This is a genomic window from Thauera sp. 63 (genome assembly GCF_000310165.2).
In the GTDB taxonomy this organism is placed as follows: Bacteria; Pseudomonadota; Gammaproteobacteria; order Burkholderiales; family Rhodocyclaceae; genus Thauera; species Thauera humireducens.
On record NZ_AMXC01000010.1, the window covers coordinates 1 to 57,466 of the forward strand.

47 protein-coding genes (1 of these 47 cut by a window edge) are annotated in these 57,466 nt (G+C 65.0%); 28 read left to right on the forward strand and 19 right to left on the reverse strand.

The genetic code is table 11. From position 1 onward, the window contains the following. Both C664_RS10535 and xdhA read right to left on the reverse strand, forming a co-directional pair. On the reverse strand, nt 1-1,592 hold a 1,592-nt coding region (locus C664_RS10535), incomplete at its 3' end, for a xanthine dehydrogenase molybdopterin binding subunit (RefSeq protein ID WP_004259271.1). Beyond that, complete coding sequence (gene xdhA / locus C664_RS10540; protein WP_004259273.1) at nt 1,589-3,115, reverse strand: xanthine dehydrogenase small subunit; 1,527 nt, start codon at nt 3,113-3,115, stop codon at nt 1,589-1,591. The genes xdhA and C664_RS10535, both read right to left, overlap by 4 nt. 404 nt (nt 3,116-3,519) lie before the next feature. On the opposite strand from xdhA, the gene C664_RS10545 reads away from it, so the two are divergent. Next, nucleotides 3,520-3,867, forward strand: a complete 348-nt coding sequence (locus tag C664_RS10545) for a hypothetical protein (protein WP_038011568.1) — start codon at nt 3,520-3,522, stop codon at nt 3,865-3,867. Between the two features lie 32 nt (nt 3,868-3,899). On the opposite strand, the gene C664_RS10550 is transcribed toward C664_RS10545, so the two are convergent. The 6 genes from C664_RS10550 to C664_RS10575 form a co-directional block, all read right to left on the reverse strand. Beyond that, a complete protein-coding gene (locus C664_RS10550) occupies nt 3,900-4,703 on the reverse strand; it encodes a tetratricopeptide repeat protein (RefSeq protein ID WP_004259277.1) in 804 nt (267 codons plus the stop codon). 1,323 nt (nt 4,704-6,026) lie between these two features. Next, nucleotides 6,027-7,349 carry an IS1182 family transposase gene (locus tag C664_RS10555; protein ID WP_004251208.1) on the reverse strand — a complete coding sequence of 441 codons (1,323 nt, stop codon included), beginning with the start codon at nt 7,347-7,349 and terminating at the stop codon, nt 6,027-6,029. Between the two features lie 42 nt (nt 7,350-7,391). Further along, on the reverse strand, nt 7,392-8,825 hold the full coding sequence (locus tag C664_RS20335; protein WP_004259279.1) for a TniQ family protein: 1,434 nt from the start codon (nt 8,823-8,825) through the stop codon (nt 7,392-7,394). A gap of 8 nt (nt 8,826-8,833) precedes the next feature. Continuing rightward, nucleotides 8,834-9,847, reverse strand: coding sequence for a TniB family NTP-binding protein (locus C664_RS10565; RefSeq protein WP_004259280.1), 1,014 nt, complete (start codon nt 9,845-9,847; stop codon nt 8,834-8,836). A gap of 3 nt (nt 9,848-9,850) precedes the next feature. After that, nucleotides 9,851-11,884: a Mu transposase C-terminal domain-containing protein gene (locus C664_RS10570; protein WP_004259282.1), complete on the reverse strand. Its 2,034-nt coding sequence runs from the start codon at nt 11,882-11,884 to the stop codon at nt 9,851-9,853. Next, nucleotides 11,881-12,618: a TnsA endonuclease N-terminal domain-containing protein gene (locus C664_RS10575; RefSeq protein WP_004259283.1), complete on the reverse strand. Its 738-nt coding sequence runs from the start codon at nt 12,616-12,618 to the stop codon at nt 11,881-11,883. The genes C664_RS10570 and C664_RS10575 overlap by 4 nt, the downstream gene beginning before the upstream one ends. Nucleotides 12,619-12,781: 163 nt before the next feature. On the opposite strand from C664_RS10575, the gene C664_RS10580 reads away from it, so the two are divergent. The 4 genes from C664_RS10580 to C664_RS10595 all read left to right on the forward strand — a co-directional run bounded on the left by C664_RS10580 (nt 12,782) and on the right by C664_RS10595 (nt 17,680). Continuing rightward, complete coding sequence (locus C664_RS10580; protein WP_004259285.1) at nt 12,782-13,048, forward strand: DUF6471 domain-containing protein; 267 nt, start codon at nt 12,782-12,784, stop codon at nt 13,046-13,048. 55 nt (nt 13,049-13,103) lie between these two features. Continuing rightward, nucleotides 13,104-13,352, forward strand: a complete 249-nt coding sequence (locus C664_RS10585; RefSeq protein WP_004259286.1) for a helix-turn-helix transcriptional regulator — start codon at nt 13,104-13,106, stop codon at nt 13,350-13,352. Between the two features lie 94 nt (nt 13,353-13,446). Next, nucleotides 13,447-14,976, forward strand: coding sequence for a site-specific DNA-methyltransferase (locus tag C664_RS10590; protein ID WP_004259288.1), 1,530 nt, complete (start codon nt 13,447-13,449; stop codon nt 14,974-14,976). A 7-nt stretch (nt 14,977-14,983) separates the two neighbouring features. Continuing rightward, nucleotides 14,984-17,680, forward strand: coding sequence for a DEAD/DEAH box helicase (locus C664_RS10595; protein ID WP_004259290.1), 2,697 nt, complete (start codon nt 14,984-14,986; stop codon nt 17,678-17,680). 784 nt (nt 17,681-18,464) lie between these two features. Here the strand turns inward: C664_RS10595 and C664_RS10605 are convergent. The 3 genes from C664_RS10605 to C664_RS10615 form a co-directional block, all read right to left on the reverse strand. Continuing rightward, nucleotides 18,465-21,338, reverse strand: coding sequence for an adenosylcobalamin-dependent ribonucleoside-diphosphate reductase (locus C664_RS10605; RefSeq protein ID WP_038011581.1), 2,874 nt, complete (start codon nt 21,336-21,338; stop codon nt 18,465-18,467). A gap of 197 nt (nt 21,339-21,535) precedes the next feature. After that, a complete protein-coding gene (locus C664_RS10610) occupies nt 21,536-22,408 on the reverse strand; it encodes an HDOD domain-containing protein (protein ID WP_004259297.1) in 873 nt (290 codons plus the stop codon). A 26-nt stretch (nt 22,409-22,434) separates the two neighbouring features. Continuing rightward, the gene (locus C664_RS10615; protein WP_004259300.1) at nt 22,435-23,442 is read right to left on the reverse strand and encodes a cation diffusion facilitator family transporter; all 1,008 of its coding nucleotides are present in this window, start codon (nt 23,440-23,442) and stop codon (nt 22,435-22,437) included. 208 nt (nt 23,443-23,650) lie between these two features. On the opposite strand from C664_RS10615, the gene dsrO reads away from it, so the two are divergent. Genes dsrO through C664_RS10630 form a run of 3 tightly spaced genes read left to right on the forward strand, consistent with a single transcriptional unit; the run spans nt 23,651 to nt 28,647 of the window. Next, entirely contained in the window at nt 23,651-24,403 is a 753-nt protein-coding gene (dsrO, locus tag C664_RS10620) for a sulfate reduction electron transfer complex DsrMKJOP subunit DsrO (RefSeq protein ID WP_004259302.1), read from the forward strand. A 22-nt stretch (nt 24,404-24,425) separates the two neighbouring features. Beyond that, entirely contained in the window at nt 24,426-25,523 is a 1,098-nt protein-coding gene (gene nrfD / locus C664_RS10625; protein WP_004259304.1) for an NrfD/PsrC family molybdoenzyme membrane anchor subunit, read from the forward strand. 25 nt (nt 25,524-25,548) lie between these two features. After that, nucleotides 25,549-28,647, forward strand: coding sequence for a molybdopterin dinucleotide binding domain-containing protein (locus C664_RS10630; RefSeq protein ID WP_004259306.1), 3,099 nt, complete (start codon nt 25,549-25,551; stop codon nt 28,645-28,647). 2 nt (nt 28,648-28,649) lie between these two features. On the opposite strand, the gene C664_RS10635 is transcribed toward C664_RS10630, so the two are convergent. Next, nucleotides 28,650-29,279, reverse strand: coding sequence for a response regulator transcription factor (locus tag C664_RS10635; RefSeq protein WP_004259308.1), 630 nt, complete (start codon nt 29,277-29,279; stop codon nt 28,650-28,652). Continuing rightward, nucleotides 29,266-31,071 (reverse strand): sensor histidine kinase, encoded by a 1,806-nt coding sequence (locus C664_RS10640; RefSeq protein ID WP_004259310.1) that lies wholly within the window; start codon nt 31,069-31,071, stop codon nt 29,266-29,268. Before C664_RS10640 ends, C664_RS10635 begins: the two co-directional genes overlap by 14 nt. A gap of 114 nt (nt 31,072-31,185) precedes the next feature. Between C664_RS10640 and C664_RS10645 the strand changes: the two genes are divergently transcribed. Then, a complete protein-coding gene (locus C664_RS10645) occupies nt 31,186-32,037 on the forward strand; it encodes an endonuclease/exonuclease/phosphatase family protein (RefSeq protein WP_004259312.1) in 852 nt (283 codons plus the stop codon). A 30-nt stretch (nt 32,038-32,067) separates the two neighbouring features. On the opposite strand, the gene C664_RS10650 is transcribed toward C664_RS10645, so the two are convergent. The 3 genes from C664_RS10650 to C664_RS10660 form a co-directional block, all read right to left on the reverse strand. Then, nucleotides 32,068-32,883, reverse strand: a complete 816-nt coding sequence (locus tag C664_RS10650) for a DUF2189 domain-containing protein (RefSeq protein ID WP_004259313.1) — start codon at nt 32,881-32,883, stop codon at nt 32,068-32,070. 74 nt (nt 32,884-32,957) lie between these two features. Beyond that, nucleotides 32,958-33,755 (reverse strand): alpha/beta fold hydrolase, encoded by a 798-nt coding sequence (locus tag C664_RS10655; protein ID WP_004259315.1) that lies wholly within the window; start codon nt 33,753-33,755, stop codon nt 32,958-32,960. Between the two features lie 97 nt (nt 33,756-33,852). Further along, complete coding sequence (locus tag C664_RS10660) at nt 33,853-34,068, reverse strand: YdcH family protein (RefSeq protein ID WP_004259319.1); 216 nt, start codon at nt 34,066-34,068, stop codon at nt 33,853-33,855. 190 nt (nt 34,069-34,258) lie between these two features. Between C664_RS10660 and greB the strand changes: the two genes are divergently transcribed. The 9 genes from greB to C664_RS10705 all read left to right on the forward strand — a co-directional run bounded on the left by greB (nt 34,259) and on the right by C664_RS10705 (nt 45,520). After that, a complete protein-coding gene (greB, locus tag C664_RS10665) occupies nt 34,259-34,813 on the forward strand; it encodes a transcription elongation factor GreB (protein ID WP_004259320.1) in 555 nt (184 codons plus the stop codon). A gap of 145 nt (nt 34,814-34,958) precedes the next feature. Next, on the forward strand, nt 34,959-36,593 hold the full coding sequence (locus C664_RS10670) for a methyl-accepting chemotaxis protein (protein ID WP_004259321.1): 1,635 nt from the start codon (nt 34,959-34,961) through the stop codon (nt 36,591-36,593). A 282-nt stretch (nt 36,594-36,875) separates the two neighbouring features. Continuing rightward, nucleotides 36,876-38,507 carry a methyl-accepting chemotaxis protein gene (locus tag C664_RS10675; protein ID WP_038011537.1) on the forward strand — a complete coding sequence of 544 codons (1,632 nt, stop codon included), beginning with the start codon at nt 36,876-36,878 and terminating at the stop codon, nt 38,505-38,507. Between the two features lie 91 nt (nt 38,508-38,598). Beyond that, on the forward strand, nt 38,599-40,533 hold the full coding sequence (htpG, locus tag C664_RS10680; RefSeq protein ID WP_004259323.1) for a molecular chaperone HtpG: 1,935 nt from the start codon (nt 38,599-38,601) through the stop codon (nt 40,531-40,533). Between the two features lie 277 nt (nt 40,534-40,810). Next, nucleotides 40,811-41,578, forward strand: a complete 768-nt coding sequence (locus tag C664_RS10685; RefSeq protein WP_004259324.1) for an ABC transporter ATP-binding protein — start codon at nt 40,811-40,813, stop codon at nt 41,576-41,578. A gap of 18 nt (nt 41,579-41,596) precedes the next feature. Further along, nucleotides 41,597-42,319 carry an ABC transporter ATP-binding protein gene (locus C664_RS10690; protein WP_004259326.1) on the forward strand — a complete coding sequence of 241 codons (723 nt, stop codon included), beginning with the start codon at nt 41,597-41,599 and terminating at the stop codon, nt 42,317-42,319. A 56-nt stretch (nt 42,320-42,375) separates the two neighbouring features. Beyond that, complete coding sequence (locus tag C664_RS10695) at nt 42,376-43,590, forward strand: ABC transporter substrate-binding protein (RefSeq protein ID WP_004259328.1); 1,215 nt, start codon at nt 42,376-42,378, stop codon at nt 43,588-43,590. A 70-nt stretch (nt 43,591-43,660) separates the two neighbouring features. Then, nucleotides 43,661-44,542 (forward strand): branched-chain amino acid ABC transporter permease, encoded by an 882-nt coding sequence (locus tag C664_RS10700; RefSeq protein WP_004259330.1) that lies wholly within the window; start codon nt 43,661-43,663, stop codon nt 44,540-44,542. 24 nt (nt 44,543-44,566) lie between these two features. Continuing rightward, nucleotides 44,567-45,520, forward strand: coding sequence for a branched-chain amino acid ABC transporter permease (locus C664_RS10705; RefSeq protein ID WP_004259332.1), 954 nt, complete (start codon nt 44,567-44,569; stop codon nt 45,518-45,520). Here the strand turns inward: C664_RS10705 and C664_RS10710 are convergent. Continuing rightward, nucleotides 45,517-46,923 (reverse strand): chloride channel protein, encoded by a 1,407-nt coding sequence (locus C664_RS10710; protein ID WP_004259336.1) that lies wholly within the window; start codon nt 46,921-46,923, stop codon nt 45,517-45,519. The two genes, C664_RS10705 and C664_RS10710, sit on opposite strands and share 4 nt — an antisense overlap. Nucleotides 46,924-47,087: 164 nt before the next feature. Here C664_RS10710 and C664_RS10715 point away from each other — a divergent pair, with 164 nt between their 5' ends. Next, the gene (locus C664_RS10715) at nt 47,088-47,591 is read left to right on the forward strand and encodes a MarR family winged helix-turn-helix transcriptional regulator (RefSeq protein ID WP_004259337.1); all 504 of its coding nucleotides are present in this window, start codon (nt 47,088-47,090) and stop codon (nt 47,589-47,591) included. A gap of 202 nt (nt 47,592-47,793) precedes the next feature. Here C664_RS10715 and C664_RS10720 read toward each other — a convergent pair whose 3' ends face one another. Beyond that, entirely contained in the window at nt 47,794-48,603 is an 810-nt protein-coding gene (locus C664_RS10720) for an outer membrane protein assembly factor BamD (RefSeq protein WP_038011541.1), read from the reverse strand. 13 nt (nt 48,604-48,616) lie between these two features. On the opposite strand from C664_RS10720, the gene rluD reads away from it, so the two are divergent. Continuing rightward, nucleotides 48,617-49,573 carry a 23S rRNA pseudouridine(1911/1915/1917) synthase RluD gene (gene rluD / locus C664_RS10725; protein WP_443080637.1) on the forward strand — a complete coding sequence of 319 codons (957 nt, stop codon included), beginning with the start codon at nt 48,617-48,619 and terminating at the stop codon, nt 49,571-49,573. Further along, the gene (gene pgeF, locus C664_RS10730; RefSeq protein ID WP_004259345.1) at nt 49,570-50,310 is read left to right on the forward strand and encodes a peptidoglycan editing factor PgeF; all 741 of its coding nucleotides are present in this window, start codon (nt 49,570-49,572) and stop codon (nt 50,308-50,310) included. The genes rluD and pgeF overlap by 4 nt, the downstream gene beginning before the upstream one ends. 57 nt (nt 50,311-50,367) lie before the next feature. Here the strand turns inward: pgeF and C664_RS10735 are convergent, their stop codons facing one another. Then, nucleotides 50,368-50,583 (reverse strand): hypothetical protein, encoded by a 216-nt coding sequence (locus C664_RS10735; RefSeq protein WP_004259349.1) that lies wholly within the window; start codon nt 50,581-50,583, stop codon nt 50,368-50,370. Nucleotides 50,584-50,678: 95 nt separating this feature from the next. Here C664_RS10735 and C664_RS10740 point away from each other — a divergent pair, with 95 nt between their 5' ends. The 7 genes from C664_RS10740 to C664_RS10770 all read left to right on the forward strand — a co-directional run. Beyond that, the gene (locus C664_RS10740) at nt 50,679-52,424 is read left to right on the forward strand and encodes a PHA/PHB synthase family protein (RefSeq protein ID WP_004259353.1); all 1,746 of its coding nucleotides are present in this window, start codon (nt 50,679-50,681) and stop codon (nt 52,422-52,424) included. 111 nt (nt 52,425-52,535) lie between these two features. Then, nucleotides 52,536-53,276 carry an acetoacetyl-CoA reductase gene (phbB, locus tag C664_RS10745; RefSeq protein ID WP_004259356.1) on the forward strand — a complete coding sequence of 247 codons (741 nt, stop codon included), beginning with the start codon at nt 52,536-52,538 and terminating at the stop codon, nt 53,274-53,276. Nucleotides 53,277-53,511: 235 nt separating this feature from the next. Further along, nucleotides 53,512-54,252, forward strand: a complete 741-nt coding sequence (locus tag C664_RS10750) for a beta-ketoacyl-ACP reductase (protein WP_004259359.1) — start codon at nt 53,512-53,514, stop codon at nt 54,250-54,252. Between the two features lie 124 nt (nt 54,253-54,376). Next, entirely contained in the window at nt 54,377-54,976 is a 600-nt protein-coding gene (phaR, locus tag C664_RS10755; RefSeq protein WP_004259362.1) for a polyhydroxyalkanoate synthesis repressor PhaR, read from the forward strand. Nucleotides 54,977-55,032: 56 nt separating this feature from the next. Further along, complete coding sequence (gene rimO / locus C664_RS10760; protein ID WP_004259364.1) at nt 55,033-56,364, forward strand: 30S ribosomal protein S12 methylthiotransferase RimO; 1,332 nt, start codon at nt 55,033-55,035, stop codon at nt 56,362-56,364. Between the two features lie 30 nt (nt 56,365-56,394). After that, entirely contained in the window at nt 56,395-57,384 is a 990-nt protein-coding gene (gene rssA, locus C664_RS10765) for a patatin-like phospholipase RssA (protein ID WP_004259369.1), read from the forward strand. A gap of 48 nt (nt 57,385-57,432) precedes the next feature. After that, nucleotides 57,433-57,466 carry the beginning of an FAD-binding oxidoreductase gene (locus C664_RS10770; RefSeq protein WP_004259373.1) on the forward strand. The gene runs 1,412 nt beyond the window's last position, so the window shows 34 of its 1,446 coding nt (coding positions 1-34); its start codon is at nt 57,433-57,435; its stop codon lies beyond the right edge, outside the window.

The window sequence follows — 57,466 nt, forward strand, 5'->3', positions numbered from 1 at the left end:
ATGCGGCGCGCGGCGGCTTCGGCGGCCTTGCCGTTGAGGTCCGAGCCGCTCGACGCCGCCGTGGCCGAGGTGTTGGCGACCTTGCCGGTGTCGGTGGCGGTGCAGCGGATGCGCGCCAGCGGCACGCCCAGCGTGTGCGCCACCACTTGTGCGACCTTGGTGTTGAGACCCTGGCCCATCTCGGTGCCGCCGTGGTTCACCAGTACCGAGCCGTCGGTATAGACATGCACCAGCGCGCCGGCCTGGTTGAGGTGGCTGAGGTTGAAGGAGATGCCGAACTTCACCGGCGTCAGTGCCAGCCCCTTGCGGATCACCGGGCTGCCGGCGTTGAAGGCGGCAATGTTCGCGCGGCGGGCGCGGTAGTCGCTGTCTTCTTCCAGCTGTGCGACCAGAGCGTGGATGACGTTGTCGGCGACCGGCTGGCCGTAGGGCGTGGTGTCGCGGCCGGTACCGGCCTGTGCCGCGTAGAAGTTGCGCTTGCGCACGTCCAGCGGGTCGAGACCGGTGGCGTAGGCGATGTCGTCGAGGATGTGCTCGATCGCGAAGGCGCCCTGCGGTCCGCCGAAGCCGCGGAAGGCGGTGCTCGACTGCCGGTTGGTGCGCGCGCAGCAGGCGGAGATGTCGGCCGCGGGCAGGTAGTAGGCGTTGTCGACATGGCAGACGGCGCGCGTTGCGACCGGGCCGCTGAGGTCGGCCGACCAGCCGGCGTCGAGCACCATGTCGATGCGCACGCCGTGCAGCAGGCCGTCGGCCCCGAAGCCGGCAGCCCAGTCGTAATGCACGGCGTGGCGCTTGCCGGTGACGAGCATGTCGTCGTCGCGGTCGGGTCGCAGCTTCACCGGGCGCTGCAGCCGGTGTGCGGCCAGTGCCGCGATGCAGGCGAACACGGCGGACTGCGACTCCTTGCCGCCGAAGCCGCCGCCCATGCGCCGCACCTCGACCCGCACCCTGTTGCTGGTCACGCCGAGCATGGTCGCCACGGCGTGCTGCATCTCGGTCGGGTGCTGGGTGGAGCTGTGCAGGTGCAGGTCGCCATCCTCCGTCGGCCAGGCATAGGCGATCTGGCCCTCGAGATAGAAGTGCTCCTGCGCGCCGACCCGGGCACGGCCGGCAAGCTGCAGCGGGGCGTCGGCGAGGGCCGCGCCGGCATCGCCGCAGGCGAGCTTGAGCGGCGGCAGCACCCAGGACTGCTGGCGGCGGGCTTCAAGCGGATCGAGCACGGCGGGCAGCGGCGCGTAATCTGCTGCGGCATGGCGCGCGGCGTGGCGCGCCTGTTCGCGCGTGTCGGCGACGACGGCGAACACCGGCTGGCCGAGGTAATGGACTTCGCCCGCGGCCAGGATCGGCTCGTCGTGCAGCACGGCGCCGCAGTCGTTCAGACCGGGGATGTCGGCCGCGGTGAGCACCGCGCGTACGCCGGGCGCCGCGCGCACGGCCTCGAAGTCGAGGGCCGTGATGCGTGCATGCGCATGTGGCGACAGGCCGAGGGCGCAATGCAGTGTGCCGGCGAGTTCGGGCAGGTCATCCACATACGGGGCGCCGCCGGTGACGTGCAGGTGGGCGGACTCGTGCGGCGGGATGGGGCGGCTCATCGCGGTGCTCCTTCGCGCAGCGCGGACACCCGGGTTGCGGTGCCGGGCAGCGGGGCCTGCGGGCGGGTTTCGAGCCAGAAGCGCCACAGCAGGTTGCGCGCGACGCGGCGGCGATAGTCGGCGCTGGCACGCAGGTCGGTGAGCGGCGCGTAGTCGGCGTCGAGCGCAGCCATCGCGGCGCGGACCGTCGCCTCGCACCACGGCTGGCCGGCGAGGGCCGCCTCGGCGATCGCGGCGCGGCGCGGCGTTGCCGCCATGCCGCCGAAGGCAATGCGCGCGTCGTCAATCCGCTGCACGGCGCTGCTGGCAGCCGGCGCGAAACGCAGCGCGAACGCGGCGCAGACGGCGGAGATGTCGGAGTCGAAACGCTTGGCGAGCTTGTAGCTGCGGAACACCTGGCCAGCGTCGGGCAGCGGCACTTCGATCGTGGCCAGGAGCTCGTCGGGCATCATCGCGGTTTGTCGGTAGCCCATGTACAAGGCCTCCAGTGGCAGGCGTCGTCGCCCCCGCACGCTCGCAAGTTCGACGCTGGCGCCGAGCGCGATCAGTGCCGGCATGGAGTCGCCGATGGGCGAACCGTTGGCGACATTGCCGCCGAGCGTGCCGGCGTTGCGGATCGGTGGCGAGGCGAAGCGTTCGGCAATCTCGGCCAGCTGCGGCCAGTGTGCGACCAGCGCCGACCAGGCCGCGGTGAGGCTCGCGCCGGCGCCGATGCGCAGCCGGCCGTCGTGCACATCGATCCGTTTCAGCTCATCCACGGCGCCGAGATGAATGACGTCGGCGAGGTCGCGAAGCTGCTTCGTCACCCACAGGCCGATATCGGTGCAGCCGGCCAGCAGCGTCGCATCGGGGGATTCCGCGCGGGCGGCAAGCAGCGCGTCGAGCGTGCGGGGGGCGCGGAAGCGGCCTGCGGGGTGATGGAGGTCCAGGGGCGCGCCGGTGTCCAGGCTGCGCAGCCGGTCCCGCAGTGCGGCGCGGTCGAACGCTGCTGCGGGCAACTCGAACATGCGCTGCGCGGCGTCGAGGATGGGGCGGTAGCCGGTGCAGCGGCACAGGTTGCCGCTCAGTGCGCTGCGCGCGGCTTCAGGTGGCGGGTGCGGTGCGTCAGTGGACGCGTTCGTGTAGTCCGCCCACAAGGACATCACGAAACCCGGGGTGCAGAAGCCGCACTGCGAGCCGTGGCTGTCGATCATGGCCTGCTGCGCCGGGTGCAGGCCGCCGTCCGTTGCGCGGATGCCCTCGACAGTGAATACCGCCTTGCCGTCGAGCGCTGGCAGGAACTGGATGCAGGCGTTGAGGGCGGCGAGGCGGACGCCGTCCGGGGCGGACGGGTCGAGTTCCCCGACGACCACCGTGCAGGCGCCGCAGTCGCCCTCGGCGCAGCCTTCCTTGGTGCCAGGGAGTCCGCGTGATTCGCGTAGCCACGCCAGCAGGCTGCGGCTGGGGGCGCAGTCGGCGACCTCGACGGCCTCGTCGTTGAGCAGCAGGCGAATCGGACGTGACGGTGCGGCGGCGCGGTTCATCGGATCGACTCCTGCGGCGTGGCTGGGTTGTCGTGAAATGCGTCACGGAGACCCGTCCGGCGGGGTGAAATCGCTCGGGGATGTCGGGCTCCTGTACAGCCGAAGGTCTCAGACCGGGCGGAGCCTTGTCAATCGGGGATTTCGGACCCCTTGAACGGGGTGGCGGAGGGCGCGCGAATGAGGCCTTCGACTGCGCTTGAATTCGTACTTTCTATCGATAAATCAGAAACTTGTTTGAAAAGACGGTTTGTCGCGCGCAGCGGGGCGGCTATACTGCAGCCATTGTGTTGCGGTGCAGCAAGTGCTGTCGCCGCACATCGGTGCTTCCCGGCTGCGCGAATGCCGGCCCGGGCTCGAAGCGACCGATGCGAACGCGCCCCTTTGCCAACTATCAGGAACCGATCATGACAACTCGCACGCATTTCATTGCCGCCGCCCTCGCGCTTGGCCTGGCGGCTGCGCCCGCCCTCGCCGAGACCGCCACCATGAAGGTTGCGCTGGCCGACTCCGCCATGCAGACCCAACCCCTGGCCGTGATGCTCGACCAGCCGACGGGCGGCGCCTTTGTGTACCTGCCGGAAGAAGGCTGGAAGTTCGCGGGCCGCAATGCGGCAGCGGGCAATGTCGACGCGCCCGTGCCGGGCGCCGGCCAGCCGGTGAGCCTGTTCGTCGATGGCCCGACCGGCTTCGTGTTCAGTTATGCCGTGGACAAGGGCTGGACCTATGCCGGCCGCGTCGGCGGCGCCGAGTAAGTCTTGTCGCGGGCGCGGCCTGTCGCGCCCGCCTAGTCCCGTGCGATCGGGCCCGACAGCGGCAGCGCCGGATCGCCCTCGGCCGCGACGGATTCTGCCTGCGCGGCCTTCAGTTCGTCCGCCGACAGCTTCAGCGCGATGCTGTCGCGCTCATGCACGCCATCCATGTTCATCTGCGCGGCCGCGCGATTGAACCAGACGTAGGCCGTGATCGCGTTCTGCTCCACCCCCAGGCCGCTGCGGTAGAGCCGGCCAAGCTCCACCATGCCGTCGGTGTTGCCGGCATTGGCCGACGCACGCACCCATTTCTCTGCGTACGCGTAGTTCTGCGGCACGCCCACGCCGCTGCGGTAGAGCTTGCCCAGTTGCAGCATCGCGCCCGAATGTCCGCTGGCGGCGGCACGGCTGAGCCAATGTACCGCTTCGGCGCCCGCGGCCTTGCCGTGCGAGGTGTCGAGCAGGGCGGCGCGCCCGATACGGTACTGCGCCTCGGGGTCGCCGGCCTTGGCGGCTTCGAGCGTACTCGAGGTCGGGGGCGCCTCCTGCTCTGCGGCAACGCTCGCCTCGCCGTTGTCCTCGCCGGTCAGCAGCGCGGCGGCAACCAGGCCGATGCCTGCCAGCAGCACCGCGGCGACAAGCGTCGCCAAGGAGCCCGTCCGTGGTGTGCGCATGCTGTTGCGCACCGGCAGCGCGGCGATGAAGCGATGGGAGCAGGCCAGGCAGCGGTAAGGCTGGCCGCCCGGATGGGAGAGCTTCTCTTCGTGTGAGCGCCAGCGTGACTCGCGGCAGCGGCTCGCACCACATTCGGGGCAGCAGGGCGCGGCGCGAGCGCTCATGATGTGGAATGCCTTCAGCGGTCTTCCCGGCGCCTCGGGGCGGCCCGGGTGTTTCGGGGAATACCGCGTGTGTATGCAGCACGCGATTTCTGGGATGTGTCGAGATGCGATTCTCGATCAAACAGGGCTGCAGTTCAAGGCGGACGCGGGGTCTGGACGCGCGCGGGCCTGCGCACGGGGACGGACGATATGAAAAAGGGGTGCCGCTCGGCACCCCTTTTCAGTTGGGGGCTTTGTCGGTTGACGCATAAGCTGCGACTAACCTCCTCGTCAATGCTGGCATTGCGTACAGGCTGAGCGCCATAAGCTGCGACTGAACTTACGCATAAGCTGCGACTTTCTGCCTTGATTAACGCATAAGCTGCGACTTTCTTCACTTGCTAGTAAAAAAGTGGCGCACAGTGGGTTGGCGCCCAAAAAAATACCCGCAAATGGCGGGTATTTTTGTGCGGAGGTGCGCTACCTAACCTTCGGAGGTTAGAAGTCTTCGCTCCAGCTGGTCATGTGCGTCCAGCACTGCAACGACGTTCTGATGGTCGTAGAGGACGTCTCGGTGGAAGCCGCAGGCTCTAGCGATTAGCGCTTTGTTTGGAGAGCCTGCTCGGCGCGGAAGCAGCCTCCCTTGCTCAGTCAGCTGTCGCAGATAGTTCCTGAGAGCAAGCTCGTAAGCTTCGCGAGATCTTGATGTAGCCGCATCTGACCTCCTGGGTTGTGCGGCTATCCAACCCTCCAACAAAAGGTCCCTTTCGGCCAGCAGGATTAGGCGAGACGGACTGTTGCAGTTCTGGCGTGGAACCTCCTGTACCTTGACTCCCTTCTCTTGGCAGATGCGCAGCAGCTTTGCCGTTGTAGTCTTCAACTCCTTAGCCAGGCAGGCCAGAGACAGGTAGCACGAGGTGAGTCGAGCTATCGACGCGATGGACACTCGGGTCTGGCCGTCCCTCTCCGTGGCGTCGAGAAGGCCGAGATCGACCGCAGGTTTTACGGCTGTGGGGTCAAGCCCGGTGGCCAGAGCTGCCTCGGCTATAGAGCAGGTTTCTGTCCCTGCCCCTCGGCGCTTACTCCTCACGAAGAGCTGAACCTCTGCTTTGTCGAGTAGAAGGTCGGCGAAGCTATCTCCCTTTCGTCCCAGGGCACGCAGGTGTCCATCAAGGATGGCTACAACTAGGAGTCTGCGCGGCAGAACTCCAGAGCGTGTTTTTTAGCAGAACGATTGGCGAACCGAGAGGTGCGGCAAGAGACTGAGGCCGTGGTTAAGTTGCTTTGCGACGTCGCGGCGCGCATGCCGGACGGCAACGGGGACAGGTTTGCCCCCTTTTCCCGTCATGCCGTCCTCAATGTGCTCATCCTGCGCAGGTTCAGCGCCATACAGACGAGCTTCCACTCCGCTTTGACGCGCTCCAGGCCCCGCAGGCTGAACTGCCGGAATCCCAACACGTTCTTGATCCAGCCGTTGGGCGGTTCGGCGATCCATTTCCGTTTTCGGTAGGCGCTCTTGCCCGCCTCGCTCTCGAGCTTGTCGGCCATCTGTGCGGTGTGCGGATTGCGTTCGCGGTCGAAACCGAGTCGGCGCTTGCCTTCCCGGCCCAGCGCCACCACCAGTTCGGTCCCGCACCCGTCGAGTTCCCGGAACGTTTGCTCCGAGCGGTAGCCGGTGTCGGCCAGCGCCTGGCGCGGTCGTTGTTCGACGTTGTCGCGCACGGCCTGCAGTACCCCCGCCAGTTGCCCGGCGTCGCTGGCGTTGTTGGTCAGTTCGGCCGCCACGATGATGTGGGCGGTCTCGTCGACCGCCGTCTGGGCGTTGTAGCTCGGATCGAACCCGCCGCCGGCGCGCTTCATGATGCGGCTGTCCGGATCCGTGAAGTTCTCCTGCGCCTTGTCCTCGGGCACTCCAAAGTCGCGCTTGTAGCGCCCGCCCTTCGGTTTGCCGTCACCGCCGCGCGGGCGACGGTCGTCATCGTCGCTGCGCCCGCGCGCCTGATCGGCCTCGCGCTGGCGCTGCTCGAGCCGCGCCCGGGCTTCAGCAATCGCCGTCAGCCGCGCCTCGCGCCGCGCGATCTCGGCCGGCACATCCAGCTCGGGCTCGTTCCGCTCGGCGTCGTCGGCGGCCTTGGCCCGATTGAGCAGCGCCTCGATCTGCCGTTTCAACTCGGCCTCCGCCTTCACCATATGGCCGTAACTCATCGCCTTGTGGCGGCTGGCGTTTGCCTTGACCTTGGTGCCGTCGATGGCCACCGTCCCGAGCTTGACCAGCCCCATCTCGCGGGCCAGTCGTACCACCTGCACGAACAACTCGCTCAGCTCCTTCAAATGGACAGCGCGAAAGTCGCTCAGCGTGCGGTGGGCCGGGAAGTTGTCTGCCGCCAGGACCCGGAACGCCACATCCTCGTGCAGCTTGCGCGCGATCTTGCGCGAACTGAACACGCCCGTGGCGTACGCATACAGCAGCACCTTGACCATCATGGCCGGATGAAACGGCTGGTTGCGCGGTCCGCCACCGGCATACCGGGCGTGGAACGCGCTCAGGTCCAACCCGTCGACCGCGTCGCTGATGAAGTACGCCAAGTGGCCTTCGGGTAGCCACTCCTGCAGCGCCTGGGGCAGCAGCATCTGCTGCTGCGGGCAATAGGGCAGATAGCTCGTCATCTCGACAGTCTACCGGCCCCGAAACGCCCGGGAGGACTTAACTCACCGACGCTTGGCTTCTGCCGCGCAGACTCCTAGGTCGCCCTTCGTGTTGGCATCTCTGAACTTGCTGCGCATCACCTCTGATAGGGAAATCATTGGTGGTTCCTGATCGATCATATCGGCGAGGGCTATGCCCTTCATAAGGAACGCCTTGACATCGTCGATGTGCCAGGATGCAGCTTGGCCTGCACGGGGTTTTGCTTCGAATGCGCCACAGGTCCGTAAGTGCCGTAGGACACTGACGGGGAGGCCGATGATCTTGGCGGCTTCTCGGACAGTGACGATGCCTTCACTGTCTGCAGGGGGTTGCGTGTTCGCCAGGTCAATGACGATACGATGTGTCTTGCCGGCAGCCACCTTTTTGGCTGAGACGACCCCGTCAGCGATCATCTGCTTAAGCTTGTAGTCTGAAAGGCCGTAGCGACGCGCATACTCCTCCCTTGAGATATACCGCGCCTCCTCCGTCTGCTTGGGTTTGGGAGCAAGCTTCGGGTCAATGATCGCGGATCCCCAGTGTTGCAGGCCAAAGATGACGAACTCGTCCTTCAGGAACTGCACGTGCTTACTGAGTGCTTTTCTTGCGAAGAGGCCGTTGTAGAAGGCATTGAACTGGCGGCTCAAGCCCACACCGTTTAGTCCGTCCTCGGCGAGTAGCCGACCGATGTCCGATAGCACTTGATGGTAGTTTCGCGGCCAGTCACTGAGAACCTCGCCGGCGGTGATGATGCTTGTCCTTTGATCGAGCTCCGATCTTCCTTGGCTCCTCAGACATCTCTTCCCGAGTGTGTGTAGCAACCGCATGAGGGCCAGCAGCGGAGTCGAGTCCAGTTCAGCAACAGGGAAGCCCGACGTGTTTGGCAACGCCTCTAGAGGCGCTCTGTTGAGTTTCGCTTTGAGCAAACCCATCAGTTCGACCGTCGCTGTCGTCATCGAGATTGAGCCGGCTTCCGACAGATCCGCACCGCATCTGCAGCGTAACAGGCCTGGTCTAAACCATCGAACGGACTCTCCGCATGCCGGACAACGGCTGATCGGTGAGCAATGATGCTCTGGGCATGCTATCGCAGCACTCAGATCCCAGAATGCTTCGATGTAGCCCTTTTCTTGAACGCAATGAGGACAAAAAGCAGGCTCTTGAAGGCGCAGGAAGCTGTCTTTGGCGCTTCGTCCCAGATCGTGGTTCAAGAGCTTGTACGCTGGCGCAGCCTCTTCGCTTGTGTAGGCTAGCTCCATTAAGTCGCGGGCCTCGTGGTTCAGGATCGTGGCCAGTTTCTTCGGCGGCAAGCTGGGCGAACGCATCTCGCACTGGGCGAGACCCGCCAGCTGAAAGACGTGCCAGGGGGTGTCGTATCCGTTCTCCTCGGAGACGCGCAAGACATACCCGAGTAGGCTCTCGTCCTTGAAGGGGGCTGGGGTTCTAACAAGGAGTGGCATCCGACCTCCTAGCTCGCGCACAGCAGCTGCTGAGAGACTTCCGGTACGATGGGCCGGGTTTTTCGACTGCGGGGTTTTGCGATCTCTGGTGCCGGCAGCCCGATTCGGTGGATCCGGGTCAGAAGTTCTGGGGTCGGAGCCAGTTGTACGTGACGACTGAAGGGCGCCAAGACGTTCGACAGGTTTTCGCGGCTCCACACCGTTTGATCGTGCGCGAGAGCTAAGTCGTCTAGAGTGATCGTTCTACGATTCTCCTCCAGTGCATTCCAAATGGCCTGTCTCAGAAACTTCGTCAGGTAGCCCATAAGCCCGCCAGTTCCGCAGTAGCAGCGGAAGGCCATGTCTGGCGTGTCGAGATGCACCATGTCGAAGTGCCCGCTTAGTGACTCTTGGAAGGCTCCCAGGATTCCCACGAACTCTTCGCGATCTGCTTCTCTGTTCCAGTCGAATCGCGGCATGAACACGGGTGACAGAAAGCGCCCCGCCAGTTGCTCGTTTTGTTCGAGCACTGCTTGGCAAGTCGGCAGGCCCGCGACAGTCAGTGCCACCTTGCTGTCGTCGACGAGTATCTTGAGCCAGTCCGCGACGTGGTGCATCACCTTGTGCGAGCCCTTGTCGTAGAAGTGTTGAAACTCGTCGATCATGACCATCCGAGTCCCCGCGTTACGCATCAGCGTGCGAAGGCGAATCGTTTTTGCATTCTCAGTACCAGCATCGAATCTGGGGTCCTGCAGCCCCTTCAGCATAAGTTCGGCCAAGCTCTTGACGGTCGGTTTGGATGGTGTTTTGACGTACAGGATCGGAACATTGAGCCCATCAGGCTGCCTTGCAGGTGCGTTCTCAGCTGCGCACTCCTCAAGGACTCTGCTCTTTCCCGTACGGGACTCGCCGACAATGGCAAGGCAGATAGGCTCTGAAGAGCCGTCTGCATGACGGAGGCACTGTGCGAGCCGTTTGCTGGCTTTCTCGAACGCTGAGTGCGGTATCAGCGTGTTTTCAACGATGCTTGCAATGGCGACCATGGCTTATCGCTCCTCGTTCATGTCAGCGATGGGAGTGAGCCGTTCTCGGAAGATGGGCTTGAACTTCCGAGGTGTAACCGGGGTAGCCTCAACTTGTGGTGCAGCATCAGATGCGTGAGCAGGTACTGGAGTAACCACAGGGGGGCACTCGGGCCGGGCTTCCGGCGGAGGTAGTGGCGCGTGTTTAATCGCAAGCTCAGCGGGCGGCGTGGGCAACTGCGGTGCCTTCTGGTGTTCCTTGTAGCGCGCGATCCGAGTACGAGTCTTCTGCTTCTTGTGCATCAGCTCGTTGTCGATCAGGTCAGCAATGCGCGCCTTAGCTTCGAGCCACCCTTCTGGGGAGTACTGCTCAAGATGGCGAGCGGCGAAGCGCTTGCATACGCGGTGCTGCCACTCAGACAGACCGCTGGCGTACTCTCGATTGATCGCCGGCACAGTGAACAGTTGTCGTTTGTCGGGGGAGAGGACAATGATCTCGCCCAGGTCCGAGGAATCAACTCGAATCTCGACATCGAGCTTTTCGCCGATCTTGCGGCGCAAGCCTGTCAGCTCATGCGAGTTGTACAGCAAGCCGTAGAGCTCGATACCCTTGTGAGTGAGTCTGCGCACCTCGCTTTTACCGAGGATCGCGTCGAGCCTCGCGGGATCTTCGGGCACCAGAACTTCATCGGGGCTAATGCTCTTCGACCATACGGCTGCGGGAGGAGCGCCGAGGGTACGATGCACCTGCTGGTGATACACATCGACGATCCAGGTGTTGACGATCTCTTTAAGCACGCTGTAGCGCACGATGGCGTGCTTCGACGGGTCGTACTCCTCTTTGTCGAAGATGTTGCTGAACGTCGTGCCGGGCGTTCCGTGAGCAACTGCCCGGTTCAGTGTCCCCAGGAAGCGCTCAACCTTCCCTTTGAACCAAGGTGTCTTCCGAGCGGAGTAGTGGATCTCGATTCCAAGTGAGTAGCAGGCGTTTTCGAGGCTGGCACTATGGAACTCGGTGCCGTTATCGACGACGAGCTCGCGCATGACGCCATGTGCCTGCCATTCGTTCTTGATCGCGGGGAACTCATTGGCCAAGGCGACCTTGGGGAGAAATGCTTGCTTGAGGCAGCGTGCGACCGTGAGGTGGCTCGGTGGCTCAAAGCTAACGTGAAGGCCAAGGATGCAACGCGTGTAGTCGTCGATACATGCCGTGATGTACGGGCGGCCAAGCGGCAGCCCGGTCTCGTCGTCGATCACCATTAAGTCCAAGGGACTGTGATCGATCTCTGCACGCTCCAGCGGGGCAGCGGTCGTGCGATGTCGCTGCACAGACCTGAACCGCTTAGTCGCGGCCATCTGGCCATGGCGCGCGGCATAGCGGTCAAATGCTGGGATTGCTTCGATCATTCGCGTAACCATTCGTCGCGTGGGCAGCGGCAGTTGGGTCGCGGCGGGTCGTAGTTTGTTCTCGCGAAGGACTAGGGTAAGGGCATGTTCAAACGTGTCCTGAATGGTTCCGCGCTCCAGCGTCATGTACTTCACATCGATAGCCTGCGCCACGAACTCCTCAACCTCTTTGGGGAAGCGTGCGTGCCTGTTGCCTTTTTTGTGGGTGTGGTCGATGATCGCCGTGATGTCTTGGCCGGCATTTATGAATTTGTTTTTCCACCGGATCACTGTTGCTGGGTTTGGCGGTGCCGCGGGCTCACGAAGCTTTTCCCAAACTTCGGTGATCGCGGGAAGCAGGGCGTGACGGGTGTTCGGTAGGCTGAGCGTGGCCATGACATAAGCTCTACGCACCTTTGCCTGCTCCCACTGCTCTGGAGAGTACGTTGGCACAGCGTTGCTATGAGCTCCAGGCGCGGCGTCGTGATGGGTGGTGAAGCGCAGTTGCCCTTGCACGTACAACTGCCTTAGCTTTTCCTCCGTGAGCTCTTGTATCCGTTTGGTGCGAGACTCTTCTGCCTGCCAGATGTGGTCTTCAACAAGCCGCAGCAGCGTGTAGCGCTTGCCATCGATATCAAAGACGGTGCCTGCTCGGAAAGCGACTGTACTCATGCTGTTCCCCTGTTAAGCCTAAAATGGGTAGTTGGCGTTAGCTCGCAATCAAGATCGCAGGCAAGCATGCCTTCCAGTGCCAGACGGGCCACGACTGCGCGTCCGTTTGTACCCAAATCGCGAAGAGCAGATTGCCAGGTGATGAAGGGCGTCGCGATCAAGAGCTGGCGCACCTGTTCTCGTGCGAGTTCGCCTACAGGCGGTCTGCCGTGCTTGAGTAACGTCAGTACGTTTGAGAGTCGGGGTTGCTTTGCCAGCTCTTCAGCCAGAACGATGCGATACGAGAACCCGAGCTGCGGTAGCGCGGCTTCGAGGAAGCGAGTCCGCTCTGCGTAGTGCGGCAAGGAGGCTTCTGCCTCGGGTTTGACCTCCCAAAGTTCGCGCGAGTGGCCCCACTGGACGAGTACGTCCGGGTAGTGAGTGTGCTCCTCGCCGTGGAGGACGAACTTGATGGTCAGCGGCTGTTCGTGATACGCCACCGCCTCGGGGTTGGCATCGAGCAAGCGGAATGCGTTGAGCTCGTTTTGCGACTCCCACTGGAGCATTCGGCCCATCTTCCAGCTGGGATACTTCCCGGTGGCTCGTGCCCGTGATCGCGTCACGATCTTCCGCGAGCGAACCTTCCCGTCTTCCGGGAAGATGATCTCCAGGATGGTGTCGCCTACCTTGTTCATGATCTTCCGTGCCCCGCACTGTGATTTCACGAGTTCAAAGAACTCGAAGCCTGTTGCCATCTACTGCCTCCTCTGTACAAACGTGGTTGTGGATCGCGTTTGTATAGGGAGGTCAGCTATATCTAAATTGAATAAAAGAACTCAAAATCCCATAAGTGGGATTCTAGTCTTCTTTGGCGGGATGTAAATCACGGAGAGTTAGAGTGGGTGGTAGCTTTGATACATGTACTGGGAGAACGAAGCGCGGCGCATCGTGCGCTCTGAGTTGGTCCGACGCGGGCTGACCTACGCCATGCTGGCCAAGCGGCTTCAGGAGCTTGGCGTCAAGGAGACGGAGCGCTCCATCGCGAACAAGATGTCGCGAGGTACGTTCTCGTTTGTCTTCTACCTGCAGTGCATGGCTGCGATGGGTGTCGAACAGGTGGCGTTTGACTTGTCGCTGCCCAGAAAAACACCTCAGATCGTGGCAAGACCCTTGGCACGCGACTGAGTTGAGGCTGAAGGTTGGCTTTGCGTATGCTCCGGGCTTTGCCATAGGAGCTGCCATGCCGGATCTCAAGAACCTATCCCTGCGTTTCACAGGCTCGGAAAGCGTGCGTGCTCGCCGGAAGGAGCTGGGCCTGAACCAAAACGCCTTCTGGCGTAGGGTTGCTGTCACCCAATCAGCCGGCTCGCGATACGAGAGTGAGCGGGACATTCCCGAGCCAATCCAGCTGCTGCTTCAGTTGGCGTACGGCTCGGACGAAGATGCGCGGGAGCTTCTTGCGGCGCTGAGAGCCTCCTCGCCGGAGTGAGCGATCAGCGCCGAGCGGAGGAGGCTCTGAGTGGCACAGCCTGAGCTGGGCATCGGGCTACAATGCAGCCTTTCGTCATGTCGTCTGCCGCCCTATGCCTTTCCTCGACTGGGTCAACAAGAACCAAGCAAAAGAAGCCACCCATGAGGTCCCGTACCACCTCCTGAACCTGGAGCAGACGTTCGGCGATCAGCGGGATGCCGGTAGGAACATGCTCATCCAGGGCGACAACTTGCTGGCCTTAAAGGCGTTGATCCCCTTCTATGCCGGGCAGGTGAAGTGCATTTACATCGACCCCCCGTACAACACGAAGAGTGCGTTCGAGCACTACGACGACAAGCTGGAGCATAGCCAATGGCTGTCGATGATGTATCCACGCCTTGTTCTTCTGAAGGAACTATTGGCTGAAGATGGAAGCATATGGGTTTCCATCGACGACAACGAGGCCCACTACCTCAAGGTTCTGATGGACGAGGTGTTTGGCCGTAACAGTTTTGTCGCCTCAAACGTCTGGCAGAAGCGCTACTCACGGGAGAATCGAGAAGCTATCGGGGACGTGCACGAGTATTTGGTCGTCTACGCGAAGAATCCTGAGCAATTCAAGCTTCGCCGTAACTTGGTCCCTATCACCGAAGACCAAGCACGGGTGTATCGGAATCCGAACAGTGATCCTAGAGGACGCTGGCGGCCCGTGCCCATGACAGCTCAGGAGGGGCACGCGACCCCCGAGCAGTTCTATGAGGTCGTTACGCCAGGAGGGGCTAGGCATAGGCCCCCTTCTGGGCGTTGCTGGGGGGTTTCGAAAGCCACCTACGAGCGTCTGTTAGCAGAGGGGCGCATCTACTTTGGTAGGAACGGGAATGGGCAGCCAAACATCATCCGTTATCTGTCTGAAGTGCCGGGTGTGACTCCTTGGACCTGGTGGCCGTCCGTGGAAGTGGGGCACACAGACGAGTCCAAGAAGGAAATCCACGCGCTGTTCGGAAAGATCGCTGCCTTCGACAGCCCTAAACCAGAGCGGCTCATGCAGCGCGTTCTCCATATCGCCACAAATCCGGGAGAATTGGTGCTTGACTCGTTCCTCGGGTCAGGCACTACAGCGGCCGTTGCCCACAAAATGGGGCGACGATATATCGGTATTGAGATGGGCACGCATGCGCGGACCCACTGCGCTCCCCGGCTGCAAAAGGTCGTGGAAGGTGAGCAAGGTGGCGTCAGCGAAGCCGTTGGCTGGCAGGGAGGTGGAGGCTTCTCGTTCTACACCCTTGGTGACGCGGCATTCGATGAGAACGGCCGGCTCAGCCCTTCCGTTCGCTTCAAGACGCTGGCTGCTTATGTTTGGATGCTGGAGACCGGCAAGCCGGCGCAGCAAGCCTTTGAGTCCCCCCTGATCGGCGTGCATGAGGGCAAGGCTTACTTCCTGCTCTACAACAGCATTCTTGGTGATCGCCGCCCCGATGGCGGCAACGTGCTTACGAATGCGGTGCTGTCTCACCTCCGCGATCTTCAGCCAGCGGGCACCTCCGCTGTCGTCTACGGAGAGACTTCGCGCCTAGGCCCAGCCCGCTTGGCTGCCGAAGGTGTCACCTTCAAGCAGATCCCGTACGACGTGAAGATGCGCTGAGGCCACGATGTTCGAACTGAAGAAGTACCAACGCGATGTTCTGCGTGCCCTAGAGGCGTTCCTCACCCGTTGCCGGAACGTGCCCATCGAGCAAGCTTATCGGGAGAGCTTGGCTGAGCAGCAGCGCAGCGAGCCGTACCACGATCTTTTTCCTGAGGTGCCCTGCGTCTGCCTGCGGGTCCCTACAGGCGGGGGCAAAACGGTCCTCGCTGCGCATGCGGTCTCGCTCGCTGGCAAGGCAACGCAGGATACCGATGCACCTGTCGCCCTATGGCTGACGCCATCCGACACGATCCGCACCCAGACCCTCGAAGCCCTTGCAAACGCGAGGCATCCTTACCGGCAGGCGCTGGCACAGCACTTCGGTGATCGCATTCAGGTCTGTGATCTCACGAGCCTGCAGACGATCAGCCCGCACGATGTCGGTAAGTCATGCATCGTGATCGTGACCACCATCCAGTCGCTCAACGTGTCAGACACCAGTACGAGGAACGTCTATGCGTTCTTTGAAGAGCTGGCGGAGCACTTTAGAGATCTGCCTGGGGTGCTTGCTGATCGGCTGGAGAAGGTCACGGAGGCTGACTTGGCCAGGCAGCCTTTCCTGACTGCCAGAGACGTAGGCAGGGTGAAGTACTCGGTAGCCAACTGGTTGAACCTACATCGGCCCTTGGTCATCATCGACGAGGCCCATAACAACCGAACCGACCGGTTTTTCAAGACGATTGGCCGGCTCAACCCCAGTTGTATTGTCGAGATGACGGCCACGCCGGTTCCTGGCAACAACGTGCTCTATTCCGTTGGCGCGCAAGAACTGCGGGCTGAGCAGATGATCAAGCTCCCCATCGTCCTCGCCGAGCACCCCGAGGGGTGGCGCGAGTGCCTGCGGGATGCGGTTCTTACCCGAGATGGGCTGGAACTCGTTGCGCTCAAGGAAGAGGAGTACGTGCGGCCTATCGTCCTGGTGCAAGCCATGCCAAAGGGCGGAGAGGCGACAGTCGATGTGGTTCGTCAGCACCTGATCGACGAGGAGAAGATTCCGGAGGAGCAGATCGCGGTTGCCACGGGGGCACAGAAAGAGCTCGATGGCATCAACCTTTTCGACCGTGCGTGCCCGGTGCGCTACGTCATCACGGTCGAGGCTCTCAAGGAAGGGTGGGATTGCTCGTTTGCGTACGTGCTTTCGAGCCTCCAGTCAGTGAACTCGGCCAAGGATGTCGAGCAGCTGCTTGGGCGTGTGCTCCGCATGCCTTATGCCAAGGATCGCAGTCAGGAGGCGTTGAATAAGGCTTACGCGCATATCGTTGCCACAAACTTCGCGGAGGCCGCCAGCAATCTCAAGGATCGTCTGGTTCAGAACATGGGCTTCGAGCGCCTGGATACGGCCTCGCTGCTTGTGCCGCAGCAACCGCTTCCGCTGATCGGTGGAGAGGGGGCTCACCCCGCACCTCAATCCCTTGTTGTCCCTGACTGCCATATCGAGCTTCCAGCCGTGCCTGATACGCAGCACTGGCCTGCAGAGCTCCGCGATAAGGTGGAGATTCACCCCACCTCCCAGGGTGCTACGGCGGTAATACGTGGAGCGGTGGATCACGAGACACTGAAGCAGGCGGAGACGTTTCTTGTAGCTGCGGTGGCTCCTCGTGCCCGCCAACGTGTCGCGCAGCAGTTCGCCGATCATCGGGCGCTGCGGCAAGCGATGCGCGCGCCGGCACAGCTCGGGATCTCGTTTGCCCCTATCCCCCAGCTGTGCTTGAACCTCGAAGGGTATCTGGAGCTTGTGGAGAAGGACACCCTGGCCAGCCTGGGGGACTGGAACCTGCTCGACTTCCCGGTACAGCTGGCGGGTTTTAGCATCCACGAGACCGTCAATTCGTTCGAGATCGACGTGGCAGGAGAGAGGGTCAAGTTCCGGCACGTCGATGCCCTTCAGCTCAAGCTCAATGAGGTGGCGAGCCACGTCAGCGAGCAGGATCTTGTCCGCTGGCTCGACGGAGAGGTGCGAAAGCCCTATTTGTCGCAACTTCAGCTTCAGGCTTACCTGACCAAGATGCTGGCTCACCTCATGCACGACCGGGGGTTCAGTCTCACCGCACTGGTCCGCGCACGCTTCCAACTTGCCCAGGCTGTGTCCGCCGAGATCGAGCGCCTTCGCCAGACGGCGATTCAGCAAGGTTTCCAGGGCCGGTTGTTTGAGATGAGCGTGCCGCCCTTGGAAGAGACGGCTCGGTACAGCTTCACGTTTGAGCCTGGGAAGTACCCCGCGAGGAATCTCTATCAAGGCAGCTACGAGTTCAGCAAGCACTTCTACCCGGTGATCCACGACCTTCGGGAGAAGACTGCCTCCGGCCAGCAGGCGGAGGAGTTCCGGTGCGCAATGGCGCTCGATATCCACCCGAAGGTGAGGCACTGGGTGCGAAACATCGAGCGACAAGAGCAGTTCTCGTTCTGGCTGCCGACCGCGACGGACTACTTCTACCCGGACTTCGTGGCTGAGTTGGAGGACGGCCGCATCTTGGTCGTTGAGTACAAGGGGGAGGTCTACCGCACGAACGACGACTCGCGGGAGAAGAAGCAAGTCGGCCACCAGTGGGAGAAGTCCAGTGGCGGCCGATGCTTGTTCCTCTTCGCCGTTGATCGCGACGATCAAGGAAGGGATGTGTTTAGGCAACTGGATGAGAAGCTTAGCTCGGTTGTTCTGCGCTAAGGTGAGTCACATCTCTTGATTCTGGAAGCATTAAATGATTATTAATAGTTATGGCTAATAAGTACTATTTCGAGATTTTTCTGTCGTTCGTCCTGGTCTTTGCTTGTGCGGCCAATGCGATCTCCGCCCCAGTTACTTGGGACACGCAGATGACGGTGTTTAACCGTGTATTCAAGCCGCACCCGAAGTGTTTGCAGGGGAGCATGTCTGAGATGGAGTGCTCGAACTTCAGGGCGAGAGCTCTCAAGCGCTTCCAGATGGAGTGGTCAGCGAACGCCTACTGGCAGAACGGCAGAGTGATTGCAAACGAAACTGCTGATAGGCGCGTAAACTCGGAGTTCCCGCGATAGTTTTGCCTCCTCCGATGACAGTTTCTTGTCAGACTGGGGTGCTCGGATACATCCCATTGTCATCACTGGTGTGCTCGGGCAGGGAGTTTTCTTGCCTCTGAGGAAAGCTGAATTGCTTGAGTAGCTCGATCTTTTCTACCAGTTTCATGAAAGGTAGGTGCCCACTACGGCCACCTGGCCGTTGTGCGAACGCAGTTACGATTCGTGAGTACTCCTGCGTTTCGATGTTGGCGCATCGTAGCTCCTTGATCGCTGGCCAAGCAGCCAACGAACGCATCAGGAAAAAGGCCCGGCTCCAATGGAGTCGGGCCTTTTGAGAATAGCTTGCGGCTGAGTCGCAGCTTATGCGGGGCTTAGTCGCAGCTTATGGAGGGGAAGTCGCAGCTTATGCTGTAACCCACAGGCTTGCCCCCGATTCAGCCCTGATCCCGGAATCAGCCGCAGGTCCCCACTGCACCGCAGGCCGTGCAGAAGTCGCAACCGTCCTTGCGGATCACCGTGTGGTTGCCGCATTCGGTGCACAGCGCGCCCTGCATCAGCTTGGGCTCGTTGTCGTCACGCGGCGACTCGAGAATGCCCATCTCGCGCGTCGGATAGCCCTTTTCATCCAGCACGCCGAGCATGGCATAGCGGTGGATGATGAGCTGCGCCAGATAGGCCACGGTGCTGGGCCAGTTCTGCTGGCGGCGGGTGCCGGGCACGAAGGCCATGAAGTCGCCCAGCGGCTCGGGGTAGTCGAGCAACTTGCGCAGCTTCATGCCGATCCAGGCCGGATCCATGACGCGCATGTCGAGCGACAGGATGCGGGTCAGGCCGTCCAGGGCGCGCGGGTAGTTGCCCGACAGCCACACCGAGTACGGGCGGGTGACGCCGTCCGGCAGCGTGATTTCCTTCAGGCCGAGCACGAAGTCTTCACTGGTGGCCGGGTTGTAGATGTCCACCGTCCACGACAGCGTGCCATCGGTGCCGGTCTTGGGCTCTTCAAGGCTGAACAGGGTGTCGAGCACACCGTTGCTCTCGTCTTCCTTGTCGAACACGCCGAGCTTCTCGCAGCGGTAGTTGACGACCTGGGCGAAGGCCGACACCACGCCGGGCACCAGCTTCTTCTCGCCGTGCGGCGGGAAGGGCATCTCGAACGAGCGCTCGCCGACGGTGCGGGCCAGGGTGTCGAGCTTGAGCTTGAGCCAGGCGCGGTCGTTGGCGCGCATGTCCATCGACAGGGTCTTGGCCACCGCACCCAGGCCGCGCGGCTGGTCGGCGCCGTTCACCCACACTTCGAATGGGAAGGTGCCGCCATTGGTGCCGAACTGGCCGACGAACAGCGCGAAGTCGCCGGTCGGGGTGTTGAGCATGTAGGTCCAGGCCATGTTGCCGTCCGGCATCTCGGGGCGGCCGGGCCAGCGCAGGCTGGACAGCACCGGGGCGGGCAGGCTCTTGATCGACAGGCGCTTGTTGGCGTCGACGATCTCGACGTCGTGCGGCTGCTTCTGCTCGGCGGTCGGGGTCACCGACAGTACGGAGCCCAGCACGTTGTTGGGGCGGTAGGTGGCGAGGCCCTTCAGGCCGGCCTTCCAAGCGGTGAGGTAGAGGTCCTCGAACTCCGCGTACGGGTAGTCCTCGGGCACGTTCACCGTCTTGGAGATGGATGTGTCGATGTAGGGCGCGACCGCGGCGACCATGTCCTTGTGCGCCTGCGCGGAGATCTCCAGCGCGGTGACGAAGGATTCCGGCAGCTTGTCCACGTTGCCACCGAGGTGGCGGTACAGGCGCCACGCGTAGTCCTCGACCGCATACTCCTTGAAGGTGCCGTCGGCCATGCGCTTGCGGCGGGTGTAGGTGTAGGAGAAGGGCGGCTCGATGCCGTTGGAAGCGTTGTCGGCGAAGGCCAGGCTGATGGTGCCGGTGGGCGCGATCGACAGCAGGTGCGAGTTGCGGATGCCGTTCTTGCGGATCTTGTCCTTCACCTCGGCCGGCAGGCGCGAGGCGAAGTTGCCGCCAGACAGGTACAGGTCGGCGTTGAACAGCGGGAAGGCGCCGCGCTCCTTGGCCAGGTCGGACGAGGCCAGGTAGGCGCGGTTGCGCATGAACTCGGAGATCTTGCGTGCTTCCTCGCGCGCTTCGGGCGTGTCGTAGCGCTTGCCGAGCATGATCAGCGCGTCACCCAGGCCGGTGAAGCCCAGACCCACGCGGCGCTTGGATTGCGCTTCGGCGTGCTGTTGCGCGAGCGGCCAGTGGGTCGCTTCGAGCACGTTGTCGAGCATGCGGATGGAGACGTCGACCACCTTGCCGAAGCCGGCGTAGTCGAACTCGGCCTTGTCGGTGAACGGGTTCTTGACGAAGGGCGTGAGGTTGATCGAGCCCAGGCAGCAGCAGCCGTAGGGCGGCAGCGGCTGTTCGGCGCAGGGGTTGGTGGCCTCGATGGTCTCGCAGTAGTACAGGTTGTTGTCCTGGTTCATGCGGTCGAGGAACAGGATGCCCGGCTCGGCGTGGTCGTAGGTCGAGCGCATGACCTGGTCCCACAGTTCGCGCGCGCGCACCTTGCGGTACACCCACAGGCCGTCGTCGCGCTGGTAGGCGCCGGCGTCCTTCAGTTCTTCGGTGGGCTCGGCCTTGTGCACCAGCTCGACGTCACCGTCGGCCTCGACGGCCTGCATGAAGGGGTCGGTGACGCCGACCGAGATGTTGAAGTTGGTGAGGTCGCCTTCGTCCTTGGCGTGGATGAATTCCTCGATGTCCGGATGGTCGCAGCGCAGCACGCCCATCTGCGCGCCGCGGCGGGCGCCGGCCGATTCGACCGTTTCGCACGAGCGGTCGAACACGCGCATGTAGGACACCGGGCCGGAGGCGTTGGAGGCCGTGCCCTTGACCAGCGCGCCCTTCGGACGGATCGACGAGAAGTCGTAACCCACGCCGCCACCGCGGCGCATGGTTTCGGCGGCCTGGGCCAGCGCGGTGTAGATGCCGGGACGGCCATCGACGGCTTCGGTCACCGAGTCGCCGACCGGCTGCACGAAGCAGTTGATCAGCGTGGCGGCCAGCGTGGTGCCCGCGGCACTGTTGATGCGGCCGGCGGGCACGAAGCCCTTTTCCTGCGCCTCGAGGAACTTCGCCTCCCAGTGGGCGCGCTTGTCTTCGGCCTCGATCGCGGCAAGGGCACGCGCGACGCGCTGGCGCACCTGCGCAACGGTCTGCTCGTCGCCCTTGGCATATTTCTCGATGAGGACTTCGCCCGAGATTTCCTGCATTGCCAGGTTGGCGGCGGTGGGCTTGACGTTGCCTTGGGTGGGTGCGCTGGTGGTCTCGCTCATGGTCTTTTTCTTCATCCGTGGGTAGTTCAGAAAACGGACTGAAGAATAGCGCCTAAACCGCGTTAGCGCAAAAAAATAAAATGCTTTAAAAACAGTCGCTTAATTGTTTCTTTTGTGTTGCATTTAAAAAAATAATACTAGATGTAGTAGCAACAGGCGGCCCGTTTTTTGTACGAAAACCCAGTGTTCTCGCGGGTTTAGAGGTCTCTGGTGACCTGGCGGGGGGCAGACGGGAAGAACAGGGACAGGTAGGCCGCGAGGTTCAGTTCGGCCTCCTCGCGCACTGCGGCGATGCATTCCGCATCGAGTCCGAGCAGGTCCCACACGGTCTGGTCGATGCGGGCGCCGACCTGTTCGCTCGACTCGCCGAGCCTATCCGCGGCGACGATGTGGCTGGCCAGGTTGAGTGCTGCGGCGTCGGCGGCGTGTTCTCCGCCGAGCCGCGGCAGCGTCTGCGCACCGATGGCTTCGGCGAAGGCTCGGGGCACCCGCCACTGGTCCATCAGCGTCGCGCCGACCTCGGCGAAGTCGCAGCCGACGACCCGCCTTTCGACGTGGTGCAGGGGCTCCCCGCCTTGCCCGGCAATCGTGCGGGCCTCCGCGGCCAGTTCCGGCGCGGTCTGGAACAGCACGAGGTGGCCGATGTCGGCCAGCAGGCCCATCACGAAACTGCGTTCCGCCGCGACCGCGCCCGTCCGTTGTGCGATGGCGTGGGACGCCAGCGCACACAGCACGCTCTCGCGCCAGAAGCGGTTCATGTCCAGCTGCGCAGGGCGGATGCCTGCGAACACCGCATGCAGCGACATCGCCAGCACGAGGTCGTGAACCTGCTGCAGGCCAAGGATCTGCACCGCGCGCACGACGTTGTCGATCTCGCCCCGATAGCCGTACATCGCGCTGTTGACCAGGCGCAGCAGCCGGGCAGTGAGGGCCGGGTCGGCCGAGACCAGGCGCGCGACCTCGAACACCGATCCGTCCGGCGACTCCAGTTGCTCGCGCACGCGTTCGTATACCGTCGGCAGCGAGGTCAGGGCTTCGATCTGGCTGACCAGTTCCTGGGCTGAATGCATGGAGGACTCCTGTTGCGTAGCGCCGATTATCCGTGATCGACCCTGGCGCTGGAATTGCGGGGCGTGAACACGAGCGGGACGGCGGGGGGCAGTTCGGGCTGCAGGGTGACGTGCTCGATGGCGAAGCGCGCGTGCAGCAGCGCCCGTTCCGCATCCAGCACGGCCTGCCATGGCTGTTCGCCACTGAGCAGGATGTGGGCCGACAGCGCAGTGCGGCGCGAATCCAGGCTCCAGATGTGGAGGTCATGGACCGAGCGCACGCCGGGCACGGCCGCCATGCTGCGGCCCACTTCGGGCAGCGACAGGCCGTCGGGCACGCCTTCGAGCAGGGTATGCAGCACGTTGCGCAGCAGCGACAGCGTGGAGAACAGGATCAGGCCGCAGATCAGCATGGTCAGCAGCGGATCGATCGGCGTCCAGCCGGTGAACTGGATGACGAGGCCGGAGCCGAGCGCCGCCACCGAGCCGAGCAGGTCACCCATCACATGCAGCAGCGCGCCGCGGGTGTTGAGGTCGCCTTCGCCGCGGGTCAGCAGCCAGGCGACGGCGAGGTTGAGCACGAGGCCGCCCAGCGCCACCAGCGTCACCATCTCGCCGGCGATCTCGCGTGGCTCGAGCAGCCGAAGCACCGCCTGCCACAGCAGCAGGGCCACCACGGCGAGCATGAACAGGCTGTTGGCCAGCGCTGCGAGCGCCTCGACCCGACGCAGGCCATAGGAGTGGCGCGGACCCGTCGGGCGCAGCGCAATGCGCGCCGCAATCGCGGCCAGCCCGAGCGACAGCGCGTCGGTGACCATGTGTCCGGCGTCGCCCAGCAGCGCCAGCGAACCCGACCACCAGCCCGCCAGCGCCTCGACTGCGGCGAAGCCGAGCGTCAGCGCGAGCGCCAGCGGCAGGTAGCGGCTGGCGGCGTGGTCGTGATGGTGATGGCCGTGCCCATGTCCGCCATGCCCGTGTTCGTGGTCGTGCGCATGGTCGTGCGCGTGGGAATGGTCGTGATCGTGATGGTGTCGCGGTTCGTGCGTCGCTGCCATGCGTTGCGGTTCCTCTTGCGGATGACGCGATTATGCGGCGCGTGGCCGGTCGTGACACGCGGCGGGCGCGGCGGCGGGCAGGAGGGCATCGGGCAAGGGGAGGCGCAATAGGTAAAACCATCTAGCGCGCTGCCTCATTTCCCCAATTTCTGTAGGGACATCGGAGGCCTAGAGTGGCAACCACGCCAATGGCACCTGGAGTCCCGTCATGAAGTCCCGTTCCGAATCCCCTGCAATCCCGGCCTCGCCCTCGCGCCGTGCCTTCCTGCGCGGCGTGCCGGTGGTCACCGCTGCTGCGGCGATCGCGCCCACGCCGGCGATCGCCAGCACCGGCAAGCACCAGTGGGCGATGCTGATCGACGTGCGCAAGTGCATCGGCTGCCAGGCCTGCACCGTGTCCTGCATCCAGGAGAACGCGGTGCCCGAGGGCAGCTTCCGCACCGTCGTGTCGACCTACAGCGTCAAGCTCACCGACAGCGCCCAGCCCGCCGGCACCTACGTGCTGCCGCGCCTGTGCAACCATTGCGACAACCCGCCGTGCATCCCGGTGTGCCCGGTGAGCGCCACCTACAAGCGCGAGGACGGCATCGTCGCCGTCGATGGCGACCGCTGCGTGGGCTGCGCCTACTGCGTGCAGGCCTGTCCCTACGACGCGCGCTTCATCAACCACGAGACCAACAAGGCCGACAAATGCACCTTCTGCGCGCACCGCGTGGATGCCGGCCTGTTGCCCGCCTGCGTCGAGACCTGTGTCGGCGGCGCGCGCATCTTCGGCGACATCAACGACCCCGACGGCGAGCTTGCCCGCCGCCTGAAGGACGCGCAGCCGCAGTTGAAGGTGCTCAAGCCCGAGCTCGAGACCGCGCCGCGGGTGTTCTACATCGGCCTCGACGAACGCTTCACCGGCAAGGTCGAAGGCGAGGGCACGCTGTGGAAGCCCCGCAACCTGCCGCACGCCTGAACCGCACGCGAGGAGATCCATCATGAACCCGAACATCGTCGAAACCATCAACGTCGCGCGTGAAGTCGCGTGGCTGCCGTGGGCGGTGCAGTACTTCTTCCTCATCGGCCTGTCCTACGGCGCCTTCCTGCTGTCGCTGCCGGGCGTCGTCTTCCGCCGTCCGGGCTGGGCGGGCATCTCGCGCCTGGCGCTGCTCGGTGCGCTGGTGTGCGGCCTGGCCGCGCCGGTGGCATTGCTGGCCGACCTCCACCAGCCGGGCCGCTTCTGGCATTTCTATGCCTACTTCACGCCGACCTCTTGGATGTCGTGGGGGGCGTTCTTCATCCCGGTGTATCTGGTCGGCTTGCTGACCTACGCCTGGCTGGCCTTGCGTCCTGACCTGGCGCGCCATGCCGCCGCCAGCGGCAAGCTGGCAGCTGTGGCCGGCCTGCTCGCCTATGGCGGGCATGAAAGCCGCGGTGCGCTGAAGGCCGCGGCCCTGCTGGCCCTGGTCGGTGCCACGCTGGTGGCGTTGTACACGGGGGCCGAAGTGGCCGTGGTGCAGGCGCGTCCGCTGTGGAACACGCCGCTGCTGCCGGTCCAGTTCGTCGTGACCGCGCTGGCCGGTGCCGCCGGTCTGGCGCTGCTGTTCAACCGCTACAGCGCCCGCAACCCGGCGAGCACCCGCAGCCTGGCGCATGTGCTGGCAGCGACCCAGCTCGTTGCGCTGGCCATCGGTGCGCTGTGGCTGGCGCTGGGACTGTCCGGCGTCTCGCCGGTCCATGCCCGGGCGCTGGCTGAAGTCGGCCCCTCGGCCAACTGGCAGCTGTCCGCCGCATGGGCGGTCGCTGCGACCGTGCTGACCCTGCTGCTGGCGTGGAAGCGCCCCGGCTCCGGCCTGCTGATCGGCCTGCTGGCACTGCATTCGGCCTGGATGATGCGCTGGTCCATCTTCATCGGCGGCCAGGAAGTGCCCAAGACCGGCGCCGGCTACTACAGCTACTCGCTGCCGCTCGGCCCCGAAGGCCTGATGGGCATCGTCGGTACCGCCGGGTTGTGCGTCTTCCTCTTCGTCCTCATCACCACCTTGCTGCCGCTCGACCGCCTCGCAGCCGGTTCCACCGACAAGGCCGGCGCCTGAGCGTGCGCGACCAAGGAGAAGCATCATGAAAATCGAACGTCGTGAAATCATCGCCGCCGGCGGCCTGGCTGCCTTCGCCGCCGGCTTCTCGCAGACCCTCGGCCGCATGGTGGCCAACTTCACCGGTCCCGAAGAAGAGAAGATCGCCGAGGGCCGCCACATCCACGGCCGCTCGGCCGCGCCGGAATACACCGTTGATCCGGTCACCGGCGAGCTCACACCCAACCCCGATCAGCAGGTCAGCTACACCGCCTGTCTGGGCTGCACCACGTTGTGCGGCGTTCGGGTGCGCGTCGACAAGCCCACCGGCAACATCATCCGTGTCAGCGGCAACCCCTACAGCCCGCTATCGACCGATCCGCATCTGCCGATGAAGGCCTCGGTCAAGGAAAGCCTGATCGCCCTGTCGCGCTTCCAGGACAAGGGCCTGGCGGGGCGCTCGACCGCCTGCGGTCGCGGCAATGCGGCGATGGACCAGATGAATTCGCCCTTCCGCGTGCTGACGCCGCTCAAACGCGTCGGCCCGCGCAATTCCGGCCAGTGGCAGCCGATTTCCTTCGAGCAGCTGGTGAAGGAGGTCGTCGAGGGCGGCGACCTGTTCGGCGAAGGCCATGTCGAGGGGCTGGCCGCGTTGCGCGACCTGAAGACGCCGATCGACGCCGACGCGCCCGAACTGGGGCCGCGGGTGAATCAGGTCGGCGTGCTGACCAGCGTCAACGACGGCCGCGAGGCCTTCAGCCGGCGCTTCTGGAACAAGGCCTACGGCACGCTCAACCATGTCGGTCACGGCTCGTACTGCGGCGGCGCCTACCGTTCCGGCTCGGGCGCCCTGTTCGGCGACCTCAAGGCCATGCCGCATGCCAAGCCCGATCTGTCGAATGCCGAGTTCGTGCTCTTCATCGGCACGGCGCCGGGTAACGCCGGCAACCCGTTCAAGATCACCGGCGCCAAGCTTGCCAAGGGGCGCAGCGAAGGCACGCTGGACTACGTGGTGATCGATCCGGTCCTGAACAACTCCAATAACCTGGCGGCCGGCGACCGCGGGCGCTGGGTGCCGATCCGCCCGGGCACCGACGGTGCACTGGTGATGGGCATGATGCGCTGGATGTTCGACAACGACCGGGTCAATACCGCCTATCTCGCCCATCCGAACCAGAAGGCGGCCGAAGCCGGCGGCGAACCGTCCTTCACCAACGCGAGCTGGCTGGTGATCGTGCAGGACGGGCATCCGCGCCAGGGCCGTTTCCTGCGCGGCTCGGATATCGGCATGACGGTGGCCGAGGCCGAGCGCTACAAGGACGCCGATCCCTACCTGGTGCTGGGTGCCGACGGCCAGCCGGTCCCGGCCGGCACGGCGACCGGCCCGGCGCCGCTGGAAGCGAACGGCGCGACCGTGATGCTGGGCGACAAGCCGGTGCTGCTGAAGACCGCGTTCGACCTGCTGCGCGAATCGGCACGCACGCAAACGATTGCCGAATACGCGGCGATCTGCGGCATTCCGGAGGAGATCATCGTCGGCCTTGCGGACGAATTCACCCGCCACGGCCGCAAGGCGAGCGCGGTGGCGCATGGTGGCATGATGGCAGGCAACGGCTTCTACAACGCCTACGCGGTGGTGACGCTCAATGCCCTGATCGGCAACCTGAACTACAAGGGCGGCTTCGTCATCAACGGCGGCGGCTTCAAGGATGCCGGTGCCGGTCCGCGCTACGACCTCGACGGTTTCCCCGGCCAGATCAAGCCTTCGGGCACGCCGCTGGGGCGCAACGTGGCTTACGAGCGCTCGGCCGAATTTGCCCGCCGCAAGGCCGAGGGCAAGGCCTACCCGGCGCGCGACGCCTGGTTCCCCAACGCCCCGGGCCTGGGCACCGAATGGTTCACCGGTGCGCTGCGCGGCTACCCCTACAACCTGAAGGCGCTGATCCTGTGGAGCTGCAACCCGATGTACGGCATCACCGGCATCCGGCCGCTGATCGAAGCGGGACTGGCCGATCCGAAGCAGCTGCCGCTGATCATCTCGGTCGATCCGTTGATCAACGAGAGCAACGCCTTTGCCGACTACATCGTGCCGGATTCGATCATGTACGAGAGCTGGGGCTGGGCGGCGCCGTGGAACGGTGTCCCGACCAAGGCCAGCACCGCGCGCTGGCCGGTGGTGGAGCCCAAGGCGGCGAAGGCGGCCGACGGCCAGCCGGTGGGCATGGAGACCTTCTACATCGCGCTCGCCAAGGCCATGGGCCTGCCGGGTTTCGGTCCGGAAGGGCTGGCCGACATGGACGGCAATCGCCTGCCGCTGGAATGCCCGGAAGACTGGTACCTGCGCGGCGGTGCCAACGTCGCCTTCGCCGGTAAGGCGCCGGTGGGCGATGCGAGCGACGAGGACCTGGCGCTGTCGGGGGTGGAGCGCATCCGCCCGGCGCTGGAGTCGGTGCTCAAGCCCGAGGAATGGCGCAAGGTGGCCTTCCTGTTCACCCGCGGCGGACGCTACCAGCCCGCCGGCGAGGCGCAGGACCCGGAACGCCCGGACTGGCAGGTGCACCGCTTCACCAAGCCGCTGTGGCTGTGGAACGACAACATCGGTGGCAGCCGCAACACGCTCACCGGCAAGCGCTTCACCGGCTGCGCGACCTGGCAGCCGCCGGCCTTCTTCGACGGTACGCCGGTGCGTGCGCTGCACACCGAGGCGGACTGGCCGCTGCAGATCGTCAGCTACAAGTCGCCGCTGCAGAACTCCTACAGCATCGCTACCCGCATCACCGGCCTGCACCCGGACAACCCGGTCATCGTGCATCCCGACGACGCGGCCCGGCTGGGCCTGCAGACCGGCGACAGCGCGCGCATCCGCACCCCGGGTGGGGCGGCCGAGTGCACCGTGATCGTGCATGAAGGCGTGATGCGCGGCGTGATGGCGATCGAGCACGGCTACGGCCACCGCGAACTGGGCGCGCGCGCCCATCGCATTGGCGATCAGTCGCAGCCCGACCGTCCGGACCTGCGCACCGGCATCAACCTTAACGATCTGGGCCTCAGCGACCCCACGCGGAACAACGAGGGCGTGTGGGTGGATGCGATCTCCGGCACGGCCGTGCGCCAGGGGATCCCCGCGCGCCTCGAGCGCGTCTGAGATCAGTCCAGCGCCGCCGGGTCCGCGCGCAGCATCAGGCGCGCGAGCTCGGCGGCGCTGCCGACGCCGGTTTTCTCCATGACGTGATGACGGTGCACATGCACCGTCTTCTCGCTGATGTCGAGCTCGCGCCCGACCAGCTTGTTCGGCAGCCCCTGCGCCACCAGACGCGCGACCTCGCGCTCGCGCGGCGACAGGCGGTCCAGCAGTTTTCTGGCCTCTTCGCAGCGTGCCGCCCTGTCGCGCGCCTCGCAGCCGAGCTTGAGCGCCCGCCCCACGGCGTCGAGCAGGGCCTGATCCTTGAAGGGCTTCTCGAGGAAGTCGCAGGCGCCGTGCTTCATCGCCTGCACCGCCAGATCGACGTCGCCGTGGCCGGTGATGAACACGATGGGCACCGTCCAGCCGCGGCTGCGCAGCACCTGCTGCAGTTCCAGGCCGCTCATCATCGGCATGCGGATGTCGAGCACCAGACAGCCGACGACGTTGGCCTCGGGCAGGGCCGCAAGGAAGTCCTCGGCCGAGGCGTGGGTGGCGACCCGCCAGCCCACCGATTCGAACAGGAACACCAGCGAGCGGCGGAAGGCGTCGTCGTCATCGACGACGTGGATGGCGAGATCTTCAGGTTCGGTCATGAGCGGGATCGTGTTTCAGTCCGGGCAGGGACAGGGTGAAGCAGGTGCCGATGCCGTCTGCAGGCGTGCCGGCGAACAGGCGCCCGCCGTGGGCTTCGGCGATGCTGCGGCAGATCGACAGGCCGAGCCCGAGGCCGTCGTCCTTGGTGGTGAAGAAGGGCTCGAACAGCCTGGCACGCGTGGCCTCGTCGATGCCGCTGCCGTGGTCGCGGACGATGATCTCGAGCCTGTCGCCGGTGGCGGCGAGCCGGATTTCGAGCGCCTGTCGCTCGGGGGGCTGGTCGCGGCTGGCGTCGTAGCCGTTCTTGAGCAGGTTCAGCAGGACCTGCTGGATCTGCAGGCGGTCGACCTCGATGCGGCTGTCCGGCGGCAGGGTGTCGGCGAAGGTGATCGCCGGCGCGCGCGCCATCATGCCGCGGAACAGGGCGATGGCCTCGGTGGCGAGTTCGACCGGCGCGACCGCCTCGCGGGCCGCGGTGCGCTTGCGCGCGAAGGCGCGGATGCGCGACAGGATGCCCGACGCGCGTTCGGCCTGGGCGGCGATCTCGCTGGTCGCTTCGCGCAGCGCGGCGTCGGTCAGGCGGCCATTGTCGGCGCGGCGGATGATGCTGTTGGCGTAGTTGGCGATGGTGGCCAGCGGCTGGTTGAGTTCGTGGGCGAGCGTGCCCGACAGCTCGCCCAGCACCGACAGGCGGGCGAGGTGGTCGGCTTGTTCCTGCGTCGCGCGCGCGGCCGACTCCAGACGGTCGCGCTCGGCCAGTGCGGCGCTGAGGGCCGCGGTGCGCAGTTGCACCAGGTACTCGACGCGCACGGTGTACAGGATCCAGCCCAGCAGCACGAGGGCGAAACCTGCGACCCAGGGCCAGTAGCGCTGCGCCATCACCATCAGCGTGGGTTCGCGCAGGTAGGCGTAGGGACCGATCTCCAGCTTGCGGAACAGGTCATGCACGGACTGGTAGTCGGCCGGCACCGCCCAGGTCGGGTGGTCGCTGTCCGCATCCATCGACAGCAGCGCGATCGCGACCTGCCGGGCAAGCTCGGGTGGTGTGTGGCGCAGGCTGGCGAGCGGCCAGTCGGGGTAGAGCGGCGTGCTGGTGGCGCAGGGAAAGCCCGGCTCGTTGCGCGGCGCCAGCACGCGGAAGGCGCGGCCTGCCTCGCCGAGCCCCTCGAGCAGGCAGGCGCGCACGATGCCGGCGTCGGCACGGCCGCTGGCCACCGCGTCGAGCACCTTGCTCATCGGAAAGCCCACGCTCTGCAGTTCGGCGAAATCCTCGTCGGGGGACACGCCGATGTCCGCGAGCACGCCCCACGCGAGCTGAAACCCGCCGAAACCCTCCCGACCCACGATGGCGACGCGCTTGCCGCGCAATTCGATCAGCGACTGCAGGTCGCTGCGGTCGGCGCGTACGATCACCGCCGAACCCAGCGCCCGCGCAGGCGTGCGTCCGCCGCCCGCGTCCAGCGTGAGGATGCGGCTTACGCCGAGTTCGGCCTCGAGTTCGACGTAGTGACCGGGATTGGTGACGATGAAGTCGAGCTTTCCCGCGGCAACGGCGGCACGCATGCCGGCGTGGTCGAGCTGTTCGAGCCGCACGGTCCGGCCGGGCAGCGCAGCCTCGAGGTGGTGCAGCAAGGGCGACCATTCGCCGACCGTGGCCTCCGAGCCGAGGAAGTCGAGCACGCCGATGCGGATCTCGTCGGACGCGCGTGCGGTCGCTGGCGGACTGGCCGCGAGGAGCAGCAGGGCCAGCGCGAGGCCGATTGCGCGCAACGGGTTGCAGATGGAAGGCATGGGCGCAAAATCGCCTTTTGCACGGCGGTCGTCAAGCTGCATGGACGGCGCGACCGCCCGCCCTGTAACGTTTCGGGCCCAAGCTGCCGCCTCTGGGCGAAGGAGTTTTCATCGATGAGACTGTTGAACTGGAACATCCAGTGGGGCCGCGGGGCCGATGGCCGCGTGGAGCCGGCGCGAACCGTGGCGGCGATCCGGGCCGCGGGCGAGTTCGACCTGATCTGCCTGCAGGAGGTGGCCTGCAACTTCGAGGGCTTGCCAGGTGGATCGGGCGGCGACGAGGTGGCGCTGTTCGCGGCGGCGTTTCCCGGCTACACGCCGGTATTCGGAGCCGGCATGGATGTCCCGGACGGACGCGGTGGGCGGGCGCTGTTCGGCAACCTGTTGCTGTCGCGCCTGCCGGTGGGGCAGGTGTTCCGTCACATGCTGCCGGCGCCGGCTGATCCGGGGCTGCCGGCCATGCAGCGGGTGTGCGTCGAGGCAGTGGTCGGCGCACCCGGTGGCCCGTTGCGCATCCTGACGACGCACCTGGAGTACTACTCCGCCCGCCAGCGCGGCGCGCAGGTGGACGCGCTGCGCGCCCTGCAGGTCGAAGCCGCGGGGCAGGCGAGGCTGCCGGCGGCAGGCAAGGACTCCAACCCGACCTTTGCCGCCTGGCCGCGTCCGGCCTCAGCCATCGTCTGTGGCGATTTCAACTGCGAACCGGGGTCGGCCGAATACCTGCGCATGCAGATGCCGCTGGGCGACGATGTGCCGGCCTGGCGCGATGCCTGGTCACTGCTGAATTCCGGCGTGCCGCATCCGCCCAGCGTCGGGCTGCACGGCGCGGACTGGCCCGACCGCGCCTACTGCTGCGACTTCTTCTTCGTTACCGAGGATCTCGCGCCGCGCCTGCGGAGCGTGCAGGTGCTGGCCGACACGCCAGCCTCGGACCACCAGCCGGTAGTGCTGGCGCTGAGCGACTGAGGGTGGGCGGAGCCCGCCCTCGTGTGATCCTCAGGTTCTTTCCGCTACCGGTTCGACGAGGTCGCGGTAGGCGTGCCAGGTGCCGTGGCCGACGATGGGCATCGTCAGGACCAGGCCGACGTGAAAGGTCAGGAAGCCGATCAGGGTCAGCGAGACGATCAGCACGGCCCACAGCAGCATCGGTGCCGGGTTGCGCAGCAGGGCGCCGAAGCTGGCCAGCATGGCGCTGACGGCATCCTGGTTGCGGTCGAGCATCAACGGGATGGAGACCACGCTGGCAGCGAAGGCGACGAAGGCGAAGATCAGGCCCACGCCGAAATACACGCCGAGGAACTCCAGGTTCTCGAGCCGCAGCATCTGGCCGACGAAGCCGGACAGGCTGGGCATCTCCTCGGTGTAGAAGAGGGCGAACACGACCAGCGAGGCGCGCGCCCAGACGAGGAAGACCACGCCCAGCACGACGGCGAACACGCCGATGTTGCCCGCATTGCGCCGCCACACCGTCAGCGTCGGCGCCAGCGTGCAGGACTCGCCACGTTCGCGCCGGCGGCTGAGTTCGTACAGGCCCATGGCGAGGAAGGGGCCGAGGATGAGAAAGCCGGAGGTCAGCGCCGCGGTGTATTCGTAGGCGTGGCGGAACATGACGGTGAGCAGCAGCCCCATGCCGGTGAAGCAGAAGCCATAGAACAGGCTGGGGATGGGGCAGGCGCGGAGGTCGCCGAGGCCACGCCCGATCCATCGCAGCGGCGCGCCCGCCGGGACTTCGCGCACGCGCGGGAAGGGCGGCCCCGGGTCGTCGTCCGCCGGTTTGTGTGAGTCGGGACGGTTTTCGTTCTGCTGCGCCATGTCTCTCTCCTGTCGGGTCCTGGTTCGTGGCAGCGGAACGGGGGCAGCGCCTGTTGTCTTCTACCCGGAGGGTGTCAGTTCGGCCCCCGCAAGGCGTCGACCAGGGCATGCGGTGCTTCCTGCATCATCGCGTGGCCGGCGCCGGCAAGCACGATGATACGCGCGCTGCAGCCCGCCTTTTCAAGCGAATCGGATAGGGGTTTTACCGCATCCGCGGGCGTCATGCGGTCGAGCTCGCCACTGATCAGCAGCGTGGGGCAGCGCACGCGTGCGGCGGCGGCCAGCCCGTCCTGCCACGCGTTGCAGGCCGCGAGGTCGCTGGCGAGGGCGCGCGCGCCTTGCTGCTGCATGCGCTGCAGGTTGGCCAGCTCGAACGCTGCGCGGCGTTCGGCGCCGAGCACGTCCGCGGGCGCGAAGGAGAACTTGTTGATCAGCGCGAAGGCGCGCTCGGGCTCGTTCTGCGCGGCGTCGAGCAGGAAGGGCGAGACCGGCATCGGCACGCAGCTGCCGACCAGCGCGAGGCGCTCGATGCGTTCGGGCGCCTTGCCCGCCGCGGCAAGTGCGACCAGCGAGCCCATGCTGTGGCCGCACAGGCGGATGCGATCGAGGTCCAGGGCGTCGGCGAGTGACAGCACCCAGGCGGCCATCGCATCGATGTCGGCCAGTGGCCCACCGGCCGATCCGCCGTGGCCGGGCAGGTCGGGCACGAGCACCCGTTCGCCGGCGGCGGCGAGCCCGGCGGCAATGTCGTCCCACACCGCGCGGTCGTGTCCGGCGCCATGGATCAGCAGCCAGGGCGCGGTGTCGCCGGGCTGTGGCGGGGCGAATTCGAACAGGGCGACCGGTTGGCCCTGGAGGTCGAGTTGTTTCATCGGCAGCGTCCGTGAGGGGTCTGTCAGGCGTGAAAATCGGGTGTCCGGCCGGCGCGGGACGCGGGCCGGACGCAGGGAATGCGATGGCGATGCGGGGTCAGGCGCGCTCGTCCGGCTCCAGCAGGTGCTCGATGGCGGCGATGCGGTCCTTGAGGACGAGCTTGCGTTTCTTGAGCCGGCGCAGCATGAGTTCGTCGCCGAGCGGAAGCTGCGCTAGCCGGCTGATCGCCTCGTCCAGGTCGTGGTGCTCGGTGCGCAGTTCATCCAGCCGGCGGCGCAGGCTGGTGGCATCGTCGAAGGGTTCGTCGCTCATGATTGACCTGTGCGCTCGGCGTCTGGGGAATGAAAGGCTTGGGCCGATGGTATTCGCCACCCCGCATGCTGACAACCGGAGCCGCCTTGCAGCGGCCGCCGGACAGGTGCCCTCGCAACCGGATGGCTGCCGCGGAGCGCGCGGATTCCCTATCATGCGCGCCTTGGATCATGAACTGGAGCAGCGCGCAGTGAATAAGGCGTTCGTGAAGGAAAACGACGGCGGGGACGATGATGAGGAACTCTCGCCCGCGCTACGCCTGCCGGCGGGCAGCAAGAACTACATGACCCGGCGCGGCTACGATGCGCTGCGCGCGGAACTGGACCAGCTGGTTCGCATCGAGCGACCGAAGCTGGTCGAGACCGTGGCCTGGGCGGCCGGGAACGGCGACCGCTCGGAGAACGGCGACTACATCTATGGCAAGAAGCGCCTGCGCGAGATCGACCGTCGCATCCGCTTCCTGATCAAGCGCATCGAGAGCGCCGAGGTCGTCGACCCGGAGCGGCAGCAGGAACTGGAGCAGGTGTTCTTTGGCGCGACCGTGAGTTTCTGCGACCTCGATACCGAGGAGGAGCAGACCTGGCAGATCGTCGGCGTGGACGAGGCCGATGCCTCGCAGGGGCGGATCAGCTGGATCTCGCCCCTGGCGCGCGCGGTGCTGAAGGCGAGGGTGGGCGACGTGGTGCGCTTCCAGAGCCCGGCGGGCATGCGGGAGATCGAGGTGGTGGAGATCCGGTACGTTTGAGCGGACAGGGCGGCGGGCGCGAGACGAACTATTTTTTGTAAGCCTGCTAAAGGTCCGGCCGGTCGCGCCGAAGATTGCCTCTGCCGACCCGGCGCTGTTGCGCCGCCGCGCGTGCGCGGGGTCCACGTCTTTCAGGAAGAAACCTATGTCGCTCAAGAACCTTACCGTATCGCAACGGTTCGTCCTCCTCGTTCTCGCCGCGCTGCTCGGCATGTTGCTGCTCGCCGTGCTGGGCCTGACTGGCACGCGCAGTGCCATGGAGGACGGCAACAACAAGTCCGTCCGTAATCTGGTTGAAAGCGCTCATGGCGTCGTCGCGCACTACGAGGCGCTGGAGCGTGCGGGCAAGATGAGCCGCGCCGAAGCGCAGTCGGCCGCGATGGAGGCCCTGCGCCCGGTGCGCTACGACACGACCGAGTACTACTACATCTGGACGCTCGACGGCGTCTCGGTGATGCATCCCGCCCGTCCCGAAATGGAGGGCCAGAACATGATCGGCAAGATCAGGTATGGCGATGGTCGTGACCTGATCGGCGACCTCGTCAGCGTGGTCCGCACTGCGCCGGAAGGCTTCCTGATGACCGAGTTTCCGCGCCCGGGCTCGACCACGGCGGTGCCGAAGCTGCAGTTCGTCAAGAAGGTCGATGGCTGGGGCTGGATCGTGGGGTCGGGAATCTACGTGGATGACGTCGATGCCCGCTTCATGTCCGGTGCCCTGCAGTTCGGCGGCATGGTCGCCGTGCTGCTCATCGCGCTGGTCCTGATCGCCTGGCGCGTCGCGCGCAGCGTGACGACGCAGCTCGGTGGTGAGCCAGCGTACGCAAACGAGATCATGCACCGCGTGGCGGACGGCGACCTGCGTGTCGATGTGGAGGTCAAGGGTGGGGCCGACAGTCTGCTCGGGACCTTGGCCGGCATGGTCAACCAGCTGCGCGGCATGATGCGCGACATTGGCCGTAATGCCGAACAGGTGGCGGACAACTCGCGCGAGATCTCGGGGGTGTCGCGTTCGGTGTCGCAGGCGACCGAGAACCAGACCGGTGCGACGGCGGCGATTGCGGCCGCCATCGAGGAAATGACGGTCAGCATCGGCCAGATCACCGAGAACGCGGTCGGTGCCGAGCGCAACTCGGCGCGGGCGAGCGAACTGGCGGGCCAGGGCGCGACCCGTGCGGAGCGCGCGGCCAGCGAGATGCAGGCGATCGCCGGTACCGTCGGCGAGGCGGCGGGCAAGATCCAGTCGCTGGTGAGCAAGGCAAACGAGGTCGGCACGATTGCGAGCGTGATCAAGGAGATCGCGGCGCAGACCAACCTGCTGGCGCTCAACGCCGCGATCGAGGCGGCGCGCGCCGGGGAGCAGGGCCGCGGCTTTGCGGTGGTGGCCGACGAGGTGCGCAAGCTGGCCGAGCGCACGAGCACCGCGACGGTTCAGATCGAGGAAGTGATCGCGGGTATCCAGACCGAGACCCAGAGCACGATGGACGCCATGTCGCGCGTGTCGACGCAGGTGGACAGCGGCGTGAGCCTGGTGATGGATGCGAGCGAGTCGCTGCGCACCATCAACGAGGGTACGGCCGAAACCCTGGGTCAGATCCGCAGCGTGGCCGAAGCGACGACCGAGCAGAGCGCGGCCTCGACCGCGATCGCACAGGAAGTCGAGCAGATCGCGCAGATGGTCGAGGGCACCAGCGACTCGATGCGTTCGGCGGTGTCGGCGGTCGAGCAGCTCGAGCAGCTATCGCGCGACCTGCACGACATGGTGGCGCGCTTCCGCGTCTGATCCCTCGCAACGTCGAGATGCAACGCCCGCGGGACCGCTGGTCCTCGCGGGCGTTTTTTTGCTTGCGTCAAGGTGTCGGCGATACGCCATCGGTCATGCTTGCTGTCACTCAAGTTATCTTGACCCGGGCCGATGTCCGGCCCGTGAAGCGGGCAGATTGCTATGTAAAATGGGTAGCGGTTGCTGATTCATCCAAGAGGGGCATGAGCCGCTGACGCGTCCAGAAGCGCGGCCATATGCGTCCATCTTGCTTCAGATATGCGGTTTTTCGAGGGAGGGAAAATGTCATTTCAATCCATGCCGGTTGCACGCCGGCTGATGCTGATCCTGGTGATTGCGCTGTTGGGTCTGATCGCGCTGGCGGCAGGCTCGCTTTATGAACAACGGGCCGACATGGAGGCGGGCTACGAGCGCTCGATCAGGGGACATGTCGAGGTGGCGCACGGCATCGTGACTCACTACCACGGCCTCGAGCAGTCCGGCGCGATGACGCGCGATCAGGCCCAGGCTGCGGCCAAGGCCGCGCTCAGAGGGCTGCGCTACGAGGGCAATGAGTACTTCTGGGTCAATGACAGCGGCCCCCGCATGCTCATGCACCCGATCCGTCCCGAACTCGAAGGGCAGAACCTGGGCGAAAACAGGGACCCCAACGGCAAGTTCCTGTTCCGCGAGTTTGCCCGCGTGGCGAACGAGTCCGGGCAGGGCGTCGTCGATTACATGTGGCCGCGTCCGGGTTCGGAGGCCCCGCAGCCCAAGATGTCCTACGTGAAGATGTTCAAGCCCTGGGACTGGATCGTGGGTACCGGCGTCTATGTCGACGACATCGATCGCACCTTCAACGCATCGGCACTGCGCTTTGGCGGCATCGTCGCTGTCTTGCTGGTTCTGCTGGTCATCTTCGCGTGGCGTGTCGTGCGCAGCGTGACGCGCCAGCTGGGCGGCGAGCCTGCCTATGCGGCCGAGGTCATGCATCGTGTGGCAGACGGCGACCTGCGCGTCGACGTGAAGGTGGATGGCGGCGCGGACAGCCTGCTGGGCACCTTGTCGTCGATGCTGGGCAAGCTGCGTCACATGATGGGCGAGATCTCGCATTGCTCGCAGCAGGTCGCGGGCAATTCGCGCGAGATCTCCGAGGTGTCGCGCTCGGTGTCGAGGGCCGCCGAAAGCCAGACCGACGCGACGTCGGCGATTGCGGCTGCCATCGAGGAGATGACGGTCAGCATCGGCCAGATCACCGAGAGTGCGATGGGCGCCGATCGCAATTCGGCCCGCTCTGCCGAGCTCGCAAGCCAGGGCGCAAGCAAGGCCGAGCGTGCAGCGGGCGAAATGCAGGCCATCGCCGGCACGGTCGACGAGGCCGCAGGAAAGATCCAGCATCTGGTGAAGCGTGCTGACGAGGTCGGCACGATCGCCAGCGTGATCAAGGAGATCGCGGCGCAGACCAACCTGCTGGCGCTCAACGCGGCGATCGAGGCGGCGCGTGCGGGCGAGCAGGGCCGCGGTTTCGCGGTGGTGGCCGACGAGGTGCGCAAGCTGGCCGAGCGCACGAGCACCGCGACGGTGCAGATCGAGGAGGTCATTGCCGGCATCCAGAGCGAGACCCAGGGCACGGTGGATGCCATGTCGCGCGTGTCGACCCAGGTGGGCAGCGGCGTGACGCTGGTGCTCGACGCCACGGTCTCGCTGCGCGAGATTGCCGGCGGCGCGCAGGAGGCGCTGGGCCAGATCCGCAGCGTGGCCGAAGCGACGACCGAGCAGAGCGCGGCGTCGACCGCGATCGCGCAGGAGGTCGAGCAGATCGCGCAGATGGTCGAAGGCACCAGCGCGTCGATGCGTTCGGCGGTGTCGGCGGTCGAGCAGCTCGAGAAACTGTCGGTCGACCTCAGCGGCATGGTCGGGCGCTTCCGGGTCTGATCGATCGCATGTGAGGCGGTCGGGCTTGAAATCCGCCTCGCCGCCCCCAGCTAAGGCTCCGTTCGAATAACCCCGACGGAGCCTTAGCGACATGTCCGAAGCGCAAACCGCATCCTCCCAGACGCTGAATTTCCAGGCCGAGGTGAAGCAATTGCTTCACCTGATGATCCACTCGCTGTACTCCAACCGCGAGATCTTCCTGCGCGAACTGGTCTCGAACGCCTCCGACGCCTGCGACAAGCTGCGTTTCGAAGCACTCGACAACGGCAGCCTGTACGAGAACGACGCCGAACTGAAGATCCGCATCGGCTTCGATGCGGAAGCCAAGACCATCACCATCGCCGACAACGGCATCGGCATGAGCCGCGACGAGGCCATCGCCCACCTGGGCACCATCGCCAAATCGGGCACGCGCGAATTCTTCGGCAAGCTCACCGGCGACCAGAAGAAGGACGCCAACCTCATCGGCCAGTTCGGCGTGGGCTTCTACTCCGCCTTTCTCGTCGCCGACCGCGTCACCGTGCTCACCCGCCGCGCCGGTCTGCCCACGGGTGAGGGTGTGAAGTGGGAATGCTCGATGGCCGGCGATGAAGCCGGCGCCTACACGGTCGAGGCGATCGAGAAGGCGGGCCGCGGCACCGAGATCGTCCTGCACCTGCGCGAAGGCCAGGAAGACCTGCTGTCGTCGTGGAAGCTGAAGAGCCTGATCCGCAAGTACTCCGATCACATCGTGCAGCCGATCGTGATGAAGAAGGAGGAGTGGAACGAGGAGCAGAAGAAGCAGGTGCTGACCGAGGAGGACGAGACGGTCAACCAGGCCAATGCGCTGTGGACGCGCTCGAAGAACGACATCACCGAGGACGAGTACAAGGCCTTCTACAAGCACGTCGCCCACGACTTCGAAGACCCGCTGGCGTGGACCCACTCGCGCGTCGAGGGCCGCCACGAGTACACCAACCTGCTCTACATCCCCAAGAACGCGCCCTTCGACCTGTGGGACCGCAATGCCAAGCACGGCATCAAGCTGTATGTGAAGCGCGTCTTCATCATGGACGACGCCGAGAAGCTGATGCCGACCTACCTGCGCTTCGTGCGCGGCGTGGTCGATTCGGCTGACCTGCCGCTCAACGTGTCGCGCGAGATCCTGCAGGAATCGAAGGACATCGACACCATCCGCTCCGGCTGCACGAAGAAGGTGCTGTCGATGCTGGAAGGCCTGGCCAACAGCGACGAGGCCGCGGACAAGGAGAAGTACGCCGACTTCTGGAAGGCCTTCGGCAAGGTGCTGAAGGAAGGCGTGGGCGAGGACTTCGCCAACAAGGAGAAGATCGCTGGCCTGCTGCGCTTCGCCTCGACCAAGCTCGACACGGCGGACGAGGTCGTCTCGCTGGCCGACTACATCGGCCGCATGAAGGAAGGCCAGGACAAGATCTACTTCGTCACCGCCGAGACCTTCAATGCCGCGAAGAACAGCCCGCATCTCGAGGTCTTCCGCAAGAAGGGCATCGAGGTGCTGCTGCTGTCCGACCGCGTCGATGAATGGGTGACCGGCAACCTCACCGAGTTCGACGGCAAGCCGCTGGTTTCCGTCGCCAAGGGGGGGCTGGACCTTGGGGCGCTGGAGGACGAGGCCGAGAAGAAGGAGGCCGAGAAGGCTGCCGACGAGTACAAGGAACTGCTCGACAAGATGAAGGCGAGCCTGGGTGAGCGCGTCAAGGACGTGAAGGTGACCCTGCGCCTGACCGATTCGCCCGCCTGCCTGGTGGCCGATGAGCATGATCTGGGCATGAATCTCGCACGCATCCTCAAGGCGGCGGGCCAAAACGCGCCAGTCTCGAAGCCGATCCTCGAGATCAACCCCAACCACCCGGCCGTGCTGCGCCTGAAGTACGAGGACAAGCACTTCGACGACTGGGCGGCGGTGCTGTTCGACCAGGCCCTGCTGGCCGAGGGCGGCACGCTCGACGACCCGGCGACCTTCGTCAAGCGCATCAACCAGCTGATGATGGCGATGAGCGGGAACTGAGGTGATCGCCGGCCGATGGTCGGCACAACCGGCAGGAAGGATGCCTGAATGAAACGGGCGGTGGGACGCAAGTCTCACCGCCCGTTTGCATTTGCCGGCGGCCGCGCTGCCGTGGCTGCGCATCCTGAGGGATGGGTCGCAATCGGGGTAAACGATGCTTGTCCGGGCGGATGTCCGAAGCAAGACTGATGGCGGAATAAGAAAAAGCAATACTCGGTAATGCGAACCTCATCCTCTGCCCGGTCGCCAGCGGCGGGGCAGCCTGCCAGGACGGAACATGAGCGAGTTCATCCTCGAAACGCGGGGCCTGACGAAGGAGTTCAAGGGCTTCGTCGCAGTCTCGAATGTCGACCTGAAGGTGCAGCGAGGGCATATCCATGCCTTGATCGGACCCAACGGGGCCGGCAAGACGACGGTCTTCAACCTGCTCACCAAGTTCCTGCCGCCGAGTGCTGGCACGATCCTGTTCGAGGGTCAGGACATCACCCGTGAGGCGCCGGTGGCGACCGCCCGGCGTGGCATGGTGCGCTCCTTCCAGATCTCGGCGACCTTTCCGCACCTGACGGTGATGGAGAACGTGCGCATCGGCCTGCAGCGTACGCTGGGTACGGAGTTCCACTTCTGGCGTTCGAAGAAGTCGCTGGATGTGCTCAACGGCCGCGCGATGGAATTGCTCGAGTCGGTGGACCTCGGCAGCTTCGCCGACACCGTCACCGCCGAGATGCCCTACGGCCGCAAGCGCGCGCTGGAGATCGCGACCACCCTGGCGCTGGACCCGAAGATGATGCTGCTCGACGAGCCCACGCAGGGCATGGGTAGCGAGGACATCGCGCGGGTGGTCGAGCTCATCCGCAAGGTGTCGGCCAACCGCACGATCCTGATGGTGGAGCACAACCTGTCGGTGGTCGCGAACCTCTGCGACCGCATCACCGTGCTCACCCGCGGCAGCATCCTGGCCGAAGGCCCTTATGCCGAGGTGTCGAAGAACCCCAGGGTCCTCGAGGCCTATGTCGGTTCCGACGACATCAACGATGCCCACCACTGATCCTCAGCGAACGCAGACATGACCAGCGCCTTCCATCCCCAACCCGAAATGCTGCGGATCCACGACCTGCACGCGTTCTATGGCGAGTCGCACATCCTGCACGGCATCGACCTGAAGGTGGCACGCGGCGAGTGCGTCACCCTGCTTGGACGCAACGGCTCGGGCCGGTCGACGACGCTCAAGTCGGTCCTCGGCCTGGTCGGGCGGCGCAGCGGTTCGATCATGGTCAATGGCAAGGAAGTCATCGCCGAGCCGACGCATCGCATGGCGCGCTACGGCGTGGGCTACGTACCGGAAGAGCGCGCGATCTTCGCCTCGCTGTCGTGCGAGGAGAACCTGCTGCTGCCGCCGCAGGTGGCCAGCGGCGGCATGTCGATGGACGAGATCTACCGCATGTTCCCGAACCTGCTCGAGCGTCGCAACAGCCCGGGCTCGAAGCTTTCCGGCGGCGAGCAGCAGATGCTGGCGATGGCGCGTGTGCTGCGCACCGGCGCCAAGCTGCTGTTGCTGGACGAGATCACCGAGGGTCTGGCGCCGGTCATCGTGCGCAAGCTCGGCGAGGTCATCATCGAGTTGAAGTCGCGCGGCTTCACCATCGTGATGGTGGAACAGAACTTCCGCTTCGCCGCGCCGCTGGCCGATCGGCATTACGTGCTCGAGCACGGAGAAATCATCGCCACCATCAGTGCCGAGGAACTGCCCGGCCGCATGGACTGGCTGCACCAGACGCTCGGGGTGTGAGCGGCCCGCCCGCCTGACTCCTGCGTATCACCTCCCAAACGAGACGGAGACAAACGATGCACATGAAGAAGCTGACGACGCTGGCCTGCGCGGCTGCCCTGGCAACGCTGTCGGGCGCAGCAAGCGCGCAGATTTCCGGCAACACGGTGAAGGTTGGCGTGCTCACCGACATGTCGGGGACCTATTCCGATCTCGCGGGTGCAGGTGCGGTGCTGGCCACGCAGATGGCGATTGACGATTTCATGGCCGAGGCCAAGCCGGCCTTCAAGGTCGAGATGGTCTCGGCCGACCACCAGAACAAGGCCGACATCGCGTCGAACAAGGCGCGCGAATGGTTCGAGCGCGAAGGCGTGGACACCGCGACTGAACTGGTCACGACCTCGACCGCGCTGGCGGTGATGAAGATCGCCAAGGAGATGAACCGCGTCGCCCTGATGAGCGGTCCGGCCTCCACGCCGATCACCAACGAGCAGTGCAATGACGTCACCGTTCATTACACCTACGACACCTACGCGCTCGCCAACGGCACGGCCAAGGCGGTGACCCAGCAGGGCGGCGACACCTGGTTCTTCCTCACCGCCGACTACGCCTTCGGCCAGGCGCTGGAGAAGGACTCGTCTGCGGTCGTCATTGCCAACGGCGGCAAGGTGCTGGGCTCCGTGCGCCATCCCTTCCCGGCGTCTGACTTCTCGTCCTTCCTGCTGCAGGCGCAGGCCTCGGGTGCCAAGATCATCGGCCTTGCCAACGCCGGCGCCGACACCACCAACGCCATCAAGCAGGCCGCCGAGTTCGGCATCACGTCCAAGCAGTCGCTCGCGGGCCTGCTGATGTTCATCTCCGACGTGCATTCGCTGGGGCTCAAGAACACCCAGGGCATGTACCTGACCACCGGCTTCTACTGGGATCTCAACGACGAGACCCGCGCCTGGTCGAAGCGCTTCTTCGACAAGCACAAGCGCATGCCGACCATGGTGCAGGCCGGGCAGTACTCGTCGGTGCTGCATTACCTGCGTGCGGTCAATGCGGTCGGCTCGGACGAGGCGGGCAAGGTCATGGCGCAGATGAAGAAGACGCCAATCAACGACTTCTTCGCCAAGAACGGCCAGATCCGTGAAGACGGCCGCATGGTGCATGACATGTATCTCGTCCAGGTCAAGAAGCCGGAGGAGTCCAAGTACCCATGGGACTACTACCACATCCGCCAGACCATCCCGGCGGCGGAGGCCTTCCAGCCGCTGTCGCAGTCGAAGTGTCCGCTGGTGAAGAAGTGATCTGATCGCGGAAGCTTCCGCTCTTCACGACGCACGGGGCGGCCAGACCGTCCCCGTGCGGGAGTCGCACATGGAAATATTCGGTGTCCCGAGCGCGCTGCTCGGTAGCCAGTTGCTGGTGGGCCTGATCAACGGATCGTTCTACGCGATCCTGAGCCTGGGCCTGGCCATCATCTTCGGCCTGCTCAACATCATCAACTTCACCCACGGCGCCCAGTACATGATGGGCGCCTTCGTGGCCTGGATCGCGCTGAACAAGCTCGGTGTCAACTACTGGGCGGCACTGCTGCTGGCGCCACTCGCCGTCGGCGCGCTCGGCGTGCTGATCGAACGCACGATGCTGCGCAAGCTGTACAAGCTCGACCATCTGTACGGGTTGCTGCTCACCTTCGGTCTGGCGCTGATCTTCGAAGGCATCTTCCGCGACCAGTACGGCATTTCGGGGCAGTCCTACCCGGTGCCCGAGTTGCTGCAGGGCGGCGTAAACCTCGGCTTCATGTTCCTGCCGATCTATCGCGGCTGGGTGGTGGTCGCCGCGCTGACGGTGTGCTTCGCAACCTGGTTCATCATCGAGAAGACCAAGCTCGGCGCCTACCTGCGCGCCGGCACCGAGAACCCGCAGATGGTGCAGGCGCTGGGCATCAACGTGCCGCTGCTGATCACCTTCACCTACGGCTTCGGCGTCGCGCTGGCGGCCTTTGCCGGCGTGCTGGCGGCGCCGATCTATCAGGTCAGCCCGCTGATGGGTTCGAACCTGATCATCGTGGTGTTCGCGGTGGTGGTGATCGGCGGCATGGGATCGATCATGGGCTCCATCCTCACCGGCATCGGCCTCGGCCTGATCGAGGGGCTGACGCGGGTGTTCTACCCCGAGGCTTCGGCGGTGGTGGTGTTCGTGATCATGGTGATCGTGCTGCTGGTGCGGCCGGCCGGCCTGTTCGGCAAGGCCTGAGCGACTCGAAGAGGATAGACGCTGATGAACAACACGAATTCGATGTTCGCCCGGGCCACGCCGCTGCTGTTCGGTGCGCTGTTCGTGATCGGGCTGGTGGCGCCGTTCGCGGTGTATCCCACCTTCCTGATGAAGATCCTGTGCTTCGGGCTGTTCGCCTGCGCGTTCAACCTGCTGCTGGGCTTCGTCGGCCTGCTGTCCTTCGGGCACGCGGCCTTCCTCGGCACGGCGGGCTATATCTGCGGCATGCTGGTGCGTGACGCCGGCGTCACCCCCGAGCTCGGCATCATTGGCGGAACGCTGGCGGCGGGCGTGCTGGGCTGGGTGTTCGGGGTGCTGGCCATCCGTCGGACCGGGATCTACTTCGCGATGATCACGCTCGCGCTGTCGCAGATGGTGTATTTCGTCGTCCTGCAGTGGAAGGCGACCGGCGGCGAGGACGGCCTTCAGGGGGTGCCGCGCGGACACCTGTTCGGCTTCATCGACCTGTCGAACAACATCGCGATGTACTACCTGGTGTTCGCGGTGTTCTGCATCGGTTTCTTCATCATCTACCGCACCATCCATTCGCCCTTCGGCCAGATCCTCAAGGCGATCCGCGAGAATGAGCCGCGCGCGATCTCGCTCGGTTACGACGTGGCGAAGTTCAAGCTGCTCGCCTTCGTGCTGTCGGCCTCGCTCGCGGGCATGGCGGGGGCGACCAAGACGCTGGTGTTCCAGCTCGCCTCGCTGACCGACGTGCATTGGCACATGTCGGGCGAGGTCGTGCTGATGACCCTGCTCGGCGGCCTCGGTACCATTCTCGGCCCGCTGGTCGGCGCTGCGACCATCGTGTCGCTGCAGACCGAGCTGGCCGATTCGGTGGGCTCGTGGGTCACGGTCATCATGGGTGTCATCTTCGTGATCTGCGTGCTGCTGTTCCGCCGCGGCATCGTCGGCGAACTGCAGGCGCTGATCCAGCGCGCAGGCATCCGTTAGCTTGTTGCGGAAGAGGGGGCGGCGGCGCGGTGCAGCCGCCCTTCGGCCTTGCGCAGTGCGGGGTAGGCGAGCGCGTGGTACAGCGGTACGGGGGCGACCGAACGCGAGATGCCGTGCGCCACCACTGCGGTGGCCATCAGCGGCAGCAGCATCTGGTGGTTGGCCGTCATCTCCATCACGATCACGAAGGAGGTGATCGGCGACTGTGTCATGGCGGCAAGGAAGGCCACCATGCCCAGCACCAGAACCGCCGCATCCGCATCGGCTTCGCCCGGGAGCAGGAGCGCGATGTCCGAGCCGAGGCCCGCGCCGACCGCCAGGGCGGGGGCGAACACGCCGCCGGGGATCCGCGACACGAAGGCGAGCCAGATCACCGCCAGCTTGGCCACCACGAACAGGACAGGCAGGGTGGCCGAGCCTTCGAGCGCGGCCTTGGACTCGGCATAGCCGGTGCCGTAGGTCATGCCGCCGCTCAACAGACCGAGGATGGCGGTTGCAAGCCCGCAGCCGGCAGCGAAGGCGATGGGGCGCGACAGTGCGAACATGCCCAGTTTTCCCGGCAGGCCGCGGGCTGATGCGATCAGTAGGCGAGAGAATCCGCCGCCCAGCAAGCCACCGGCGAGGCCGCAAGCTAGCACCGGCCAGAGGCCATCCGGCCATGCGAGTGCTGCGGGGGTACGACCGAAATACGTGTAGTTCCCAAGAACCGCAAGCGACATCAGGCCGGCGAAGATCACCGCGGTGAGGGTGGTGCTGTTGGCGCGAAAGGCCCGGTGGCGGCACATCTCCTCGATGGCGAACATGATGCCGCCCAGAGGCGTGTTGAACGCCGCCGCGATTCCAGCGCCGCTGCCGGCGACGATCAGGTCGCGGCTCGAGGCGATGCGGCCGCGCTTGCGCCCCGCCAGCATGTGCATGACCGAGGCGCCGATCTGCACCGACGGACCCTCACGTCCGATCGAGGCGCCCGAAAGCAGCCCGCCCAAGGTCAGCACGACCTTGCCGAGCGCGATCCTGAACGACAGGAACTGCCGGCGCACTGCGCCGTCGTCCGACAGCGAGGCCGCGATTGCCTGAGGAATGCCGCTGCCCTCGGTGCCCGGGAACAGACGCCGGGACAGCCACGCCATGGCGGCAAAGCCGGCGGGTGCGATCAGCAGGGTGAGCCAGGGCCGCTCCCGCATGATCCGTGCGTGGGTGTCGATGGCGATCTCGGCGCCGATGGCAAAGAGGATGGCGATCAGGCCCGCGAGCAATGCCGCGCCGACGAGCAACAGGCGCTTGTGCCAGCGCCCGATCGAAAGCCAGGGAAGCGCGTAGCGGCGTCCTCCGCGCGCGAGTTGCCTGAATGCCTTGCGGGTGGAAGAGGCCTGGTCTGCGGGCGGCGTGGCGTCGGGGTGCATTTCGATTCGGAGGAGGAGGCGGTCAGAGTGATGCGTGTTGGCAACAGGCGCGGCGTGTGTCGCATGCGCAAGCCGAACGATACCGCTACCATGCCGGGGAGTGTGGCAGGTGATGTATTTTTGACAATACTGATTCAGGCAAATATAGTCGGAGCAATTGGTAAATGGCGGAAACGCAACAGAAGGTGAAAAAGGCGGTCTCGCAGGTCACGCCCCTGTCGGTGCTTCAGCGCTTCAGGGTGCTCATCCGCACCGCCCAGCGTCATTCGCAGTGGATCGAGCGCCAGAGCGGCGTGACGGGCGCGCAGTTGTGGGCGCTGCAGGAACTGGCTGAAGTCCCGGGCCTGCGTGTTGGCGAGCTTGCGAACCGTATGGCGCTGCATCAGTCGACAGCATCGAACATGGTCGACCGCCTCGAGACTGCAGCCCTGATCCGCAAGGAGCGCACCAGCGCCGACCAGCGCGTCGTGCGCCTGTACCTGACGGAGGCTGGAACTGCACTGCTTGCGCGTGCGCCTTCTCCGGCGCGCGGGGTGCTGCCCGAGGCGCTGCGCCTGCTTGATCCGGAGGCGCTTGCGCGCCTGCAGGGCGAACTGGACGGCTTGCTCCTGCAGATCCGCGATCTGGACGAAGGTTTCGGCATGCAACCGCTGCCCTTTACCGAATGAGTTCCCTGTATCTGGGGGGTGTGATTGCCCCGGGTGCGGACAGCAGCTTGAGCGGCCAGAAGGCCGCTCTTTTTTGTCCTTGTGTATTCGAATGGAATTATTGGTCGGTGTCGCAGCATTGTTGTGACCCGACGGTGGCAACAAAAAGGCGCTCCCGAGGGAGCGCCTTTGCTTGCAACCGGCCTGATTCGTCAGTACCTGCTCACCAGAGCTGCCACCAGGGCTTGTCGCTCTTCGGTCCGCCGCTGAAGTAGACGCTGTTCGGGAAATTGGTGCGCATCACGCGGTCGGCGTCATCACGCAACTGTGTCATGCCGAGCGCGTCGTAGCTCTTGACCAGGAGGAACAGAGCCTCTTCGTTCGCAGGGGCCTGCGGGAAGTTGGTGATTGCCGCCTGGGCGCGGTTGATCGTCGCGACATAAGCGCCGCGGTTGTAGTAATAGCGCGCCACGTGAACTTCGTGAGAGGCCAGCGAATTCACCAGATACTGCATTCGCGCACGCGAATCGTCCGCGTAACGGCTCTCAGGGAAGCGGGTGACCAGCTCGCGGAAGCTGTCGAAGGCCTCGCGCGCGCCCTTCGGGTCGCGCTCGGACAGATCCTGACGCGACAGTCCGGCGAGCAGGCCGAGATCCTCGTTGAAGTTGACCAGCCCCTTCAGGTAATAGACGTAATCGACATTGGGGTGGTTGGGGTGCAGCTTGATGAAGCGGTCCGCCGCGGCAAGGGCGAGCGCTTGTTCGCCCTGCTTGTAGTACGCATACGCGACCTCGATCTGGGCTTGCTGGGCGAAGCGACCATAGGGGTAGCGCGCCTCGAGCTTCTCGAACATCTGGATGGCGCGGTCGTAGGCACCCTCGGTCATCGAGGTCTTGGCCTCGGAGTAGAGCTTCTGCGCGTTCCAGCCTGCAGTTTCGTCGATCTGTTCGGGCAACAGGCCGCAGCCGCCGAGCAACAGGGCGCCGATCAGCGCCGCTTTTCCCGCTAAACTTCCAAGGGTGAACCTGGCCATCGAAAAAACTCGCGTGAATGAACGCGCTGATTATATAGCAGGCGACGAGTCCGACTCGCCTGCCGTGATTACGATTCCTACCGAGCTTGGCGGGCTGCGGCTCGACCAGGCGCTGGCCCGGCTGTTTCCCCAGCATTCTCGCAGCCGACTGCAGGGCTGGCTCAAGGACGGGCGTATCCGGCTCGACGGCGCTTCAGCCGGCTCGCGCCAGAAGGTGAGCGGCGGCGAGCGCGTCGAAGTCGATGCTGCGCCCCTGCCCGAGATCGCCGCCCAGCAGCCCGAGGACATCCCGCTGAAGGTCGTGTTCGAGGACGCGCACCTGCTGGTGATCGACAAGCCCCCCGGGCTGGTCGTGCATCCCGGCAGCGGCAACTGGAGCGGGACGCTGCTCAATGCGCTGCTGCATCACGCGCCGCAGGTTGCGGAAGTGCCGCGTGCCGGCATCGTGCATCGTCTCGACAAGGACACCAGCGGCCTGCTGGTGGTGGCCAAGACGCTGACGGCGCAGACCGATCTTGTGCGCCAGCTTCAGGCCCGCACGGTCCGACGCCATTACTGGGCGCTGGCCCAGGGGCGGGTGCCGGCCGGCGGCACCGTCGATGCCCCGATCGGGCGCCATCCGACGCAGCGCACGAAGATGGCCGTGGTCGGCAACGGCCGTCCGGCGGTGACGCATTACGCGGTGGTCGAGCGCTTCGAGCGTGCGACGCTGCTCGAGTGCCGGCTGGAAACGGGGCGCACGCACCAGATCCGCGTGCATATGGCGCACATCGGTCATCCGCTGGTCGGCGACCCGGTGTATGCCGCACGCCGGGTCGCAGAACCCGCCTGGGCGGACTTCGAGCGCCAGGCCTTGCATGCTTTCCGGCTCGGCCTGGTTCATCCGGCCACGGGCGAAGCGATGGAGTGGGAGATTCCGATGGCAGCGGATTTCGATGCGTTGCTGCTGCGGTTGAGGTCGGTGCGATGACACAGGGCGCCGGCTTCATCGTGCCTGACTGGTCCGTGCCGATGGGCGTGCGGACGCTGGTCACCACGCGTGCTGGTGGCGTCAGCCTGCCACCCTACGCCAGCTTCAATCTCGGCGACCATGTCGGCGATGATCCGGCCGCCGTAGCGCAAAATCGTGCACGTTTGCGTGCCTGCCTGCCGGCGGAGCCGACGTGGCTCGCCCAGGTGCACGGCATCGTCGTGGCGGACGCCGATCAAGCCTCCGGCGTGCCGGAAGCCGATGCGGTCGTGGCGCGAGTGCAGGGGGCGGTGTGCGCAGTGCTGACGGCAGATTGCCTGCCGGTGCTGCTGTGCGACGACGATGGCTCGGTGGTGGCCGCCGCGCATGCGGGCTGGCGGGGGTTGGTGGCCGGCGTGCTGGAAGCGACGGTTGCACGCATGGCGGTTGCGCCGTCCTCGATCCGTGCCTGGCTGGGGCCGGCGATCGGCCAGGGAGCCTTCGAGGTGGGTGGCGAGGTGCGCCAGGCGTTCGTCACCGCTGATCCGGGAGCGGCTGCAGCTTTCGTGCCCGGTGCGGTGCAGGGTAAATGGATGGCCGACCTCTTCCTGCTCGCGCGGCGACGGCTGTCGCAGGCAGGCGTGCATCGTGTCGAGGGCGGAGGCATATGCACCTACACGGATGCCGCGCGCTTCTACTCCTACCGCCGCGACGGCCGCACCGGACGCTTCGCCTCGTTGATCTGGATCGAATCCTGATGCGGCCTGCGGCCTCGAGGCGCGGAACTCCCGACCGGGGCAATGGCAGGCGTTTCGCTATTGATCGGCGTCCGATTCACCTCTATCGTTGAGGCCGCCTGCTTCCCGTTCGCGCTGCCGGCGACGCCTGGCGGGGGTGCCGAACAGCCAGAAGAACAGGGCCATCGGAGCGATCCCGTAAAATATGAAGGTGAGTACGCCGCCGACGACCGTATTTTCGGAGATGGCGGCGAGCAGCGCGACGTAGAGCCAGGCGATTGCGATCAAATACATGCCGTCGATTCTAAGCCCGTCGGGTGCCGGGCGAGGGCTGAAAAACGGAAAATCCGGGCGCTGGCCTTGCGTCGCGCCGTAAACAGGAGACAGGGATGTCGGATTCGGAAGGCAGGCAGGAGAACCCGGGCGTGCAGGCCATGCTCGCCGCCGGTCAGGCGATGGCGCAGCAGTTCTTTGATGCGCTGGCGCGCCAGCATGTCGCCATGCAGGATTCGTCGGGACTTGCTGCACCCAAGCTGCCCATGCCCGAGACGGAGGCATTCGCGAAGCTGCAGAAGGACTTTGCCGAGAAGCATGCCGCGCTGTGGTCCGCGATGCTGGGGCGAAAGCAGGGGGCTGCAGGCGAGCCGGTCGTGCAGCCCGAACCGGGCGATCGCCGTTTTTCCGCGCCCGAGTGGTCCGAGAGCCCGGTGTTCGACTACATCCGCCAGGCCTACCTGCTCAACGCGGGTTTCCTGAAGGACGTTGCCGAGGCGCTGCCGATGGCCGACGGGCGGGCCAAGTCCCGGCTGCAGTTCCTCACCCGGCAGTACATCGACGCGCTGGCGCCGACCAACTTCGCGGCGACCAATCCCGAGTTCATCAAGACGGCCATCGAGACCAAGGGCGAGAGCATCACGCGCGGCGTGCGCAACATGCTCGGCGACCTTGAAAAGGGCCGGATCTCGATGACCGACGATAGCGCGTTCGAAGTCGGGCGCAACCTCGCGCTGACGCCGGGTGCGGTGATCTTCGAGAACGAGCTGATGCAGTTGATCCAGTACGCGCCGCTGACCGACAAGGTCGCGCAGGTGCCGCTGCTGATCGTTCCGCCCTGTATCAACAAGTTCTACATCATGGATCTCCAGCCGGAGAACTCCCTGGTGCGCTTCATCGTGGAGCAAGGGTTCACGGTCTTCCTCGTGTCGTGGAAGAACCCTCGCGCCGACAGCGACGGCCACCATACCTGGGACGACTATCTCGACAAGGGGCCGCTGAAGGCGCTCGAGGTCGTGCGTTCGGTGACCCGCGTGAAGAAGCCCAGTGTCCTCGGTTTCTGCGTGGGCGGCACGATGCTGACTTCGGCGCTGGCGGTCGCGCGCGCGCGCGGCGAGGAGCCGGTGGCCAGTCTCACGCTGATGACGACGCTGCTGGACTTTGCCGATGCCGGCGAGATTGGCTGCCTTGTGGACGAGGCCAGCGTTGCCGCACGCGAGGCTGCGATTGGCAAGGGCGGCGTGCTGCGCGGCCAGGAACTTGCGAACGTGTTCTCGTCACTGCGCGCGAACGACCTCGTGTGGCAATACGTGGTGGGCAACTACCTCAAGGGCAACACGCCGCAGGCCTTCGACCTGCTGTACTGGAACTCGGATTCGACCAATCTGCCGGGCCCCTTCCTGACCTGGTACCTGCGCAACATGTACCTCGAGAACAATCTGCGCGTGCCAGGCAAGCTCAAGATGCTGGGCGAGAAGATCGATCTCGCCAAGGTCGACATGCCTGCATACCTGATGGCGGCGCGCGAGGATCACATCGTGCCGTGGAAGAGCGCCTACCTCGCCCGCAACCTGCTGGGCGGGGAAACGACCTTCGCGCTGGGGGCCAGCGGACACATCGCCGGTGCGATCAATCCGGCCTCGAAGAACCGTCGCAGCTTCTGGACGGCTGACGTGAAGGCGACCGACCCGGACGAGTGGCTCGAGCAGGCGATCGAGCACAAGGGCAGCTGGTGGTTGCACTGGATCGAATGGCTGCGTCAGTATGGCGGCAAGCAGGTTGCCGCGCGCGGCCGGCTCGGCAGCACGAAGTACGAGCCGGTCGAGCCTGCGCCGGGGCGCTATGTGAAGGAGCGTGCCTGAGCGGAGCGGCTGTACCAACGGTTGGACCGGACGGCAGCGGGTGGGGAGGGCGCTGTGCAGTCCACGATCACCCCACCCCCAGAAGAACCCGATTAGGGAGAGGAGAGGCGTATGTCGAGAGTTGCACTGGTTACTGGTGGTATGGGCGGCCTCGGCGAGGCGATCTGCATCAAGCTCGCCGCGCTGGGCTACCGCGTCGTCACCACCCACTCGCCTGGCAATACCAAGGCGGCGGAGTGGCTGCAGACGATGAACAACATGGGCTATGGCTTCAAGGCCTATCCGTGCGACGTGGCGGACTTCGATTCGGCCAAGGCCTGCGTCGAGCAGGTGACACGCGAGGTGGGGCCGGTCGACGTGCTGGTCAACAACGCGGGCATCACGCGTGACATGACCTTCAAGAAGATGACGAAGGCCGATTGGGACGCGGTCATCAGCACCAACCTCGATTCGGTGTTCAACATGACCAAGCAGGTCATGGATGGCATGGTCGAGCGCAAGTGGGGGCGCGTCATCAACGTGTCCTCGGTCAACGGCCAGAAGGGGGCTTTCGGCCAGACCAACTACTCGGCGGCCAAGGCCGGCATGCATGGCTTCACCAAGGCCCTGGCGCTCGAGGTGGCGCGCAACGGCGTGACGGTGAACACCATCTCGCCGGGGTACATCGGCACCAAGATGGTGATGGCGATCCCGCAAGAGATTCTCGACTCCAAGATCCTCCCGCAGATCCCGATTTCCCGTCTTGGCAAGCCGGAGGAGATCGCCGGCCTGGTCGCCTACCTGGCGTCGGAGGAAGCGGCGTTCGTGACGGGAGCCAACATCTCGATCAACGGCGGTCAGCACATGTTCTGATTTCGGGTTTCCCGAGAGGCGGCAAGAGACGGCGCGTCCCCACAGGGCGCGCCGTTTTGCTTTTGGCATCACGGGTTTGTGCCATGTATTGCATTGCAGCAAGAGTCGTCGAGAGTGTTTATAATGCAAGGGCAAGGCCGCTGACGCGCTGCGGCAAAATGCGCCGAAAGCCCCATCCGGGCACAGTTTCGTGATGGACGCTCGGTATCGAAAATTGCTCCAGAAGGAATTCAAGATGTCGCAGAAAATCGCTCTCGTTACGGGCGCCATGGGTGGTCTCGGCACCGCAATCTGCCAATCGCTGGCCAAGGACGGCATGAAGGTCGTGGCCAACTGTCTGCCGGGCTTCGAGCAGAAGGACGCCTGGCTCGCCGCCCAACGCGACCTCGGCTTCGATTTCGCCGTCGCCGAAGGTGACGTCTCAAACTACGAATCCTGCGCAGCGATGGTCGCCAAGGTCGAGGCCGAAGTCGGCCCGATCGACGTGCTGATCAACAACGCCGGCATCACGCGTGACAAGTTCTTCCCCAAGATGGAGAAGGGCCAGTGGGACGCCGTCATCAACACCAACCTGAACAGCCTGTTCAACGTTACCCATCATGTGTCGGCCAAGATGGCCGAGCGTGGCTGGGGCCGCATCATCAACATCTCGTCGGTGAATGGCGTGAAGGGCCAGGCAGGTCAGACCAACTACTCGACCGCAAAGGCCGGCGTGCTCGGCTTCACCAAGGCACTCGCCGCCGAGCTGGCGACCAAGGGCGTGACCGTGAACGCCGTGGCCCCGGGCTACATCGGCACCGAAATGGTCATGGCGATTCGCGAGGACATCCGCCAGGGCATCATCGACACCGTGCCGATGAAGCGTCTGGGTCGTCCGGACGAGATCGGCGACCTGTGTGCCTACCTTGCGTCCGACAAGGCCGCCTACATCACCGGCGCCACCATCAACATCAATGGTGGCCTGCACATGTGCTGATGTTGCACTGTGCCATGTTCGAAATCACGAAACCCCGTCGATTGGCGGGGTTTCCTTTTCGCAGCGCGATATAATTCGATTTGAAATTGAAGAGCGGAATGACCGCCGCAGAGGAGATGGGGAAATGTCTGAACAGTCGCGCCTGATCAAGAAGTATCCGAACCGCCGCCTGTACGATACGCGCACCAGTTCGTACATCACGCTCGCGGACGTCAAGGAACTCGTACTCAACAACGAGGAGTTCCAGGTGGTCGACGCCAAGACCGGCGAGGATCTGACCCGCAGCATCCTGCTGCAGATCATCCTCGAGGAAGAGGCTGGCGGGGCGCCGATGTTTACCAGCGACCTGCTCGCGCACATGATCCGCTTCTACGGCAATGCGATGCAGGGCATGATGGGCAAGTATCTCGAGAGCAACATCAAGGCGTTCACCGAGATGCAGGGCAAGCTGCAGGACCAGGCTCGCGCCATTTATGGCGAGAACAGTCCGGTCGGACAGGACCTCTGGGCGCAGTTCCTCAATTTCCAGGGGCCCGCACTGCAGAGCATGATGGGCGCCTACGTCGACCAGTCGAAGAAGATGTTCGAGCAGATGCAGCAACAGCTCGAAAGCCAGACGCGCAACATGTTCACCGGCTTCAAGTTTCCGAATTACGGTGCACCGGGCGAAGACCCGTCCGCATCACAGGGCGCCGCCGCCGACAAGAGCGGCGTACGCAAATAAGCTTCCCGACGGCCGCCGTGGACGGCGGCCGCGCCGACCCCGACAGGCCTTCAAGCATGACCACTTTCAAGACACCGGACCTGCCGCGCGTCGGCTTCGTATCCCTCGGTTGCCCGAAGGCGACGGTCGATTCGGAGCATATCCTGACCCGGCTGCGGGCCGAGGGCTACAGCATCACGGGTTCGTACGACGATGCCGACCTGGTGGTCGTCAATACCTGTGGGTTCATCGACGCCGCGGTCGAGGAGTCGCTCGATGCGATCGGCGAGGCGCTCAACGAGAACGGCAAGGTCATCGTCACGGGCTGTCTCGGTGCCAAGGACGACGTGATCCTGGCCGCGCATCCGCAGGTGCTCGCAGTGACCGGTCCGCACGCGACTGAAGAAGTGATGCATGCGGTGCACAAGCACCTGCCCAAGCCGCACGATCCCTTCACCGACCTCGTACCGCCGCAGGGTATCCGGCTCACGCCGCAGCACTACGCCTACCTGAAGATTTCCGAAGGCTGCAACCACCGCTGCACCTTCTGCATCATCCCGTCGATGCGGGGCGACCTGGTGAGCCGGCCCATCCACGAGGTGATGCGTGAGGCCGAGGCGCTGGCCGATTCCGGCGTCAAGGAGATCCTCGTCATCTCGCAGGACACCTCGGCCTACGGCGTGGACGTGAAGTACCGCACCGGCTTCTGGGGTGGCCGGCCGATCAAGACGCGTCTGCTCGAACTGGCCAAGGCGCTGGGCGAACTGGGCATCTGGATCCGCATGCACTACGTCTATCCCTATCCCAGCGTGGATGACCTGATTCCGCTGATGGCCGAGGGCAAGATCCTGCCTTATCTGGATGTGCCGTTCCAGCATGCCAGCCCGAAGATCCTGAAAGCGATGAAGCGTCCGGCCAACGCCGAGAACGTGCTCGAGCGTGTGCGCAAGTGGCGCAGCATCTGTCCGGAACTCACCATCCGCTCGACCTTCATTACCGGATTCCCCGGCGAGACCGAGGAAGACTTCGAGATGCTGCTGAACTTCCTCGAGGAGGCCCAGCTTGACCGCGTGGGGGCGTTCGCCTACTCGCCGGTCGAGGGAGCGGCTGCCAACGAGTTGCCGGATGCGGTTCCCGATGAGGTGCGCGAGGAGCGTCGCGCGCGCCTGATGGACTTCCAGGAAGACATCTCCACGCAGCGCCTCGAAGCCAAGATCGGTCGCGAGATGACGGTGCTGGTGGACGAGGTGGATGAAGAGGGGGCGCTTGCGCGCTCGCCGGGCGACGCGCCCGAGATCGACGGCCTGGTCGTCATTCCCGATGGCGAGGGCCTGGAAGCCGGTGACTTCGTGCGCGTGCGCATCACCGATTGCGATGTCCACGACCTTTACGCCGAGCGCCTCGACTGAGTCCCCGGGCGCCGAGTGCGGAGGCCGGCCGTGGTTGTAAGCCGACAGCCCGCCCGCCTCGTAGCTGAATCGCCGTCGCCTGCCGACGGCCACGGGCGTGCGCCGGTAATCGGGCTTGCGCTCGGCAGCGGTGCTGCGCGTGGCTGGTCGCATCTCGGCGTGTTGAAGGCCCTGGCGGCCGAGGGCGTGGTTCCTCAGGTCATCTGCGGCTGCTCGATCGGTGCCTTCGTCGGTGCCGCCGCGGCATCGGGTGATCTTGCCAAGCTCGCGCAATGGGCTGAATCCCTGAAGTGGCAGGATGTCGTCTCCTTGCTCGATGTTTCGCTGCGTGGCGGGCTCATCAAGGGCGACAGGCTCATCGGTTTCTTCGAGCGCAATTTCGTCGATCGCGATTTCACCGAACTTGATACGCGCTTCGCCTGCGTCGCCACCGAGCTGACGACGGGTCGCGAGATCTGGCTGCAGGAAGGCAGTGTTTCCGCGGCCGTACGCGCCTCGATCGCGTTGCCGGGGCTGATGACCCCCGTCATGCATCATGGTCGGCTGCTGGTCGATGGCGGGCTGGTGAATCCGGTACCGGTGTCGCTGTGCCGTGCGATGGGCGCGGATGTCGTGATCGCCGTCGATCTCGGTTCGGACATGGTGGGGCGGGCCTTTCGCCATACCGCCATCGAGCCGACGCCAGCGGAGGAGACCGAGGCCGGCTGGACGGATCGCCTGCTCGCCCGCTTCGGGTTCGCAGGCGGCGACGAACTGGCGGTGCCGCGGCCGGCCAGTTCGAGTAGCGAGGCCTTGCCGTCACTGGTTTCCGTCATCAGCTCGAGCATCAACATCATGCAGGTGCGCATCGCACGGAGCAGGCTCGCGGGCGAGCCTGCCGATGTCATGATCTCGCCGAGGGTCGGTCAGCTGGGGCTGATGGACTACCATCGGGCGGCCGAGGCCATCGCCGAGGGAGAGGCCGCCGTGATGCGCATGCGACCGCTGCTGCGCTACGTGCTCGGTCACGATCCCGACTGACTGTCATCACCCGCGACACGTGGGGGTGCGCTTCCTGGAGTTCTCCGAGTGGATCCTTTCATTCGTGCCCTGATCGCAGTGG

What these genes read in the sequence shown, in the direction of transcription:
- C664_RS10615 (WP_004259300.1), bottom strand. Translation starts at nt 23,442, where the DNA reads ATGGCAGCGACGCACGAACCGCGACACCATCACGATCACGACCATTCC.
- C664_RS10705 (WP_004259332.1), top strand. Translation starts at nt 44,567, where the DNA reads ATGAACAACACGAATTCGATGTTCGCCCGGGCCACGCCGCTGCTGTTC.
- rimO (WP_004259364.1), top strand. Translation starts at nt 55,033, where the DNA reads ATGACCACTTTCAAGACACCGGACCTGCCGCGCGTCGGCTTCGTATCC.
- C664_RS10575 (WP_004259283.1), bottom strand. Translation starts at nt 12,618, where the DNA reads ATGGCAACAGGCTTCGAGTTCTTTGAACTCGTGAAATCACAGTGCGGG.
- C664_RS10550 (WP_004259277.1), bottom strand. Translation starts at nt 4,703, where the DNA reads ATGAGCGCTCGCGCCGCGCCCTGCTGCCCCGAATGTGGTGCGAGCCGC.
- C664_RS10595 (WP_004259290.1), top strand. Translation starts at nt 14,984, where the DNA reads ATGTTCGAACTGAAGAAGTACCAACGCGATGTTCTGCGTGCCCTAGAG.
- C664_RS10570 (WP_004259282.1), bottom strand. Translation starts at nt 11,884, where the DNA reads ATGAGTACAGTCGCTTTCCGAGCAGGCACCGTCTTTGATATCGATGGC.
- htpG (WP_004259323.1), top strand. Translation starts at nt 38,599, where the DNA reads ATGTCCGAAGCGCAAACCGCATCCTCCCAGACGCTGAATTTCCAGGCC.
- C664_RS20335 (WP_004259279.1), bottom strand. Translation starts at nt 8,825, where the DNA reads ATGCCACTCCTTGTTAGAACCCCAGCCCCCTTCAAGGACGAGAGCCTA.
- C664_RS10715 (WP_004259337.1), top strand. Translation starts at nt 47,088, where the DNA reads ATGGCGGAAACGCAACAGAAGGTGAAAAAGGCGGTCTCGCAGGTCACG.
- nrfD (WP_004259304.1), top strand. Translation starts at nt 24,426, where the DNA reads ATGAACCCGAACATCGTCGAAACCATCAACGTCGCGCGTGAAGTCGCG.
- phaR (WP_004259362.1), top strand. Translation starts at nt 54,377, where the DNA reads ATGTCTGAACAGTCGCGCCTGATCAAGAAGTATCCGAACCGCCGCCTG.
- C664_RS10630 (WP_004259306.1), top strand. Translation starts at nt 25,549, where the DNA reads ATGAAAATCGAACGTCGTGAAATCATCGCCGCCGGCGGCCTGGCTGCC.
- C664_RS10720 (WP_038011541.1), bottom strand. Translation starts at nt 48,603, where the DNA reads ATGGCCAGGTTCACCCTTGGAAGTTTAGCGGGAAAAGCGGCGCTGATC.
- C664_RS10695 (WP_004259328.1), top strand. Translation starts at nt 42,376, where the DNA reads ATGCACATGAAGAAGCTGACGACGCTGGCCTGCGCGGCTGCCCTGGCA.
- C664_RS10590 (WP_004259288.1), top strand. Translation starts at nt 13,447, where the DNA reads ATGCCTTTCCTCGACTGGGTCAACAAGAACCAAGCAAAAGAAGCCACC.
- C664_RS10690 (WP_004259326.1), top strand. Translation starts at nt 41,597, where the DNA reads ATGACCAGCGCCTTCCATCCCCAACCCGAAATGCTGCGGATCCACGAC.
- C664_RS10675 (WP_038011537.1), top strand. Translation starts at nt 36,876, where the DNA reads ATGTCATTTCAATCCATGCCGGTTGCACGCCGGCTGATGCTGATCCTG.
- phbB (WP_004259356.1), top strand. Translation starts at nt 52,536, where the DNA reads ATGTCGAGAGTTGCACTGGTTACTGGTGGTATGGGCGGCCTCGGCGAG.
- C664_RS10750 (WP_004259359.1), top strand. Translation starts at nt 53,512, where the DNA reads ATGTCGCAGAAAATCGCTCTCGTTACGGGCGCCATGGGTGGTCTCGGC.
- C664_RS10610 (WP_004259297.1), bottom strand. Translation starts at nt 22,408, where the DNA reads ATGCATTCAGCCCAGGAACTGGTCAGCCAGATCGAAGCCCTGACCTCG.
- C664_RS10645 (WP_004259312.1), top strand. Translation starts at nt 31,186, where the DNA reads ATGAGACTGTTGAACTGGAACATCCAGTGGGGCCGCGGGGCCGATGGC.
- C664_RS10740 (WP_004259353.1), top strand. Translation starts at nt 50,679, where the DNA reads ATGTCGGATTCGGAAGGCAGGCAGGAGAACCCGGGCGTGCAGGCCATG.
- C664_RS10545 (WP_038011568.1), top strand. Translation starts at nt 3,520, where the DNA reads ATGACAACTCGCACGCATTTCATTGCCGCCGCCCTCGCGCTTGGCCTG.
- C664_RS10700 (WP_004259330.1), top strand. Translation starts at nt 43,661, where the DNA reads ATGGAAATATTCGGTGTCCCGAGCGCGCTGCTCGGTAGCCAGTTGCTG.
- C664_RS10670 (WP_004259321.1), top strand. Translation starts at nt 34,959, where the DNA reads ATGTCGCTCAAGAACCTTACCGTATCGCAACGGTTCGTCCTCCTCGTT.
- C664_RS10635 (WP_004259308.1), bottom strand. Translation starts at nt 29,279, where the DNA reads ATGACCGAACCTGAAGATCTCGCCATCCACGTCGTCGATGACGACGAC.
- C664_RS10685 (WP_004259324.1), top strand. Translation starts at nt 40,811, where the DNA reads ATGAGCGAGTTCATCCTCGAAACGCGGGGCCTGACGAAGGAGTTCAAG.
- C664_RS10735 (WP_004259349.1), bottom strand. Translation starts at nt 50,583, where the DNA reads ATGTATTTGATCGCAATCGCCTGGCTCTACGTCGCGCTGCTCGCCGCC.
- C664_RS10580 (WP_004259285.1), top strand. Translation starts at nt 12,782, where the DNA reads ATGTACTGGGAGAACGAAGCGCGGCGCATCGTGCGCTCTGAGTTGGTC.
- C664_RS10655 (WP_004259315.1), bottom strand. Translation starts at nt 33,755, where the DNA reads ATGAAACAACTCGACCTCCAGGGCCAACCGGTCGCCCTGTTCGAATTC.
- C664_RS10660 (WP_004259319.1), bottom strand. Translation starts at nt 34,068, where the DNA reads ATGAGCGACGAACCCTTCGACGATGCCACCAGCCTGCGCCGCCGGCTG.
- pgeF (WP_004259345.1), top strand. Translation starts at nt 49,570, where the DNA reads ATGACACAGGGCGCCGGCTTCATCGTGCCTGACTGGTCCGTGCCGATG.
- xdhA (WP_004259273.1), bottom strand. Translation starts at nt 3,115, where the DNA reads ATGAACCGCGCCGCCGCACCGTCACGTCCGATTCGCCTGCTGCTCAAC.
- C664_RS10640 (WP_004259310.1), bottom strand. Translation starts at nt 31,071, where the DNA reads ATGCCTTCCATCTGCAACCCGTTGCGCGCAATCGGCCTCGCGCTGGCC.
- C664_RS10565 (WP_004259280.1), bottom strand. Translation starts at nt 9,847, where the DNA reads ATGGTCGCCATTGCAAGCATCGTTGAAAACACGCTGATACCGCACTCA.
- C664_RS10710 (WP_004259336.1), bottom strand. Translation starts at nt 46,923, where the DNA reads ATGCACCCCGACGCCACGCCGCCCGCAGACCAGGCCTCTTCCACCCGC.
- C664_RS10555 (WP_004251208.1), bottom strand. Translation starts at nt 7,349, where the DNA reads ATGACGAGCTATCTGCCCTATTGCCCGCAGCAGCAGATGCTGCTGCCC.
- C664_RS10605 (WP_038011581.1), bottom strand. Translation starts at nt 21,338, where the DNA reads ATGAGCGAGACCACCAGCGCACCCACCCAAGGCAACGTCAAGCCCACC.
- dsrO (WP_004259302.1), top strand. Translation starts at nt 23,651, where the DNA reads ATGAAGTCCCGTTCCGAATCCCCTGCAATCCCGGCCTCGCCCTCGCGC.
- C664_RS10650 (WP_004259313.1), bottom strand. Translation starts at nt 32,883, where the DNA reads ATGGCGCAGCAGAACGAAAACCGTCCCGACTCACACAAACCGGCGGAC.
- C664_RS10585 (WP_004259286.1), top strand. Translation starts at nt 13,104, where the DNA reads ATGCCGGATCTCAAGAACCTATCCCTGCGTTTCACAGGCTCGGAAAGC.